General features: G+C 42.8%; 45 protein-coding genes (1 of these 45 only partly in view). 21 read left to right on the top strand and 24 right to left on the bottom strand.

Annotated features, from left to right (window positions below):
* Nucleotides 1–136: 136 nt before the first annotated feature.
* From FHS10_RS02740 to spt, 9 genes are all read right to left on the bottom strand, one after another.
* Nucleotides 137–916 carry a hypothetical protein gene (locus FHS10_RS02740; protein ID WP_259087447.1) on the bottom strand — a complete coding sequence of 260 codons (780 nt, stop codon included), beginning with the start codon at nucleotides 914–916 and terminating at the stop codon, nucleotides 137–139.
* A 242-nt stretch (nucleotides 917–1,158) separates the two neighbouring features.
* A complete protein-coding gene (locus FHS10_RS02735; RefSeq protein ID WP_259087443.1) occupies nucleotides 1,159–2,103 on the bottom strand; it encodes a phosphatase PAP2 family protein in 945 nt (314 codons plus the stop codon).
* Between the two features lies 1 nt (nucleotide 2,104).
* The gene (locus FHS10_RS02730; protein ID WP_259087441.1) at nucleotides 2,105–2,731 is read right to left on the bottom strand and encodes a sterol desaturase family protein; all 627 of its coding nucleotides are present in this window, start codon (nucleotides 2,729–2,731) and stop codon (nucleotides 2,105–2,107) included.
* 200 nt (nucleotides 2,732–2,931) lie between these two features.
* Nucleotides 2,932–3,654, bottom strand: a complete 723-nt coding sequence (locus FHS10_RS02725; RefSeq protein WP_259087436.1) for a CDP-alcohol phosphatidyltransferase family protein — start codon at nucleotides 3,652–3,654, stop codon at nucleotides 2,932–2,934.
* Between the two features lie 24 nt (nucleotides 3,655–3,678).
* Nucleotides 3,679–6,231: a DUF5686 family protein gene (locus FHS10_RS02720; RefSeq protein WP_259087434.1), complete on the bottom strand. Its 2,553-nt coding sequence runs from the start codon at nucleotides 6,229–6,231 to the stop codon at nucleotides 3,679–3,681.
* Nucleotides 6,232–6,847: 616 nt separating this feature from the next.
* Nucleotides 6,848–8,173 carry an inositol-3-phosphate synthase gene (locus tag FHS10_RS02715; RefSeq protein ID WP_259087432.1) on the bottom strand — a complete coding sequence of 442 codons (1,326 nt, stop codon included), beginning with the start codon at nucleotides 8,171–8,173 and terminating at the stop codon, nucleotides 6,848–6,850.
* Nucleotides 8,174–8,370: 197 nt separating this feature from the next.
* On the bottom strand, nucleotides 8,371–9,357 hold the full coding sequence (locus FHS10_RS02710) for an NAD-dependent epimerase/dehydratase family protein (protein WP_259087430.1): 987 nt from the start codon (nucleotides 9,355–9,357) through the stop codon (nucleotides 8,371–8,373).
* Nucleotides 9,354–10,472, bottom strand: coding sequence for a GNAT family N-acetyltransferase (locus tag FHS10_RS02705; RefSeq protein WP_259087428.1), 1,119 nt, complete (start codon nucleotides 10,470–10,472; stop codon nucleotides 9,354–9,356). Before FHS10_RS02705 ends, FHS10_RS02710 begins: the two co-directional genes overlap by 4 nt.
* A 114-nt stretch (nucleotides 10,473–10,586) precedes the next feature.
* The gene (gene spt / locus FHS10_RS02700) at nucleotides 10,587–11,792 is read right to left on the bottom strand and encodes a serine palmitoyltransferase (protein WP_259087427.1); all 1,206 of its coding nucleotides are present in this window, start codon (nucleotides 11,790–11,792) and stop codon (nucleotides 10,587–10,589) included.
* 365 nt (nucleotides 11,793–12,157) lie between these two features.
* Here spt and FHS10_RS02695 point away from each other — a divergent pair, with 365 nt between their 5' ends.
* The 4 genes from FHS10_RS02695 to FHS10_RS02680 all read left to right on the top strand — a co-directional run bounded on the left by FHS10_RS02695 (nucleotide 12,158) and on the right by FHS10_RS02680 (nucleotide 19,006).
* A complete protein-coding gene (locus tag FHS10_RS02695; RefSeq protein ID WP_259087425.1) occupies nucleotides 12,158–13,510 on the top strand; it encodes a TolC family protein in 1,353 nt (450 codons plus the stop codon).
* An 81-nt stretch (nucleotides 13,511–13,591) separates the two neighbouring features.
* Nucleotides 13,592–14,767, top strand: coding sequence for an efflux RND transporter periplasmic adaptor subunit (locus FHS10_RS02690; protein WP_259087424.1), 1,176 nt, complete (start codon nucleotides 13,592–13,594; stop codon nucleotides 14,765–14,767).
* Nucleotides 14,768–14,839: 72 nt separating this feature from the next.
* Complete coding sequence (locus FHS10_RS02685) at nucleotides 14,840–18,019, top strand: efflux RND transporter permease subunit (RefSeq protein WP_259087420.1); 3,180 nt, start codon at nucleotides 14,840–14,842, stop codon at nucleotides 18,017–18,019.
* A gap of 411 nt (nucleotides 18,020–18,430) precedes the next feature.
* Nucleotides 18,431–19,006, top strand: a complete 576-nt coding sequence (locus FHS10_RS02680; protein WP_259087412.1) for a hypothetical protein — start codon at nucleotides 18,431–18,433, stop codon at nucleotides 19,004–19,006.
* Between the two features lie 182 nt (nucleotides 19,007–19,188).
* On the opposite strand, the gene FHS10_RS02675 is transcribed toward FHS10_RS02680, so the two are convergent.
* Complete coding sequence (locus FHS10_RS02675) at nucleotides 19,189–20,382, bottom strand: pyridoxal phosphate-dependent aminotransferase (RefSeq protein ID WP_259087410.1); 1,194 nt, start codon at nucleotides 20,380–20,382, stop codon at nucleotides 19,189–19,191.
* Between the two features lie 90 nt (nucleotides 20,383–20,472).
* Between FHS10_RS02675 and FHS10_RS02670 the strand changes: the two genes are divergently transcribed.
* From FHS10_RS02670 to FHS10_RS02655, 4 genes are read left to right on the top strand one after another with little or no spacing between them, the layout of a single operon-like run.
* A complete protein-coding gene (locus FHS10_RS02670) occupies nucleotides 20,473–21,447 on the top strand; it encodes a cation diffusion facilitator family transporter (RefSeq protein WP_259087408.1) in 975 nt (324 codons plus the stop codon).
* On the top strand, nucleotides 21,448–21,888 hold the full coding sequence (locus FHS10_RS02665; protein ID WP_259087406.1) for an NUDIX domain-containing protein: 441 nt from the start codon (nucleotides 21,448–21,450) through the stop codon (nucleotides 21,886–21,888).
* Nucleotides 21,885–23,150: an adenosylmethionine--8-amino-7-oxononanoate transaminase gene (gene bioA / locus FHS10_RS02660; protein ID WP_259087404.1), complete on the top strand. Its 1,266-nt coding sequence runs from the start codon at nucleotides 21,885–21,887 to the stop codon at nucleotides 23,148–23,150. Before FHS10_RS02665 ends, bioA begins: the two co-directional genes overlap by 4 nt.
* Nucleotide 23,151: 1 nt before the next feature.
* Nucleotides 23,152–23,757, top strand: a complete 606-nt coding sequence (locus FHS10_RS02655) for a hypothetical protein (protein ID WP_259087403.1) — start codon at nucleotides 23,152–23,154, stop codon at nucleotides 23,755–23,757.
* Nucleotides 23,758–24,165: 408 nt separating this feature from the next.
* On the opposite strand, the gene FHS10_RS02650 is transcribed toward FHS10_RS02655, so the two are convergent.
* From FHS10_RS02650 to FHS10_RS02630, 5 genes are all read right to left on the bottom strand, one after another.
* Nucleotides 24,166–25,956: an LTA synthase family protein gene (locus FHS10_RS02650; protein ID WP_259087401.1), complete on the bottom strand. Its 1,791-nt coding sequence runs from the start codon at nucleotides 25,954–25,956 to the stop codon at nucleotides 24,166–24,168.
* Nucleotides 25,957–26,115: 159 nt separating this feature from the next.
* The gene (locus FHS10_RS02645) at nucleotides 26,116–26,763 is read right to left on the bottom strand and encodes a DUF4412 domain-containing protein (RefSeq protein WP_259087399.1); all 648 of its coding nucleotides are present in this window, start codon (nucleotides 26,761–26,763) and stop codon (nucleotides 26,116–26,118) included.
* A 74-nt stretch (nucleotides 26,764–26,837) separates the two neighbouring features.
* Nucleotides 26,838–28,940: a ComEC/Rec2 family competence protein gene (locus FHS10_RS02640; RefSeq protein ID WP_259087397.1), complete on the bottom strand. Its 2,103-nt coding sequence runs from the start codon at nucleotides 28,938–28,940 to the stop codon at nucleotides 26,838–26,840.
* 323 nt (nucleotides 28,941–29,263) lie between these two features.
* A complete protein-coding gene (locus FHS10_RS02635; RefSeq protein WP_259087395.1) occupies nucleotides 29,264–29,599 on the bottom strand; it encodes a MerR family transcriptional regulator in 336 nt (111 codons plus the stop codon).
* Between the two features lie 226 nt (nucleotides 29,600–29,825).
* Nucleotides 29,826–30,266, bottom strand: coding sequence for a hypothetical protein (locus FHS10_RS02630; protein ID WP_259087393.1), 441 nt, complete (start codon nucleotides 30,264–30,266; stop codon nucleotides 29,826–29,828).
* A 487-nt stretch (nucleotides 30,267–30,753) separates the two neighbouring features.
* Here FHS10_RS02630 and alaS point away from each other — a divergent pair, with 487 nt between their 5' ends.
* From alaS to FHS10_RS02610, 4 genes are all read left to right on the top strand, one after another.
* Nucleotides 30,754–33,453: an alanine--tRNA ligase gene (gene alaS / locus FHS10_RS02625; RefSeq protein ID WP_259087392.1), complete on the top strand. Its 2,700-nt coding sequence runs from the start codon at nucleotides 30,754–30,756 to the stop codon at nucleotides 33,451–33,453.
* An 8-nt stretch (nucleotides 33,454–33,461) separates the two neighbouring features.
* Nucleotides 33,462–34,016: an ADP-ribosyltransferase domain-containing protein gene (locus FHS10_RS02620; protein WP_259087390.1), complete on the top strand. Its 555-nt coding sequence runs from the start codon at nucleotides 33,462–33,464 to the stop codon at nucleotides 34,014–34,016.
* A complete protein-coding gene (locus tag FHS10_RS02615; protein WP_259087389.1) occupies nucleotides 34,016–34,372 on the top strand; it encodes a hypothetical protein in 357 nt (118 codons plus the stop codon). The genes FHS10_RS02620 and FHS10_RS02615 overlap by 1 nt, the downstream gene beginning before the upstream one ends.
* A gap of 132 nt (nucleotides 34,373–34,504) precedes the next feature.
* Nucleotides 34,505–34,795 carry a hypothetical protein gene (locus FHS10_RS02610; protein ID WP_259087387.1) on the top strand — a complete coding sequence of 97 codons (291 nt, stop codon included), beginning with the start codon at nucleotides 34,505–34,507 and terminating at the stop codon, nucleotides 34,793–34,795.
* Between the two features lie 431 nt (nucleotides 34,796–35,226).
* On the opposite strand, the gene FHS10_RS02605 is transcribed toward FHS10_RS02610, so the two are convergent.
* A complete protein-coding gene (locus FHS10_RS02605) occupies nucleotides 35,227–35,430 on the bottom strand; it encodes a hypothetical protein (protein ID WP_259087385.1) in 204 nt (67 codons plus the stop codon).
* A gap of 513 nt (nucleotides 35,431–35,943) precedes the next feature.
* Here FHS10_RS02605 and gatB point away from each other — a divergent pair.
* From gatB to FHS10_RS02570, 7 genes are all read left to right on the top strand, one after another.
* A complete protein-coding gene (gatB, locus tag FHS10_RS02600; RefSeq protein WP_259087382.1) occupies nucleotides 35,944–37,413 on the top strand; it encodes an Asp-tRNA(Asn)/Glu-tRNA(Gln) amidotransferase subunit GatB in 1,470 nt (489 codons plus the stop codon).
* A gap of 1 nt (nucleotide 37,414) precedes the next feature.
* Nucleotides 37,415–38,566, top strand: a complete 1,152-nt coding sequence (locus FHS10_RS02595) for an AhpC/TSA family protein (protein WP_259087381.1) — start codon at nucleotides 37,415–37,417, stop codon at nucleotides 38,564–38,566.
* 106 nt (nucleotides 38,567–38,672) lie between these two features.
* The gene (locus FHS10_RS02590; RefSeq protein WP_259087379.1) at nucleotides 38,673–39,362 is read left to right on the top strand and encodes a response regulator transcription factor; all 690 of its coding nucleotides are present in this window, start codon (nucleotides 38,673–38,675) and stop codon (nucleotides 39,360–39,362) included.
* Nucleotides 39,363–39,676: 314 nt separating this feature from the next.
* Entirely contained in the window at nucleotides 39,677–40,048 is a 372-nt protein-coding gene (locus tag FHS10_RS02585) for a hypothetical protein (protein ID WP_259087377.1), read from the top strand.
* Nucleotides 40,049–40,374: 326 nt separating this feature from the next.
* Nucleotides 40,375–42,711 (top strand): TonB-dependent receptor, encoded by a 2,337-nt coding sequence (locus tag FHS10_RS02580; protein ID WP_259087375.1) that lies wholly within the window; start codon nucleotides 40,375–40,377, stop codon nucleotides 42,709–42,711.
* Nucleotides 42,638–44,164 carry a PepSY-associated transmembrane domain-containing protein gene (locus tag FHS10_RS02575; protein WP_259087373.1) on the top strand — a complete coding sequence of 509 codons (1,527 nt, stop codon included), beginning with the start codon at nucleotides 42,638–42,640 and terminating at the stop codon, nucleotides 44,162–44,164. Before FHS10_RS02580 ends, FHS10_RS02575 begins: the two co-directional genes overlap by 74 nt.
* A 2-nt stretch (nucleotides 44,165–44,166) precedes the next feature.
* Nucleotides 44,167–44,376 (top strand): heavy metal-binding domain-containing protein, encoded by a 210-nt coding sequence (locus FHS10_RS02570; protein ID WP_259087371.1) that lies wholly within the window; start codon nucleotides 44,167–44,169, stop codon nucleotides 44,374–44,376.
* A 473-nt stretch (nucleotides 44,377–44,849) separates the two neighbouring features.
* Here FHS10_RS02570 and FHS10_RS02565 read toward each other — a convergent pair whose 3' ends face one another.
* Nucleotides 44,850–45,392 (bottom strand): YceI family protein, encoded by a 543-nt coding sequence (locus FHS10_RS02565; protein ID WP_259087370.1) that lies wholly within the window; start codon nucleotides 45,390–45,392, stop codon nucleotides 44,850–44,852.
* A 183-nt stretch (nucleotides 45,393–45,575) separates the two neighbouring features.
* On the opposite strand from FHS10_RS02565, the gene FHS10_RS02560 reads away from it, so the two are divergent.
* On the top strand, nucleotides 45,576–47,225 hold the full coding sequence (locus FHS10_RS02560; protein WP_259087368.1) for an FMN-binding glutamate synthase family protein: 1,650 nt from the start codon (nucleotides 45,576–45,578) through the stop codon (nucleotides 47,223–47,225).
* A gap of 16 nt (nucleotides 47,226–47,241) precedes the next feature.
* Here FHS10_RS02560 and FHS10_RS02555 read toward each other — a convergent pair whose 3' ends face one another.
* Nucleotides 47,242–49,209, bottom strand: coding sequence for a tetratricopeptide repeat-containing sensor histidine kinase (locus tag FHS10_RS02555; RefSeq protein WP_259087366.1), 1,968 nt, complete (start codon nucleotides 49,207–49,209; stop codon nucleotides 47,242–47,244).
* A 200-nt stretch (nucleotides 49,210–49,409) separates the two neighbouring features.
* Here FHS10_RS02555 and FHS10_RS02550 point away from each other — a divergent pair, with 200 nt between their 5' ends.
* A complete protein-coding gene (locus tag FHS10_RS02550; RefSeq protein ID WP_259087364.1) occupies nucleotides 49,410–49,649 on the top strand; it encodes a hypothetical protein in 240 nt (79 codons plus the stop codon).
* A gap of 446 nt (nucleotides 49,650–50,095) precedes the next feature.
* Here the strand turns inward: FHS10_RS02550 and FHS10_RS02545 are convergent, their stop codons facing one another.
* The 6 genes from FHS10_RS02545 to sucC form a co-directional block, all read right to left on the bottom strand.
* Nucleotides 50,096–51,118, bottom strand: a complete 1,023-nt coding sequence (locus FHS10_RS02545; RefSeq protein WP_259087363.1) for an HNH endonuclease — start codon at nucleotides 51,116–51,118, stop codon at nucleotides 50,096–50,098.
* A 274-nt stretch (nucleotides 51,119–51,392) separates the two neighbouring features.
* On the bottom strand, nucleotides 51,393–51,809 hold the full coding sequence (locus tag FHS10_RS02540) for a putative toxin-antitoxin system toxin component, PIN family (protein ID WP_259087361.1): 417 nt from the start codon (nucleotides 51,807–51,809) through the stop codon (nucleotides 51,393–51,395).
* Complete coding sequence (locus FHS10_RS02535) at nucleotides 51,796–52,026, bottom strand: hypothetical protein (RefSeq protein WP_259087359.1); 231 nt, start codon at nucleotides 52,024–52,026, stop codon at nucleotides 51,796–51,798. The genes FHS10_RS02540 and FHS10_RS02535 overlap by 14 nt, the downstream gene beginning before the upstream one ends.
* 94 nt (nucleotides 52,027–52,120) lie before the next feature.
* A complete protein-coding gene (locus FHS10_RS02530; protein ID WP_259087358.1) occupies nucleotides 52,121–55,030 on the bottom strand; it encodes a DUF6493 family protein in 2,910 nt (969 codons plus the stop codon).
* An 8-nt stretch (nucleotides 55,031–55,038) separates the two neighbouring features.
* Nucleotides 55,039–56,379 carry an SWIM zinc finger family protein gene (locus FHS10_RS02525; protein ID WP_259087357.1) on the bottom strand — a complete coding sequence of 447 codons (1,341 nt, stop codon included), beginning with the start codon at nucleotides 56,377–56,379 and terminating at the stop codon, nucleotides 55,039–55,041.
* 705 nt (nucleotides 56,380–57,084) lie between these two features.
* Nucleotides 57,085–57,671: the end of an ADP-forming succinate--CoA ligase subunit beta gene (gene sucC, locus FHS10_RS02520; RefSeq protein ID WP_259087356.1), read on the bottom strand. It continues 607 nt past the right edge of the window; the window shows 587 of its 1,194 coding nt (coding positions 608–1,194); the start codon falls outside the window, past its right edge; it ends in the stop codon at nucleotides 57,085–57,087.

Raw genomic sequence — 57,671 nt, 5'->3', positions numbered from 1 at the left:
AATGTTTCGGATGAAGGTATTCGATAAATTTATGGTTTGGGTTTCCTGAGCCTGATGCGCCACCTGCTTTTTCTTTTGCGCCGCCAGTAATAGATCATCACTGATACTGCTACAACGGAAAGTGCTATAATAAGTACTACAATGAGACTATGTGCCTTGCCGAAGCGAGCATTCGCCCTCTCCTGAAGTTCGTTTTCAAGCTGGAGGTATATACTTTTTTTTTGGCGATTACCGAATCCTGTTTTTTGATCTTTATCGAATCCTTTTTGGCTACCATGGCCAGTTTATCTATTTCGGCCTGCCGAATACTATCGTCCAGAAATTCGTGCCTTTTTATGGCGATGGCTGCTTTATCGTAGTTATTCATCCGTCGATATAAATTAGCGTAGGCAACCTGTACGGTTGATTCATTTTTGGGATCCTTGTTTTTAACGACGATGTTAAGTGCTTCATTCAAATCGCCCATGGCCAGGGTATAATCCTTAATATCGGTTTTAATAGCCGACAGTTCAATCAATGAGGCTATAATATTGGGGATATCCTTCTTTTGGCGCGATATGGTATTTGATTGCAAAATGAACCATTTCGCCTGCGGATACTTGTGTTGTGAACGGTAAATTTTTGATAAACTATTATAAGAAGTCCGTAAACCAAGGCTATCATTATATGCCGAATATACGTGCAACGCCAGCATGGTGTAATTTAAAGCTTCATTTTGATAATAGCGTCTTAAGTTGCGGTTTGCTACAGTATCGTAATTTAAATACTGAGCAGCAATTTCAGTATATATAGGACCCTTTAATGAATCGTTGGTGAGCTGTAATTTTTGCTTAAGACTATCAAGGTCACCAGCGTATGCTGATGATTTGGTGGTGGCTAAGGCAATGAAGATGAGGCAAGTAAGTAGTCTTTTCATATAGGGGCTATCGAATATAGCAATATATTTGATAATTGATAGTCAAATAATGTGCCTGTTTATCAATCAGGTACGCCAAAAATGAATAAGATGGTTATGTTTTATGTGTTTTTATGCTGTAATGGCACTTTTTAGTAATAATTAGCTGCTAAAATTTATTCAACATTAAGCGCGGGTTTTTTCCACATACCAAGGTGAATAGTAAATAGTACATGATTTTACTCAAAAAACCGTTAATTGTACTAAACAATAACCCGTTCGTAACTGGTAAGCCTTTGCTGTAGCCAGGTTGATTTGCCAAGCAAAAAGTTGAAGAGTGAAATACCCGCGATAGCGCAGATGATGCCCGCCAGTACATCAAGTACATAATGATGACTTGCATAAACCGCAGTAAACCATATACCCAACATCACAACAGCAAAAAATACATTCACAATACCCAGGCGGTTTTTGATACCATAGTATAAAACAATAACCGGGTAAGATGAGTGCAATGATGGCATAGCCGCAAATACATTAGATCCTTTGGCATAAATGGATTTAAAAATGCCGGCGTGGAAGTAGGCATCAAACTTGGCCAAACCCGCAGTATTGCCCTGGGTTAGGGGATGGAATAGTAAACCGTGGTATTGCACATACCAGGGCGGTGCAGCCGGGAAAGTGTAATAAACTACGAAACCCAATAGGTTAACCAATACAAACGTGAGCGAGAACCGCAGAAACTGCCCTTTGTTTTTGAAAAACAGGTAAGCCGCAAATGCAAGCGGTACAGGAATCCAGCACAGGTAAAAAATACCGGCAACTACATCAATAAAAGTAGTGCCGTTAATACGCCAGTACTCGTTTGGTGTTAACAGGCTGCCTTTATAATGAATGCCGAACAGGTGTTTTTCTAAATTATAAATATCGGCAATGTGTACCGGGTTAAAATTATAGTTGGGGAAGGCCTTCATATAATCAAATATGATCCAGTAAACTATAAAAATGGCAAAACCCAGGATAAATTTACGGGTAGGTACTGATAGGTAAAAAAGCACATTGAAGATTAGTACTAACGTCAACTCATCACTTTTATAGCCTATTAAAAGGTAGGAGAGTACCAGGTAAGCTATCGAGATGAGTGAAACAACCAGGATACTTTTGCTATTGATGGCAACGCTGGTATTTGAAGTACTGCTACTATCCACCTTATTTTTTTAAGAAACCTGAACGGAATATTTTATCCCACAGTGGTGAGCTAACGCCATAGCCCCTGTCAGGGTCTTGATAATGGTGTAGCATGTGATGCTGTTTTATTTTCTTAAACAGGCCGCTTTTAAAGTTAAAATGATGCATGGCATAGTGCGATAGATCATAAAACAAATAGCCTAATATAAAGCCTGGGAAAAAGCCAAATACATAGTTTACAGGTAATATGGCCTTAAATAAAAAGAAAAAAGCCGTGGCCAATGGAATGCTCAGTGATGGGGGCAATACCAAACGTTTAGCATCGCTTGGATAATCGTGGTGTACACCGTGCATAATAAAGTGCAGCCTTTTTGCCCATTCCCAGTTTTCATTGGGTTTAAGGTGAAAAACAAACCGGTGCATAATGTACTCTGTGATGGTCCAGATAAAGAGGCCTAAAATGAAAAGCTCAACGTATTTGATAAAATCTATCCCGTTGGTAAAAGCCAGGTAGGTAGAGTAAATGATAACCGGTACAAAAATATACAAAGGCACCGTAAAATGTACCTTTGATAAAACCTCTAAAAAGTTACTTTTAAACATCCTCACAGATTCCTGTGAGTTAGAAATATAATTCTTTTTCGCCATAGCACATATCAGGTTTAAAATGTTTAACGATCTTTCTGCCTGTTATTTAATCTTTTTATTTAAAACTAATTACGGGTAAATATGGGGTTAGCCTGGATTTGCCAGCTATCAACCATTAATTTACGGTTACGAAGATATGATATTTTGGTAAGGGGCTTTTAAGTTTTATGCAATGGGCTGTATGCCAATTGTATTTAAAACTACAAACCTTCTTCTTCTTGTTTTATCAATGCTCTTTTTGCTTCCCTAAGCCTGTTAAAGGCAGTAATGTTGGTAAGCACTGCTAATAAAACCAACGGAAAGGTAAATATCGATATCGGTTCAAAAATGTGGAATTTAATGCCTGGTACAAACAATTTGTAGTTACCGCCAATATATTGGGCAACAATACCGCTTGCCAATGCGCAAACACCAATGGTTACCACACGCTCGGGCCTTTGCATTAAACCACCTTTAACTTCAACTCCTAAACCTTCGGCACGTGCCCTTACATAACTAACCATCATGGAGCCAATCAGCGCTATAAACGCAGCAATCGAGCTTATAAAGTAGTGGTGACCAACCAGGTAGTAACAGATGCCTAAAAACATGATCAGTTCGCTGTAACGGTCAAGCACGGAGTCATACAAAGCACCAAAGGTTGATTTCATGTTACCCAGGCGGGCTACCTGCCCGTCAAGCATATCAAACAACCCGGCAAACAGGATGAGGCCGCCGGCCCAGCCCACGTAACGTAAATCGCCACGGTTGCCTTCTTCGGCACCCAATATAAATATGGCAGCAACACCAACGTTAAGTACAAAGCCGATTGATGTAACCGCGTTTGGGGTTAAACCAACTTTGATCAGAATTTTCACAACCGGATCAATTACGCGGTATATACCCAATTGCAGGTTTGTTCTAAGCGATATTTTCTGTTCCATTTGTAATAGTTTGATGTTACAAAATTAAAAATCAAATTTAATTCTCGTACGGATACCCCAATTTGCTACATTCGGATGATCTAAATAGTTAAACCGCTCTACAAAATCAATCCTGATGAGCTTAAATATGTTTTCGATACCAACGCTTCCTTCCACGTATGGCGTATGACCTAACGTATATGTTACAGGAACGCCGTTGGCGTCAACAGGTAACTGGTATAGAGATGGGTGGATTGATGGATCATTTTTATCACTCAAACCACCATATAACACTTTAAGCGACAATGTTTCGCGCCATTTTAGTCTTTTTAACAAAGGTACTTTATTAAAGAAGAAACCCATAAAGTGTTGATCAATTCTTATACCCTCGTAATGGTCATATACAAACTCCAAAAAGTTCATTAAGTTATAGGAGTCAATATCGTAAGCGTAAGTTTGGTTGGCATGCGGTATACCCAGCAATGGATAAGGCACTGTACCAAACAATTTACCACCATAAACAGCTACATCGGCATAACCTAACTGCGATTCGTAAACGCGTTTATCAATACGGCCATCAAATTTTTGATAGTTATATTCACCGCCAAATACATTCTTTAAACCCGCGGTGTATTGTAGCTGGAAGATAGGGTATTTATTTGGTAATGGGATACGGTAAATTTTGCCCTGGTAAAACTCTTCGTTTGGTGCATAGCGCAGTCCTGCCGATATCTCGGTAGTTGTTAAGTTGTGGATCTGACCATTTAACGGGCTGTTAAAATATAACGAGCCAGCCGGCGATTGTGTCCACTTATTGAAGCCTGCGGTGTAAGAGAAGTGGCTTTCAAACTCGTGCACGTAATCTATCTTGTAGTTATCGTTATACAGGTATTTATCGTTTACACCACGCTTAAATGATAGCAGGAAGTTATCCTCTTCCACAAACTGTAAGCTTGCACCCGGAATTTTGGTATCGCGCTGAAAGCTCGCCCTGATATAATCTTGCGGGAATTTGTAAATTGATTTATTGTTAAGCGAGTAAGTAGCACTTAAAAAACCTTTAAATTTTTCGTCTTTAAAACCGTAGGCCAGGTAAGTTTCAAAATAATAACGTTTGCTTAGTCCGGGAGTAGTACGGCCACCTAACCTCAGTTTAAAACCCTCAACCGGGTTAAAGCTGTAAAATGTATTTGCCGGACCAATTTCAAATTTGTTGAAGCCTTTATAACCTGCCAGTAATATGGTTGCAATATCCACTGTACGTTTAAAAGAGGGCATATCCTTTAAGCTGTCAATATTTTTGTAAACCTTTGATTCGGCCGTTGTTAACGTATCCAAGCGGTTTTTTTGCCAGAACGCGTCGTTACGGTTTTTAGCTTCGTCTGATGATTCTTCTGATTGCTTGGTGTAAGCCGTATCTGGTCTTGGGTTATTTACCACATAATTACCATAGGTAATGGTGCGCATACCAAACAAGCTGCTTTTAGCATCTTTTTTAGTGGCGCCAAAATCGGCAATGGTAGTACTTTTGCTCAGATGATAACGGTTATCGGGGTTTTGTTGAAATTCCAGGTTAACCTGTATCGACCGGATAAAGTTAATATTGATGTGTTTGTTTACCAATAAATCGGCCTTTTGCACGGCGTAGTTGCCATCAAGCGTAACATAAATACGGCCTTCAAACAAAACATCATTGGTGTTACGTGGTGTAAAACTTAACTCAACCAACTTTTGGTTTTTGGCATCGGTAACAGTATCCGTGATGAAAAACTTATAGTAATTAGGCGAGTTATCTGATATCGGGCTTAAAAACTGGCTGGTTATCAGCAATATGTTGTTATCATAAATGTTAACCTTGCTGTAAAGGTGCTTAAAGTATTGTGCCAAACCTGCATTATCCACTGCCGGACCAAAGTTTACATTTTTTTCGCCCAATACAATTTCCCTGTTTTTTTCGGGGTTTTTACGATAGTAGGTTTGCAATAACTTTTCGTTCAAAAAGATAGGTAATATTGATTTACCGGGGATAGATGTACTATCACGGTTATCCAAAATGAACTTATACTTCCTGAAAAATTTACGGTCGCTAAACTGAGTAGAAACGTTGGCGGCGCCAAACATCATTTTATCGTATTCCCTGTACTCTACATAATTATAGGCTTCGGGACGGTTTTTTTCTTTGTTTTCAATAACCTTACGGATCAGCTCAACAGCCGGGTTATCCTTGTTACGATATTTAGGCTTTTTACCTGCCTTAATGTTAACCTCGGTAAGTTGTTGCGCGGCCGGAAAAAGTTTCACGTTAACCACCTGCTCTTTGCCAGGCACAATGCTTAAAAAGGCATCCTTGTAACCTAAAAAAGAAATTTTTATTTGCTTATAAGTTTGATTGGTGGTTGAAATGCGGTATTTGCCATTATTATCGGTAGTGACGCCGGTAGTAGTGCCGGTAAAGCCAACCACAACAAAAGGTAAGGTTTGTTTATTGCCTGCATCAGTCACCGTGCCTGTAATTACGGTTGTTTGAGCAAATAATGAGGTGACAGAAAAAAAGAATATTGAGAAAAATAAACTTTTGTAAAATTTTTTAAAATCCATGTACTTTATGCAATTATGCAAATACAAACTCCTTTTGATTGATAAATAGTAACGGTAACCTAACCAACTAACCCCTTTTTGAATACCGATATTATTAATTATCAGTTCAAAAAATAACAGACCGATCAATCACTTCTACTTATCTTTTCTGCCCGTCTGTTTGGCTCAAAACCTGTTTTAAACCTATTTTAAGCATCTTTCACAACCCTTATATGCAAGTCTGTAACTGCGGTTCAAAGGTAAAAAAAATCCCTACAGACTAATGTGGTCAAAAAGTCAAATATTGTCGACATTCTGTACTGAAACGTCGGGCGGTACAATAAATTACCTTTTGATTATACTATATGTTACATAAAAAATAAAACTATAGTTATTTGTATGCACCTTTTACTATTATTGTTTATGTCAATTACGTAATGGATTGATTGGTAGATGTGATCAAAAGCCTATTCCTTACAAGAGTACTAAAAATTATATACCCCACACACAGCAAAAGTAAGTATTTAACAATTATTAACAGCTTAACTAACAGGTAATATGACCCTGAGGGGGGATAATAAAACAGCCGCATAAAGAAATATCTCCATGCGGCCGTTTTTGTTTTTATAAATGTTGATTATGCCTGGTCGGCAAACATATCATCATAATAATCTAAACCAAGGTGAGTGATCAGGTCTTCGCCCATCAGGTAACGCAGGGTGTTCTCTAACTTGATCAGTTGTTTAAAGATATCATTCTCCGGATGTAAACCTTCGGCAGTTTGCGGCGATTTAAGGTAGAATGATAACCACTCCTGGATGCCGCTCATGCCGGCACGTTTAGCCATATCGCTAAACAGCGCTAAGTCAAGCGCGATAGGGGCGGCCAGTATAGAATCGCGGCAAAGGAAGTTGATCTTGATTTGCATTTTGTAGCCTAACCAGCCAAAAATGTCGATGTTATCCCAGCTTTCTTTGTTATCGCCGTGAGGTGGGTAGTAGTTGATACGGATTTTGTGATAAATGTTACCGTAAAGCTCAGGGTTGTCTTCTGGTTTAAAGATATCTTCCAATACACCTAATTTTGAAACCTCTTTGGTTTTAAAATTATCCGGATCGTCTAACACCAAACCATCGCGGTTACCTAAAATGTTGGTCGAAAACCAGCCATGTACGCCTAATGAACGGGCGGCCAGGCCTGGTGCCAAAACTGTTTTCATTAAAGTTTGACCGGTTTTAAAATCCTTACCAGCAATAGGGGTTTTGGTTAATTTAGATAGCTCGATCAATGCCGGGATATCAACGGTTAGGTTAGGAGCGCCGTTTGAGAAAGGTACACCTAATTTTAAAGCCGCGTAAGCGTATATCATGCTTGGAGCTATCAAGTGATCGTCATCTTTCAAAGCCTGCTCAAAAGCGGCTAATGATTGATGGATAGCCGATGCTTCGTAATAGATCTCGGTTGATCCGCACCATACTAATACCACGCGATCTAAGCCGTTTTTCTCTTTAAAGTTGGTAATATCTTCCATTACCTGTTGCGCCAACTCATAACGGGTACCGGTTTTAACGTGGGTAGCCGTTAAGTTTTTAGCATAATTGCGGTCAAAAGCGGCAGTCATTGGTACAATGGCCTCCAACTCGGTTTTTACCGCGTTAAGCAATGACGTTTCAAGTACTTTGGCGTTCATTGCAGATTCGTAAACGTTATCTGTATAAACATCCCATCCGCCAAAAACAATATCGTTTAATTGGGCTAACGGAGCAAATTCATTGATCTTAGGGTTACGGTTTTCGGTACGTTTACCTAAACGGATGTGCCCCATTTGTGTAAGGGAGCCAATTGGCTGCGAAATGCCTTTTTTTACAGCTTCAACGCCGGCAATAAGCGTAGTAGCTACTGCACCTAAGCCAGGGATCAGTATACCCAGTTTGCCTTCGGCAGGAGAAATTTTACCTTTCATTGTAATTGTTTGTTGTTTTAATTGTTGGGGGTAAAGCCAGTTGACCGGCTTACCTGTTTGCCCTTGCGATAAGCCGCAAAAGATTTTGTTATTTATGTTAATATTTTGATTATCAAGTTACTTAAACGTTTAAGTAACTTGATGTATTTTTATATTTTGTTAATTTTTGCGTTCAATAATGTTTAATTATTTGTGTTTTATAGCCAGTCGTTAGCCCGGTACCATTTAAGTGTTTCTATCAGGCCTGTTTTTAAATTATAGGCGGGATAAAAGCCAAGTTCGGCTTTTGCTTTCTCAATATCAACAGACCAGTTTACGGCCATCAGCTCATTTAGCTTCTCGGTATTGAGTATCGCGGCTTTATTGCTCAAAGAACTCACTTTTTCTGATATTGACGCTATTATTTTTATAAAAATTACAGGCAAATGAAATTTGAACGTTTTTAGGCTCATGGCTTCCTTAGCCAGGTTACCTAACTCGTATTTGCTGTAAAAATTGCCGTCGCTTAAATTATAGTCTGTAACGTTGCTGCTATAAAGCGATTTAATAGCCGCCTTTGCCACATCCTTAACATATATAAAGGTAAGCTTTTGCTCGGCTTTGCCCATGTAGGGTTCTATGCCGCGTACCAGTTGCTTAAAAAATATAAAAATGCCGGTATCGCGCGGGCCATAAATGGCTGTGGGGCGCAATATAGTGTAGCTTAAGTTTTTAACCGTCCTCAGCTGTTCTTCGGCCAGTAGTTTGCTGCGGCCATAAGCGGTAACGGGCTTGGGTTTACTTCGCTCGCTGATGGATCCAACAAGGGTTTTAAGTGGTCCCAGGGCAGCAAGGCTGCTAATGAGTACAAACTTTTTAAGATTAATGCCCGCCTGTACCGCTGCCGAAGCAAGGTTAAGAGTATAGGTGGCGTTAATTTGATCATATTCGGCTTGTGACCTGGCCGCGGTAACACCTGCCGCGTGGATAATATAATCGGGTTTAATATCGGTTAACTGTTGTTTTAAAGCAGGCACATCGCGGTAACTCAAATTTACAAAATGAACATCCAGGTGTTTCAGATGATCTGTTTTGCTTGTTTTACGCACTGCGGCGTATACTTCAAAATTATTATGTAATGCTTCCTCAATAATGTGGAAGCCGGCAAAGCCGCTTGCACCGGTTATTAAAACCCGTTCCCTCATATCGTTTTCTGGTATAACCTATATTTTTTGTACGGATCGCCTTTAATGGCCTCAATGGCCCGGTTCACCATGTCATTGTGTTCTAACGTCCAGCCGGCCTCGGCATGTTTAAATCCTTTGGCTTTGTACTCGCGGATGATGGTGCCATATAAGCAGGCTTCGATACCCATTTTACGATAGCCATCCACAACACCCAAAGCATAAATGCGAATGCTTTGAATTTTCTTTTTGCCAAGCAGTAATTTAAAAATGCCTGTTGGCAATAAACGGCCGCGCTTTATTTTTTGAAAGATCTCGTTGTAGTTAGGTAATGCTAAACCGAAGGCAACTATTTTGCCATCCTGCTCGGCAACCAATGCAAAGTCCGGGTCAAGGATCAGTTTAAGATCTTTGGCCAGGTAATCAAATTCCTCATCCGTTAAAGGTACAAAGCCAGTATTTTGATCCCAGGCCGAGTTATATACCTCGCGCAACTTAATGGTTTCGTCCTTAAAGTTTTTAAGGCTAACCTTACGGATAACTATATTATTTCGTTTCAAACGCTCCTCCAAAGAGTTTAACAGTCTTACCGATTTATCGTCATAAGCCTGCCCATCCCAATGCCAGGCAATAAGGTCAACATCTTTATCCAAACCATAGCTTTCTATTAGCTTAGCATAATAGGGCTTGTTATAAGTTTGCATTAAAAACGGTGGGCTGTCAAAGCCTTGTATCAATAAACCGCAAGGTTCATTGGTGCTAAAGTTTACGGGCCCTAATAGTTTGCCGGTAACGCCTTTATCTTTAAGCCAGCCGGTAACTACATCAAACAATAGGTTTGAAACCTCGGTATCGTCAACACAATCAAAAAAACCAAAAAAACCATCATTCTTTTTATTGTACTCGTTGTGCGCGTTGTTAAGAATAGCTGCTATGCGACCTACTATTTTACCATCGCGGTACGCTAAAAAGGGCTGTACTTTATTGTGCTTATGAAAAGGGTGTTTAGTTAACAGATCGCGCTGGGCTATAAATAGTTCCGGAACGTAGTTTGGGTCGCCCTCATACAAATCATGCGGAAAATCAATAAATGAGGCCAACTCGCTTTTTGAACTAACCGTTACAATTTTTATCATGAGTAGTGTATACTAATTGAATGCCCTTGGGCTATATGAACGTAAAAGTCCGTGTGTATAGGCTTGTTTTGTTAAACAGCAGCCAAATATACACACGGACAATTTATTAGCTTATTATATTTTTTCTTTAACAGAAGTAACGCCTACTTCTTTAAATACCCTGGCCAGTTTTTCAACGGCTTCTTCAATTTGCTCAAAAGTATGCGTTGCCATTAATGAGAAACGCAGCAACGATGAATCTGAAGGAACAGCTGGTGAAACAACCGGGTTAACAAATATACCGGCAGCCTGCAGTTGTTTGGTTACCAGGAAAGTTTTTTCGTTATCGCGTACAAAAATAGGCAATATCGGGCTTTCGGTAGGGCCAAGGTCAAAGCCTTCTTCCAACAAAAGTTTCATGGCATAATTGGTATTATCCCAAAGCTTCTGCATCCTTTCCGGCTCAGATTCCATGATATCAAGCGCTGCAATTACACTACCCACAGATCCCGGGGTCATGCTGGCACTAAACATTAATGAGCGGCCACGGTGTTTAATATAATCAACGGTGTCTTTATCGGCAGCGATAAATCCACCTAACGAAGCCAATGATTTACTAAAGGTACCCATGATCAGATCAACATGCTCGGTAAGGCCAAAATGTGAGGCAGTACCTGCACCTTTATGACCGATAACACCAAGGCTATGCGCGTCATCAATCATGATGTTTGCACCATACTGATCGGCAAGCTTAACAATTTCAGGCAATTTTACAATATCGCCTTCCATACTGAAGATACCATCAACGGCAATAACCTTAACAGCTTCTTCTGGCAATAAAGCCAGTTTGCGCTGCAGGTCGTTCATGTCATTGTGGGCGTATTTTAACACTTTTGAAAATGACAAGCGGCTACCATCAATGATGCAGGCGTGGTCATACTCGTCTAAAATAATATAGTCGTTACGACCGGTGATGCATGAAAGTACGCCCAGGTTTACCTGGTAACCGGTGCTGAATAAAACCGCTGCTTCTTTGCCAACTAAGGTGGCCAGTCTGTTCTCTAACTCAATATGAATATCCAGTGTACCATTTAAAAAGCGCGATCCGGCACAGCCTGTACCGTATTTGTCAATCGCTTTTTTTGAAGCTTCTTTAATTTTGGGGTGGTTGGTAAGGCCTAAGTAGGAGTTAGAGCCAAACATTAATACCCGCTTGTTATCAATTAATACTTCAGTGTCCTGAGCAGACTCAATAGGCCTGAAATAAGGATACAATCCCCTTTCCCGGAGCATATTTGCAACCTGGAACTCGGCGATTTTCCCATGTAGTTTTTTAACCATGTATTAACTCTGCTTTAATTTTTTGTAAAAATACCATGAATAAGCATATAACTTATATGGTGAGTGTAATTTTTTTTAAATAAGCTTACCCCCAATAAAATTTGAGGTAAGGCCATATTAAACCACATGGCAAATTAATTAAAATTTTTATTTATTTGCTATCCCTTATTTTCATTTTTTTGTAAAAAGGCCTAAAACTGACTTTTTAACCATTTTTTTATAAAGTTTAGGTAAAATTCCTGTGGTTAAATTATATTTGGTAATAATAATCACATATTCGCACATCCCCTGTGTAATTGAACTAAAACTATAACACTATTCTTTTGTAGTTTAGCTTGATAAACATTGACATCTATTTCTTCTGTATGAAAAAAACAACGTACTTAACCATCTTCACGATAGTCAATTTAACATTAATTTTACATTCGCGGGTTTTTGCGCAAACCGCCCCCGTTAATGATACCATTACCGGGGCAATAACGCTTAAACAAGCTGTTGAATTTGCTTTGCGTAACCAACCCGCGGTAAGGCAGGCATCTATTGACGAGCAGATCAATGAGCGCGACATCAGGATAGGCTTATCGGGATGGCTGCCACAATTAAGTTCATCGGGCCTTTATAACTACTACTTTAAAGGGCAGCCGCAGGCCGGCGCATCGGGTGCTAATATCCCTTCAAACGCGGGGAGTATCCGAAACCTATCGACCATTGGTTTAACAGCATCGCAGGCTATTTATAATGCCGATGTATTGTTGGCTTCAAAGGCATCTAAATACTCCCGGGCATATTACAAAGAAAACACGTTAAGCAGCCAGATAGATGTAGTATCTGACGTAAGCAAAGCTTTTTTTGATGTGCTGCTATCGCAAAAGCAATTAGATATTACCAATGAGGACATAGTAAGGTTGCAACGCAGTTTAAAGGATGCCACCAACCGTTACCAGGCTGGTGTATCTGATAAAACAGATTATAAACAGGCGACTATCGCTCTCAACAATTCATTAGCTACCCGTAAGGCAACCCAGGAATCGATAAAAAGTAAAATAGCTTATTTAAAGCAAATTATGGGGGTTGGTGGCGGCGGGCCAATAACGCTTGCCTACGATTCAACACGCTATGAGCAGGCGGCATCGATTGATACCAATCAAACTTTAGATGTAAATAACCGCATTGAATACCGTTTACTGCAAACTAATAAGGCGCTTAAAAGCCTAAACATTAATTATTACCTGTATGGCTTTTTGCCCTCAGTATCAGCAGTGGGCAGTTATAATTATGCTTATTTCAGTCACGATTTCAGTAACCTTTACAATAATGCCTATCCTACAGGTTATGTTGGCTTAACATTAAACATCCCTATTTTTCAGGGTACCAAGCGCCTGCAAAACTTAGCCAAGGCAAGGTTGCAGGTTGAACGTGCCGATCTGGATATCATAAACACGCAAAATACCATCAATACCGAATATGTGCAGGCGCTGGCAGGTTATAAAAGTAACTACACCAGTTACAAACTGGTACGCGAAAATGTTGATCTGGCAAAAGATGTATATAAGGTAGTGAGCCTGCAATACCGCGAGGGGGTAAAAACCTACCTTGATGTTATTGTGGCACAATCAGACCTGCGTACTGCGGAGCTGAACTATTATAATGCCCTGTTCCAGCTACTTGCAAGCCGTATTGATTTGCAAAAAGCATTGGGTACATTGCCGGTACAATAAAAATATAACAGGCATCAGCCGGATGCCTGTTAAGTAATAACGTAAACACGAAAAAATCACTATCACGAACAAATCACTATAATGAAAAATAGCTATATATATTGGTTAGCCCCTGCCGCATTATTAACATGGGCATCATGTGGTAAACATCAGCAAAAAGCCGGTGCCCCGCCACCAACTCCGGTTTCTGTAGCCCAGGCCAAAGTTGCCGAAGCTACTTATTATGACAGCTACCAGGGAACGGTTATATCAATTAACACGGTTGAGCTGCGCAGCCAGGTACCGGGTTTTGTAACCGGCATATTTTTTAAGGAAGGCGATGTGGTTGAAAAAGGCAAAGTGCTTTATGAAATTGATAAGCGAAAGTATGAAGCTGCCTATCAGCAGGCACAGGCCAATGTATTAAGCGCCCAGGCCAACCTGGTAAAAGCGCAAAAGGATGTTGATCGCTATAATATGTTATTAAAAAATGACGCTATTGCCCGCCAAACGGTCGATCAGGCTGTGGCGGCTTATGAAACCAATAAAAGCGCGGTTGCAGTTGCTAAAGCGGGGGTGGCATCTGCCGCTACCGATCTTTCTTATGCTACCATCCGGGCTCCGTTTACAGGCAGGATAGGTATTTCGCAGGTGAGGTTGGGTACACAGGTTGCGGCCGGTACTACACTGATGAACACCATATCTGCCGAACACCCTATTGGGGTTGACGTGGTTATTAACGAACAGGACATTAACCGCTTTTATGGCTTTCAAAAGGCAAGCACCGATACAACCTTTAAGTTACAACTGCCAGATGGTACAACCTATAATAAAACAGGTAAAGTATTGGCTATTGACAGGGGCGTGAGCAGCGGGACGGGTAGTATAAAGGTGAGGATCCAGTTCCCTAATGAGGATGATGTTTTAAAAGATGGTATGAGCTGCGTATTGCAGGTACTTAACGGCCAATCGGGCAACAGGGTGCAAATACCAAACAAAGCTGTAACCGAGCAAATGGGCGAGTTTTTTGTTTTTGTTACCCGCGATACTACGGTGAAAGATACTGCCGAAGATAAATCGATCAAAGACAGGCAGGATACCCTGGCAAAACAGGTTAAAGTAAAGCTCGGTCCGCGAGTGAATACCAATATTGTAGTAATTGACGGTATTAAGGCCGGCGATAAGGTGATAACTGATGGCTTTCAGCGTTTGCGCGATGGAGGTAAGGTTACTTTGGGCTCAGGCGCACCTGCACAGGGCGCAGCACCTAAAAAGTAAGTTATTTATTGAATAGAAGAGGTTTAAACAAGTAGCGGGGCAACAATCCCCGGAAACTTAATCATAAGAATAATGATTGCAGATGTTTTTATAAAACGACCGGTTACCGCGATAGTGATCTCATTAGTGATTGTAATTGTTGGTTTACTGGCCATGAGCAGCTTACCTATAGGGCAATACCCGGATATTACCCCGCCAACGGTTTCTGTTACGGGTACCTATACCGGTGCCGACGCGCTGACGGTTGAACAAACCGTGGCAACCCCTGTAGAAGTACAGGTAAACGGCGTACCGGGCATGACCTACCTGCAAAGTAACAGCAGTAGTAACGGCCAAATGAGCATGACCGTAAACTTTGATGTAGGCACCGATATTAATATAGCCGCGCTTGATGTGCAAAACCGTGTAGGTATCGCGTTACCAACCTTACCGCAGGAGGTGCAGCGTTTGGGTATGGTGGTACGTAAGCGTAACCCCAGTATTTTGATGCTGGTAGCCATGTTTTCGCCAAAAGGGAGTCATGATGTAACCTTTACTGATAACTATACCAACGTATTTATAAAGGACGCGATATTGCGTACCAAAGGCGTGGGCGACGTTGTTACCCGTGCCGATGACTTTAGTATGCGTATATGGCTTAACCCCGATAAACTTGCCGCGCTGGGCATGACCGCCGGTGATGTTACCGCGGCACTGGCCGAGCAAAATGCCCAGGTTGCTCCGGGTACGGTGGGTGCCACACCGCAGCAAAAAGCGCAAACCTTTGAATATTCGGTACTGGTTAAAGGGCGTTTAAGCAAGCCCGAGGAATTTGGTAACGTAATTATTAAAACGGTTCCAAGCACCGGGGCTATAGTGCATTTAAAAGATGTTGCCCGTATTGAGTTAGGTAAATTCAATTACTCTGGTAACTCATTTGTTGATGGTAAAAGGGCATCATACCTGCTGGTTTACCAGGCACCAAACAGTAACTCGCTTGAAACTGCCGAGAATGTTTATGCTACCATGAACGAGCTTAAAAAAGCCTTCCCTGCCGATGTTGATTACGTGGTGCCGTTTGAGGCCGTAACAGTAGTTAAGGTTTCGGTAAGCGAAGTGGTTGATACCTTATTGATTGCTTTGGGGCTGGTAATTGTGGTGGTATTTTTATTCCTGCAAAACTGGCGCTCAACACTTATCCCGGTGCTCGCTATCCCGGTATCTATCATTGGTACCTTCATATTTTTTATCCCGCTTAACTTTACCATCAATACACTTACACTTTTTGGTTTTGTGTTAGCGATAGGTATTGTGGTGGATGATGCCATTGTGGTGGTTGAGGCCGTGCAGCATTATATGGATGAGGAGGGAATGACGCCTGTTGAAGCTACCAAGCATGCCATGGCCGATATATCGGCACCGGTAATCGCAATCGCGTTGATCCTTGCGGCGGTGTTTGTACCGGTAGGATTTGTGCCGGGTATAGTAGGCCGGCTTTATCAGCAGTTTGCTATCACCATAGCAATATCGGTATTGATCTCGGCATTTGTGGCTTTATCATTAACACCGGCCTTGTGTACCCTGTTGCTTCGTCCGCATAAAATAGATGATAAATCAAAAGGGCTTAACAAGTTTTTCTTTGTGTTTAACGAGTGGTTCACCAGGGTAACGGGCCGATATAGAAACACGGTTGATAAGGCGATCAAAAACTCCAAGTTTGTGATCATCATATTGGTATGTATCATTATAGGTGCCATTCTTTTATTCAGAAGTAAACCATCCGGATTTATTCCGTTGGAGGATGATGGCAGGGTTTACATTACCTATGATTTGCCCGAGGCTTCATCAACAGTGCGTACGGTTGATGTATTGCACCAGATGATGGCCACTTTGGATAGTGTTCCAGAGATTGCCCACTACGCGGCTTTAGGCGGCTTAAACGCCATCAGCTTTGCAAGTAAGGCTAATAGTGCCACCATGTTTGTGCAGCTTAAACCCTGGGATGAGCGTAAGGACAAATCGCAACAGATCACGGCGTTGGTGGGTAAGCTTACCAAAAAACTGGCCCGCTTTAAGGAGGCCAACGTAATTGTGATTCAACCGCCTGCTATTCCCGGTTTAGGTAGTACCGGCGGTTTCTCGTTCATTTTGGAAGAGAAAGAAGCAGGTGGCGACATTAAAAATTTTGAAAAAGTAATGCGGAATTTTGTAGGCGAAGTAAACAAACGCCCCGAAATTGCCCGTGCATTTACCTTCTTCACCGCAAGTACGCCTGCATACCAGTTAACTATCGACAGGGAGAAGGCCAAAAAATTAGGTGTTTCTATTGCCGATGTAAACAGCGCGCTGCAAACTTACTTAGGTAGCACCTATATTAACGACTTTACCATTTACGGCCGAAACTTTAGGGTGCTTGCCCAGGCCGATACATCGTTCCGTAGTAATATTACCAATATAGGACAGTATTTTGTGCGTAACCAGTTTGGTACCATGGTGCCTTTAAGTACGCTTACTTCTTATAAGGTAATTGAAAATTCACCTCTGATAGCGCACTATAACCTGTTCCGCTCGGCCGAGATAAACGGTAGTACAAAACCGGGCTTTAGCTCTGGTGATGCTATTACGGCCTTGAAAGAAGTAGCTGCCAAAACATTGCCGCAAGGCTTTGGTTACGAATTTTCGGGCCTGAGTCGTGAGGAGTTATTATCGGGCTCAAAAACGGTTTACATATTTGCCCTTTCTATAGGCTTTGTGTTCCTGTTCCTGGCTGCCTTGTATGAAAGCTGGTCGGTTCCGTTCTCGGTACTGTTATCGGTACCGTTGGGGGCATTCGGTGCTATCCTGTTCCTTACCTTTTGGCCCGATCTGACTAACAACGTATACGCGCAGATAGGTTTAATAACGTTGATAGGCTTGGCAGCCAAAAACGCCATCCTGATAGTAGAGTTTGCCAAAGAGCGTGTAGATAGAGGTATGAACCTGGAGAAAGCAACCTTAGAGGCTGTAAGGCTTCGTTTGCGCCCTATCATTATGACGTCTATGGCGTTCATATTAGGCGTTGTGCCGTTGATGATTGCATCAGGTGCCGGCGCCGAAGCACGTAAAACCATTGGGTGGACAGTTTTTGGGGGGATGCTTACCGCTACCTCGCTGGCAATATTTATAGTACCGGTGTTGTATTACATCATCACTAAATTTGCCTACGGTAAAGAGAAGCTTGCCGAAATGGAAAAGAACTACAAACCCGAACCAGGGCATAGCCATGAAGTTTGATCAATATAAATAAAACAAAAAAAGAGAGGCCAAAACCTCTCTTTTTTTGTTTTTGGCAGGCTCCAAAAGAAATTTTTCGAATCTATTTCGACCGGAATTTAGGTTAAATCAAACATTATTCTTGATTTGAATACACTATTGACTACAGATTGATTCTGTTTTTTCGTACATTAATTTCATGTTAAATTAATTTCTTTAACTGGTGCATTGATGCGCTTTTTGAGCAAATTAGTATCTTGATTATCAATATTTAAGCAAAAAATTAATATAACATGGCTGTTATAAAACTGCATGTTTAAACTGTCATGTCAATATCACAAGCATCAAAAAAGGCTACAATGGCAAAGTATTTGTAAAAGGGGTATCAACGCGGCGATAAAAACCGCGGACTGTTTACTAAAAATTACGACTATGAAAACAATGACAAAAATTATAGCAAGTGCTTTTACAGCAGCAGCTATATTTATCGGAACAAATGTTAAAGCACAAACTACCCCGGCAAACGCACTTCGTTTTGGGGTAGGTGTAGAAGGCTTATTGCCGGTTGGCGATTTACATGATGGTTCCAATGTTGGTTTAGGTGGTACCGCCCGTTTACAATATGGTGTTAACAAAAATGTAGCCTTAACGCTTACATCTGGTTATTACAACTTCTTTGGTAAATCACATAGTGAAAGCTTTACCGATGCAACATCAACAACTACAATTACAGTAAAAGGGAGGTCACTTGGTATAGTACCGGTTAAAGCAGGTATTAAGGCTTTTGTTGCCGATGGTTTCTACTTTTCAGGTGAAGCAGGTGCCGGTTTTGAAGTTCACGAGCCAATTGCAGGCGAAGATAAAAGCACTAAGCTGATCCTTGCCCCTGGTTTAGGTTATGCAACCAAATCATGGGATATTGGTGCCCGTTATGAAAACTTCTCTGGTGGCAATAGTGGTAGCTATGGCACAGTAGGTTTACGTATAGCTTACGGTTTCGGTTTATAATATTCCAGATACCAATAATTACAAAGCCCCTCGTCGTTATGATGAGGGGCTTTGTTGTTTTTCTGAACCGTTTTTTTTCTGAACCGGGATTACACAGATTTATCAGATTAACAGGATTTTTGATTTTCAAATTTTCAAATCACCAGATTTTCAAATCATTTGCACATCTGAAATCTGCACATCTAAGAGAGTTTCCCCAACGCTTCCTTAATCCTTCTTACCGCTTCAATCAATTTATCTTCGGCAGCTGCATATGATAAACGGATCGATTTAGGATCGCCAAATGAATCGCCGCCTACAGTTGCTACATGTGCTTCCTCTAACAGGTAGATAGAAAGTTCATCAGCATCGTTATAAGTTTTGCCATTATAGCTTTTACCAAAAAACGAGGTAACATCAGGGAAAAAGTAAAAAGCGCCATCTGGCAGGTTTACTTTAAGTCCTTCAATTTCGCTTAGTAATTTGTAAACAATATCGCGGCGTTTTTTGAACGCGGCTTTCATTTCCAATACACTTTCTAAACCGCCTTCGTAAGCGGCCACACCGGCACGCTGGGTAATAGAGCAGGTACCAGACGTAACCTGGCCTTGCATTTTATCGCAGGCGGTGGCAATCTCTTTGTTTGAGGCGGTATAACCAATTCTCCAACCCGTCATGGCAAATGCTTTTGACCAGCCATTGATGATCACTACACGATCTTTAATATAATCAAACTGCGCTATCGACTCATGTTTATCAACATAATTGATGTGCTCGTAGATCTCGTCGCTTAAAATATATACGTGAGGGTTTTTCTCAAATACTTTAGCCAGGCCTTCTAACTCATCCTTGCTGTAAACACTACCGGTAGGGTTACAAGGTGATGAAAACATAAACAATTTAGTTTTTGGCGTAATGGCCGCTTCTAACTGCGCCGGTGTAATTTTAAAATTTTGCTCCACAGTGGTGTTAATAAAAACGCTTACACCTTCGGCAAGTTTAACCACTTCGCTATATGATACCCAGTAAGGGGTAGGGATAATTACTTCTTCGCCGGGGTTAACTAAACAAAGTACCGCGTTGGCAATAGCCTGCTTAGCCCCTGTAGAAACCACTATCTCGCTAAAATCATAATCAAGTCCGTTTTCATTCTTCAGCTTGGCAACAACAGCTTTACGAAGATCTGGATAGCCTGCTACGGGTGTGTAGTAGGTCATATTTTTATCCATGGCTTGCTTCGCGGCCTCCTTAATGTGTTCGGGAGTATGAAAATCAGGTTCGCCAAAGCTTAAGCTGATCACATCCACGCCTTTTGCGGCAAGTTCACGGCCCAATTTGGCCATTTTAATAGTTGCTGATTCGGACAGGTTATTTATCCGGTTACTTAATGTGCTCATATGAATTGTGTTATCGCGGCAAATATAGAAAATAACTTTACTGCTACTTACGCTTGTTATTTATAAATTTGCGGCCTAATCCAGATTGCTTTGAAGGAACAAAAAAGGATCATATTAATTTCGCTGATAACGGGGATAGTGCTGATGATGGCGAAGTTTGGGGCTTACTTCCTAACCGCATCCAATTTTGTATTGAGTGACGCCGCCGAAAGCATTGTAAACGTAATAGCCAGTTCCTTCGCCTTTTTCAGTATTTACCTGGCATCGCAGCCTCGCGACGAGAATCACCCTTATGGACATGGGAAAATTGAATTTTTTTCGGTTTTTATTGAAGGTTCGCTTATTGGTATTGCCGGTTTAATCATCATCGGGAAATCAATATACGGTCTTATCCATCCCGAAAATATTCATGACCTGCTTACCGGTGCTGTTATTATAGGCGCAACCGGCGCTATCAATGGCGCGTTGGGTTACTACATGATTCATAAAGGTAAAGTACTGCGGTCTATTACCCTTGATGCCGATGGTCACCATTTAATTGCCGACATGGTAACCAGCATTGGTTTGGTGGCCGGCTTGCTGCTCATCCGTTTTATAGGTGTAATTTGGCTTGATAGTGCTTTATCAATACTGGTGGGCTTCTATTTGGTTTATAGCAGTTATAAATTGGTACGCCGCTCTGTAGCGGGCCTTATGGACGAAGCCGATGTCGAGGTGGTTAATGAAGTGATCAAAGTTTTAGGCGAGCAACGCCGCGAGGCCTGGATTGATGTGCATAACCTGCGGGCTCAAAAATATGGTCATGAATTACACATTGATTGCCATTTAACGCTGCCAAACTATTTCGATTTAAATAAGGTACACGCCGAGGTGTCATTGGTTGATAAAATGATCAATGAAAATGTAGGCGTAAGCACGGAGCTTTTTATACACGCCGACCCATGTTTGCCCGATTGCTGCCACTACTGCAGCATGCCCAATTGCCCCATCAGGAGCGAGGCGCAAACGGAAACCATAGTGTGGACTATGGAAAACGTAGTACGCAACAAAAAACACTTTGAATAAATGGAATATTTTAATGTAAGGGTTTACGGTTTGCTGTTAAATGATAACGACGAGTTGCTGATAAGCGATGAGCAGGAATACGGCATGCGGTTTACCAAATTTCCCGGTGGCGGCCTTGAATTAGGCGAAGGCCTTATTGATGGCCTTAAGCGTGAGTTTATGGAGGAGTGCAATGTTGAAATTGAAGTGGTAAGCCATTTTTACACTACCGATTTTGTAGTTAAGTCGGCCTTTAACAATTCGCAGATTATTAGTGTTTATTACCTGGTGCGCAACATTACACCGGTTAACTTAACCATAAAAACCATCCCTTTTGATTTTGATGGCGAAGGGGAAATACTCCAGGCTTTCAGGTGGGTACCAATGACCACTTTAAGTATAGCTGATTTTGAGTTCCCTACTGATAAACGTGTTGTTGAACTATTATTAAACGAATTATGAGTTTACAGGAACGCGATTTAAAAGTAATATGGCATCCCTATACCCAAATGAAAACCGCCGCGCCGCCTATCCCTATTGTAAGGGGCGAAGGCGCGTTATTGTTTGACGAAGCAGGCAAACAATATATTGACGCGGTATCAAGCTGGTGGGTAAATATTCACGGCCACGCGCATCCCTACATTGCCAAAAAAGTAGCTGAACAGCTTACCAAACTGGAGCACGTGATCTTCGCAGGATTTACCCATGAGGGCGCAGTTGAATTAGCAGAGCGTTTATTAACGCACCTGCCCGATAATCAGCAAAAGGTATTTTACTCCGATAACGGATCTACAGCGATTGAGGTGGCCATTAAAATGTGCCTGCAATACTGGCTCAATAAAGGCAACCAGCGTACCAAAATACTGGCATTCAGCAACGCTTACCATGGCGATACCTTTGGCGCTATGGCCGTAAGCGGCCGCAGCGCGTTTACCAAAGCTTTTGATAGTTTACTATTTGAAGTTGAATTTATTGACACACCCACCAGGGATAATATAGAAAGTCTCAAATCTCAAATCTCAAATCTCAAATCTGACTTAGCTTGTTTTGTTTTTGAGCCATTGGTACAGGGATCTGCCGGAATGCTGATGTATGAAGCCGAATACCTGGATGAGCTGATGGCGCATTGCAAGCAGGAAGGCGTGCTGATGATAGATGATGAGATATTTACGGGCTTTGGGCGTACCGGTAAGGAGTTTGCCTGTAACTATCTGCAGGTACAACCGGATATCATGTGTTTTTCAAAAGGCTTAACAGGTGGTACTATGGCCTTGGGTGTTACCACCTGTACCCAGGAAATATATGATGCTTTTTTATCTGACGATAAGCTAAAAACGCTGTTTCATGGTCACTCGTTTACCGCTAACCCAATCGCTTGTGCATCGGCATTGGCCAGCCTTGATTTGTTTGAGCAGGCAGAAACAGCGGCCAATATTGAACGTATTGTTGCTTTGCATGCTCAGTTTGCCCAAAAGATAAAATATCACCCTAAAATAAAAACCATCAGGCAAACCGGTACTATTTTGGCCATGGAATGGGAAACGGGTGATAATACCTCTTATTTCAGTTCGCTGCGCGATAAGTTGTACCATTACTTTTTGGCGGAAGGTATTATTTTACGGCCCCTGGGTAACGTAATTTACATTTTACCTCCGTATTGCATTACAAACGATGAACTGGCTTATGTTTACAGCAAAATAGAACAGGCCTTACAAGAAATTTAACATGCTATTAAATACACTTTTACCCCGCATAATTGCCGATAACGAATTACACTCACGCTGGTTAAATACACTATCGCTGATGGAAAATACCGGTGCCCGCAAAATTTCGGCCTGCGAAGATCCGCAAACGGTAACCTACATCATTCTGAAGCACGCTGCCGAAGAGCATCGCCATGCCTTCTACCTTAAAAAACAACTGGAAAAAACAGGGGTAGAACTGCCAACCTATGCCGCCGAATACCTGCTGGCCCCTGGTTCAAGCAAGTATTATTTAAACCAGCTGGATATTGATGTTTGCCGTTACCTTAAAACAGAACTAAACCTAAGCGGTGCCGAACTGCGTTTTGCCGCCTACCTGTTAGTTACGTACTCCATTGAAGTGCGTGCCGATGAGTTGTACCCGATATATCAATCGGCTTTAGATGAAGCGGGCAGTAAAGTAAACGTAAAATCAATTATCCTGGAAGAGGAAGGTCACCTGGAAGAAATGCTGAACCAGCTCCACAAATTCTCGCCCGATTGGGAAAAGCACGCTAATAAAGCTGTTGAGTTTGAAACCAGGCTGTTTGGTATGTGGGTAGAACAGTTGGGGGAGACGCTGAATTGATGTGCAGATATGCAGATTTCAAGTGTGCAGATTTTTCTGTCTAAACCCGAATTCATCGAATTAAGAGAATTTCTTGAATTTAAATTTTGTTAATTCTTTAACTCTGGCAAGTAAAATCAATAAATTCCAGCTATAAATAACGCACGAAGGAGGCACCTACGGAGCCAGGAACAATGTCGATGTTTTACTATAAACACGTGACTCCGCTGGAGTCAGTATATCTTAAAAAAACACAAGACTATTCGAAAACCTATAGTAGGACTGATGCAAATGTTCAACACTCCGTAGGAGTATCGTGTTTATAGCTGTAACCGGGCTTTCTATTTGGCTCCGTAGGCGCCTCCAGTCTGCCATTTTAAAGCCCTTTACTGAAATTAAAAATCATCAACGCAATCAAACTATCAACCGTCAATAGCTCATATAATCCGTAAACACCTGCTGCAAAAAAGCCTTTCCATACAACAGCGTATTATCGGTGGTTTTAACGTCCGCACTTTTGTTAGAAGTATAAATAATGCGCTGGCCTGAGTTATCATAGCTTACGGTTTGCTGCGGTGTCATGAAGCAAAAGCCGTTGTCCCAGTTAAAAAAAGCGAAGTCTTTGCTGTTGGGATCAAGCAGGTTTTTTGACCATTTGAATTGATTGTGGGGGATACCTAATTGTGCCAGCAGGGTGGCGGCGATATCTGTTTGTCCACCTAATTTGCTGATCTTTTTGCCACGGTATTCCGGTTTGATCACATCGCCTAAAAACAACAGCGGTATGTGGTATTTTTTGGGATTGTAGGCTTCAGATATGTTATGGGGCAGGCGGTGCCCATGATCGGCCACTAAAATAAACAAGGTGTTTTTGTACCAGTCCTGTTTTTTGGCCTGCTCAAAGTAGGCGTTAAGGCAGGAGTCTGTAAAGTAGGCTGTGCTCCTGAATTTGTTGCTGGCATCGCCGGCTTCATCGTCTTCGGGGAAATGCCCTTTTACAGGCAGTACAAAGGGCTCGTGATTGGTTGATGTTTGCATGTACGAGAAAAACGGCTGCTTCTGCTGCTGCATACCTTGTATTTGGCGGGCAAAAAGTACATCATCAAATACGCCCCACTGGGTTTTGATCTGACTTTTATCAAAGGCGGCTTCATCTGTGATCTGCTCAACCTGGTGGCTTTTCATAAACACATCAAAGTGCATGTAATTGCTTTTGCCGCCATAAAAATAGGAGGTTTGGTAACCCGCGTTTTTAAGCGAGGTGGCAATGGCGGGCAGTTTTTTCTGTTTCAGGGTATCGGCAATGATGGTACGTATCGCTTGTGCAGGGAAGCCGCTCATGATAGATATGATGCCCTTATCCGTTCTATCGGCAGATGAATAAATGTTGTTGAACAGGATGCCGTTTTTGATAAATTTTTCAAAGTTGGGTGCTACACCCTCATCACCGCCAAGGGAATGGATCAGTTCGGCGGTGTAGCTTTCTATTTGTATGATTACCACGTTGGGCCTGTCGGTGGTGAGTATTTTTAAGCTGCTGTCGGGTTTGGTATTGTAGGTCTCCTGGACTAACTGCGACGCGCTCGCCGGCTCCATAAACAGGAAGGGGTTATAAGGGCGACGGAAATTCTCCACGATGTTATTAAACAGGTTCCATTCGGTATTCAGGGCCGACTGGTTCAAAAACTCATGGTCTGAAAAGTAAGCCGAGTTTTGGCTCACCGGATCGGGCTGTAAACCGCCACGCATCAGCACAAAATTAAAAAACAGCAATAGCAGTACGGTGACAGCCTTAACACGTGGGTTAACAACCGGCTTTTTAAAATCGTAATTGATGATCCAGTTGGAGAGTACCACCCCCAGGGCTATTAGTATCAAAACAATAATAACACACCTGGTAACCGGCGATGAGCCGCTGGAGGCCATGGCTTCTGAAGGGGCATCGTACAAGGATTTAAAAACCCGGTATACCACTTTAGTGCCCCATTCACGAAAGATGTTAAAGTTAAGACCAGTATCTACGGAGATCAGCAGCAGGCAAAAACAAACGTATATTTTAAGCCAGATGGGTTTGATATGTAATTTGGGAAACCACCAGCCAATAGCAAATACCAACAGGGGCAGGGCGCAGATGTAGGCCGTTGCAGAAGCATCCAGCCGCAGGCCGTAGTAAAAGGTTTGAATAATTTCACCTATGCCGGCAACCTTTAGTTTGGGCAAAAAATATAATTCAAATGTTAACCTGGTTATTGCAAAAAACAACATCCAGAACAAAAAGAATCTGAGTAAACTGAAAAGGTTTCTTAACATAAGGGGTGGTAAAAATAATACTTTAACCCCAATGTTAAGAAACCTTTATTGAATTGTTAATGAAGGGGCTTATCTGCCGCCGCCGCGCATAGCCTTCAAATCATCCATGGTGATCTTTTCAAAATCAGATGGGATGCCGAAGGTGCCCGCAGGTACTTTTTGCTCGGTTACAGCTTTAACAGTAACCTCGGTTGACTGGCCTTGTGCAAATGAAGTGTACTGTACCGGGAAACCGCCAATACCCTGGTAGTATTTAGCTATACCAGCCAAAGGGATCTCAATATCATTGGTTACCCAGATATCGTAAGTTTTTTTGGTTTTGGTATCAGTAGCAACTACTTTTTTGCAGTTAAAGCCATTGATCACTTTAGTTTCAGTGCCTGGCGCAAACGTAAGTGTTGGCAAAGCCGCTGTTGCCTGGTCAATATCATCCGGACTTGCAACTGCTGCTTTTTTAATGTTGGCAACAGGTACATCAACCAAAATAACCATTGATGTAGCGGCCGCGTTAGTTAAAATTTTGATATTGGCCGGTCCGTTCGAAAAAGCAAAGGCATTTGAATCGGCCCTGAAATAGCTTTTCGCGTTTATTTGCTGACCCATCATGCTGGTAGTAAAATCTACAACGCCTTCGCTATACTTTTTTTGTGCGCTCGCGCTTAGTGTGGTTGCAGTAAGGGCTAAACCCAGGGCAACATTGAATAATTTAATGCTCATAGTTTTAATTTGTTATACCAAATTACTTGTTTTTTAATTTACAGACAAGTTTATTGGTTGTTAGTTTAATGTTGCTAATTAGATACTCTTGTAAGGGAAATGTTACGTTTTAATATTTTATAATTTATACGCATGCCCTGGGCTTCGGCCTCAAACCTCGCTATGGTTTGCCTGCTGTTGCTGCCGTCAATTACAAGCGTTTGATAGTCATAGCTTTTATTAATAACCTGCAGGCTTGTATGCGGGTTACCGGTAATATAAAGATAGTCGGTTTTTATGATGTTGGGTAGCGGCTGGTTCTGTAATTGCTTATCAAATATAACTATCCTTTTATCAAAAAACTGTATTAAAGCACCTTGTTTTTTCAAAAAAGGTAAGGCGATATTTTGATTTGGATCGATGTGTTTTACCTGCGATACTTGCGTACTATCCAGGTATGGCTGTACCGAGTAGCTGTAATTGCGATCGGTATCGGCAAGATTGGTTAATACTACAGCGGTACTGCCGTTTTTGAATACGATGCCGGTGTTTTTACGCAGGTTTAAAAAGGTAATGGCGCTGTTGGCTCCCTGCCGGTATCTTTTCAGGCTGATGCTGGTGCAGAGCAAAAGCAAACTCGTCATAAACAGATAAATGAGCCATTTCTTTTTATCGTATAAAAAGTAAAACAGGGCAATGATGATCACATAAAGCAACAGGTATTCAGGCATGCTAAGCCAGATTTTATTGATACCTGCAAACGGCGCATGTTCAATAAAGGCCAGTGCCCGGTTCATGAAGAGGATAGTTTGCTCCAATACCCAGGCCAGCATGGTTGACAGCATCGGCACCCATGAAAGTGCCAGGTAGGCTATGCCGCTGTACATAATAATAGCTGTAGGAATAATGATAAGCAGGTTACTCAGCAAAAAGTAAACCGGGAACTGGTGAAAATACCAGGCACTTAAAGGAAAAGTAATTACCTGCGCCGCTATAGATACCGAGCAGGCTGCCCAAAGTTTATCGGCCCATTTGTTTTTAAATTGCAGCCATTTATAAACTACGGGCTGCAAAATGATTAACCCTGCAACGGCGAGGTAGGAGAGTTGAAAGCCTACATCGGTGATGAAAAACGGGTTATACAGCAACAGTAAAAACGCCGAAAGCGCCAGCAGGTTAAGCATATTGATGTGCCGGGCGTAGGTTTTGCCGATGATAACCATACTGATCATCGCCGCCGCCCGGCAAACCGCCGGCGAAAAGCCACTGAGTATGGCATAATACCAAATAAGCGTAATAATGATTGCCGCTTTAATAACCCTGCCGTATTTATAACGGTTTAAAAAGCCCAGCATCCATTGCAGCAACACGTAAATAATAGCCACATGCGCGCCCGAAACAGACAATACATGAATGGTGCCCGTTTTAGAATAGGCCTGTAAAATATCGTTACTTAAATCGGCCTTATAACCCAAAATAAGGGTTGATGCTACCGCGATGGCACCGGGATCATGCATGTGTTGTTTAAACCTAACGACCATTTGCTGCCTTAACCGCAGGGAAAAAGCGATGAACGGGTTGTCGCTATCATGCCGTAAAACCCTATACATGCCCGGATATAAAAAAGCCTGGTAATGGATGTTCTGGTGTGCCAGGTATTTTTTGTAATTAAACTCGCCGGGATTAAACGGAGGATCTATTGCATCATATTTAGCCGGGATGAGCAACTCATCGCCATATTGAAGAACAAAGGCCGCGCTATCTTTAATAGTAACCAGCAGGTTGCCGCTAACGGAAGTGGGCTGTTTGTTGTTAACGTTTTGCCGAACTGATGCTGTAAATCTGATCAATCCGTTTTTTAGCTGTGGCTCGTTATTGATGGTTACCGTAAGGTATTGCGCCTGCGATTTGGAAAAATGATAGGGTTGGTTAAGCTCGTTATAATTGATGGCGATGATAATACCGGCTGTAAACAGCGTAAAGGTCATGAGCAACCCGCCCAGCCAGCGTTTTTTGTAGATGCCCAAGCGCTGGTAGGTAAAGTTGAGTATGATAAAGGTGATAGCAAACGCCCCGAAAACGCCCCAAAGCAAAGGAAGGTACGCGGCAGCAATAAAGCCGATACCTACAGAGATCCCCAGCAAAAAGGGAAGCAGCAATACAACAAAAGGGATCTCGCCTTTATGGTTCGCGATCATTTATTTTGATAGAAAGCAATAAAGATATGTTTTAGGCGGATACCTACAACCAGGAAAATCGCTTTTGAAATAAACTAAGAGCCGGGGTAAGTGCGATTCCTTCCTTGGGGCTACTGAGGAGATCCATCTTTAAGAACCGGATCGCTAAATAAAAACCTTGTCGAACGAACCGGTGGGGATTGTGCGCCGGAGGTGAGGAGAAATCTTATACGACAGGCCATGTTTGCTTCTCGCTTGTATAAGATTTCTCTTTCGCACCCCGCTTATGCCCCTCCTTCGCTCTATCGAAATGACATTTCTCTTTTTACAAAGATGTGTACACACTACAACTGATCGCGTACTTCTAACAGGAATTTTTTAATGTTTTCGAGCGAATCGATCACGCGCTGGTTTTCGCGGGTATCGGCCATATTGGTTTTAAGGTGGTCTTTAGCGCCATTAAGGGTGTAACCTTTATCGCGGATGAGGTGAAAAATGATCTTGAAATTTTCAATATCCTCGGGCGTAAAATAGCGGTTGCCTTTTTTATTCTTTTTAGGCTGTAGCACATCAAACTCTTTTTCATAAAAACGGATAAGCGATTGATTCACATCAAACATGGCCGATACCTCGCCCATAGTATAATACATCTTGCTTATTTCGCGGTCTTTATAAGGCATATGCAAAGATATCTTTTTGATTTCGGATTTGGGATTTTCGATTTCGGATTTTTTGTCTGAACCTGGATTTTTCACCTTTTAATTGATTTTTAAGGCGTTCAAGAAGGCCTCGCCGTTAAACGGATTTATCAGATTTACAGGATTTTGATTTGTACAGGTCAAAAATCCTGATAATCTCATAAATCCCGGTTCAGACAAAGCCTTCCGCCGGTTTTATCCTCTTAATCTAATCCACGTACTTAAACCTTTTTCCTCCATCCTGTATTTCAATGGTTTTTACGGTGTTTAATGGAATTGTTTTTTTAAATCCAAGAATGTGCGATTGCAAACCGGTAATAGAATCCCGTATTACATAAACGTGATCAAAGTAAAAAGTGGTTCTTTTGTTGTTAATATCCGTAAAGCGTATTTCTAATGCGGGGCTGTTTTTTAATAAAAACCATTTTCCATTCTTGTCTACACATCTTACCGAGTCGATAGGATAGATGCTGTAAGTTGACTTAGCACCGTAAGGATCCACTGCTGTAACTTTTCTTAATGGTGCCGATTTTTCTAAACTTGGTAACTGTTGTTTAAAACTATCAATAGGAATATAATAAGTTGTGCAGGAGGTTATTGATAATGTTAACGCCGTAATGATGATAAGAGGCAGGTATTTTAAGGTCATATTTTATTTTTGGCAAAAATAGGGAGTAATTCGGAACTTTTTGTCTGAACCGGGATTAAACAGATTCGTCGGAATTAACAAGATTTTGATCTTGAGCTTTGTTTGTGTGGTCACAGGGCTTTATTGGCGTTGTCACAGCGCTTTGTTGGTGTTGTCACCAACAAATTTCGGCATGTAAAAAGGCTTTGGTGCTTACGTAGCACTATCTTCCTCTCGACGATCTTTGGCTTGTTGGTGACAACACCAACAAGGGGCGATACTATCTTCTGCTCGACGATCCCTGGCTTGTTGGTGACAACACCAACAAGGGGCTAAATCCTGTCAATCCCTTAATCCTATAAATCCCGGTTCAGACAAAAAAAGCGATATGAAAACGCCCCCTCCCCAACTTTCAAACTTCCGGACTTTTCGGACTTCCCGACTTTCCCTCCAATTTTTCTAACTTTCCGACTTCCTGACTTTCCGACTAATAATTACATTTGCACCCATGACAGCTACTGAAATACGCCAGGCTTTTCTTGATTTTTTTGTTTCAAAGGGACATACCATCGTTCCTTCGGCACCAATTGTTATTAAAAACGACCCAACCCTGATGTTCACTAACGCGGGGATGAACCAGTTTAAAGATATATTTTTGGGCGAAGCACCTGCAAAAGCAACACGCGTGGCAGATACCCAACGCTGCTTGCGCGTAAGTGGTAAACATAACGACCTGGAAGAGGTGGGTATTGATACCTACCACCACACCATGTTTGAAATGCTGGGCAACTGGAGCTTTGGCGATTACTTTAAAAAAGAAGCCATTGCCTGGAGCTGGGAACTGTTAACCGAAGTTTACAAACTACCCAAAGACCGCCTGTACGTTACCTATTTTGAAGGCGACGAAAAGGACGGCCTTGAAAAAGATACCGAAACTTACAACCTGTGGAAACAGTATGTTGACGAAGCGCACATACTCCCCGGCAACAAAAAAGATAACTTTTGGGAAATGGGCGAAACCGGCCCCTGCGGACCGTGTTCGGAAATTCATTATGACAGTCGCCCGGATAGCGAGCGTGCCGAAGTTAGCGGTGCTACGCTGGTAAACGCCGATCACGACCAGGTGATAGAGATCTGGAACAACGTATTTATGCAGTTTAACCGCTTAAAGGGCGGCGCGTTACAGTCATTGCCTGCCAAACACGTGGATACAGGGATGGGCTTTGAGCGTTTGGTACGCGTGCTACAAGGCAAAACATCCAACTATGATACAGATGTTTTTCAGCCTTTAATTCAATTTATTGCTGAAAAAGCGAGAACACCATATCCCGCAATATGGGTAGAATCTAAAGATAAGGTTGAGGTTGACGAAGATAGTGACGTTGCAATGCGTGTGATTGCTGATCATATCCGCGCCATTAGTTTCGCTATAGCCGATGGACAATTACCTTCAAATAATAAAGCTGGATATGTCATACGTCGCATTTTGCGTAGGGCTGTAAGGTATCAATATCAATATTTAGGATTTAGAGATCCGTTTTTGAATACCTTAGTTCCAGTTTTAGCAGAACAATTTAAGGGGGTGTTTGATAATTTGTATAGTCAAAAAGACTTTGTGCAGAAGGTGATTTTAGAAGAGGAAACAGCTTTTTTAAGAACCCTTGGTAACGGGATTGCGAGATTTAATGAGCGTATAAAATTGCTTACTCATTTAGAAGCGGGGCAGAAGGCAACTGGCTTTTATGAGAGCTTTGAACCAAATAAAATAAATGGTGCTTTTGCATTTGAATTATCTGACACATATGGTTTTCCAATTGATTTAACCGAATTGATGGCGCGTGAGTTAGGTTTTTCTGTTGATATTGAAGGATATGAGCTTGCTCTGCAAGAACAAAAAACTCGCTCCCGTGCAGCCGGTACAATCGATACACAAGATTGGATCATCCTAAAAGACGATGAAACTTCCATCTTCACCGGCTACGATGAAACCGAAACTATTGCCCACGTGGTAAAATACCGCAAGGTAACGGCTAAAGGTAAAGAGCAATACCAGATTGTATTGGATAAAACACCTTTCTATGCCGAAAGCGGTGGCCAGGTAGGGGATAAGGGCGAATTGGTTTTCCCGGATGGCACCATCATTTTAGTTACTGATACTAAAAAAGAAAATGGACTAACCGTTCACTTTGTAGATAATCTGCCCGAAGATATTGAGGATGCTTTAACCGCCATCGTCGACCCTGCTTTGCGCGGTCAAACTAATGCCAACCACTCGGCCACGCACTTGCTGCATGCCGCTATGAAACAGGTATTGGGCACGCACGTAAATCAAAAAGGTTCGTTAGTTAACGACCAGTATTTAAGGTTCGATTTTTCGCACTTCGCCAAAGTTACTGATGAGGAGCTGGCGCAGATCGAGGCCATCGTAAACCAAAAAGTACGTCAAAATATCCCGCTTAAAGAAGAACGCAGCGTACTGTATGCCGAGGCCATCACCAGCGGTGTAACCGCCCTGTTTGGCGAAAAGTACGGCGAATACGTACGCGTGATCACTTTTGAGGATGAGTTTAGCAAGGAGCTTTGCGGTGGTACCCACGTACAGGCCACCGGGCAAATTGGTTTCTTCAAGATCATTGCCGAAAGCGCCGTAGCCGCAGGTGTCCGCCGGATTGAAGCCATCACCGGTGTTGCTGCCGAAGTTTATATCACCAACCAAAGCTTGCTGATAAACCAACTGAAAGACCTGCTTAAAAACCCTAAAGACCTGCCAAAAAGCGTTGAAAGCTTATTGGACGAAAATAATAAGCTTAAAAAAGAGATCGAGAAATCGATCCTGGAGAAATCATCAGGCTTGAAAAATGAACTGGCTCAAAAAGCGGAGGCTATCAACGGCATTAATTTTATTGCCCAAAAAGTAGCCCTGCCCAACGCTGAAGCCATCAAAAACCTGGCCTATCAGCTAAAAGATATCGTATCAGACCTGTTCCTGGTTTTGGTTGCCGATCTTGACGGTAAACCGAGCATCACGGTAATGATTGCCGAAAACCTGGTAAAAGAAAAAGGCCTGCATGCCGGCAACATCGTTAAAGAATTAGCCAAAGAAGTAAAAGGCGGCGGCGGCGGTCAGCCATTTTTCGCAACCGCTGGTGGTAGTGATGTGAGTGGTTTGGATAATGTGTTGGTAAAAGCGAAGAGTTTTGTAGGGTAGATTTTGAAATGAAAAAACTGGATGAGTATGTTCATCAATATTGTTCAAGAGAATTAATTGAGGTACAGAAAAAATTAGTTAATACTGACTTATTACGCCTTGAAGAGCATGCTTTAATCTATAGATATACAGAAGATGCTTATGAGACATTGAATGAACAATTAAGATTGAGCGGTGGACAGAACTCTTCAGACTTTGGTAAGTTTTTGAATAAGACTTTAGCGAAGTTGCCCGACTATGAAGATATCGTATATAGGGCTGTTAACTTAACTGCATTTGAATTGCAAAAATATTTAGATGCTTATTCTAATAATACTATCTTAGTGGAACACGCATTTATTTCGGCAAGTAAGTCAAAAGCTATAGCCTATCAGTTTGGAAATAGTTGTCAGTTCAGAATATTTAGTCGTAATGGAAAAGATATAGAGGCTTTTGCAAAATATGGATTGTATCATCCGCAGAATGAGAAAGAAGTGCTGTTTAAGCCAAATAGCAGGTTTATCATATTGGAAGTAACAAAACAGGGCGATAAAACGTTAATAACATTAGAAGAAGTTAGGTAATGATTACGTTTGAAAATATAGAGCAGATCAATGTTATTGAGGAAAGCGATTTGAGCAAAATCAGCTTGATTTTGTTTGAGTCTTTGTCTTTAAAAAGGAGCTATAAAAACGAATCTGTAGTTAATTATAGTGAATACGTTTTAGATGCGATTGCAGATCTTTTCAAAAAAATGCTTATTCAGGATAAAACAATGACTAAGGAATCCAAGCTAAACGTCATCAATTTGTTGGATAAGCTTAAAACTCAAAAAGAAAATTTAGAGTTGATTAGATCGGATGTTGGCGTATCTGATATAAAACAAGCATCAAAGAGGTTGTCAAAAAAATCTCAGTCTGCTTTTGAAGCAAAATTATAGATTTCTTATCTGGCACAGGTATGTAGCTTCAGTTAAGTACCAGTGACTGCTTCCACCTCCCCAACTTTAATTATATATAAACGAATAACATTGGCCCGCTCTTGGCCGCGGGTTGGCCAAGTCCTTTTTGTCTTGAAACAAAAAGAACCAAAAGACCGAGCAAAGCGAGATAATGAACACCAAAAAAATAAATTACTGGTGAATAATTCAAGTCAGCAGAAATGCTTCTTTGCGCTCAAGGCCTTTGCCCTGCAAAACGGCCAAAACCTGGGCTGGGATTATTTTGCCCTCACCCGCCAGGTCCCTGCCGCAAAAACCCCCTATGTCCTGCCACCGCACTGCCCCGCATCGTTTTGCCCGTTTTCGCCCGAAGCTGCTCTGCTGACACTTTGGGGAAGGCGAGAGCATTTTATTTTCAACTAACCAAACCACACAATTTTGTCATTGCGAGCACAGCGCGGCAATCCCGTAGCCATTGCATATCGAATTTGCTTATCCGCTCTGTATAGCAACGAGATTGCTTCGTGCTTACACATGATGTACTTAACATTTGAGTGAACGCTGGTCACGACTCACCCGGTCGACGCTTTGCTGGACCTGCCCTCTCTCCCGCAAGCGGCAAAGAGGGCTTAAAGTAAAGTTCTCCCGCCCTCTATGCGGCTTCAGCCGGAAAGAGGGGCAGACGGGCGGAGCCTCGTCGGGGTGAGTCGTCTGCGCCCGGTTTACGTCATGCCCATCTTCACGGCCCGCGGATTTTAAAATTCACAATGACATCGTTTGACAAATCAAAATCCTGTTAATCTGATAAATCTGTTTAATCCAGGTTCAGACAAAAAAATCAGCGTAATCAAAAATCAACGGCCACAACCCGCGTTAGGGATAGCAGTGGATACCGGCCAATGAGCGTAATGCCTGCAGGCGTATGAACGGATAGCCCGGGCCGCAGGCAACGCCCTTATTGGAGTAAAGATTTTGGGATTAAGGAGCAAGGACAGAAAAAGATGAATATTGCTAAACCATTTTAGCGCTTGATCCGGCACCATGATCTTATCAACCATGATCTATGAACTATTGACCATGAACCAACTCTCCTCCCCAAAAGAAAACAATGGTACACCGTAGGTTATTTAAAGGTGCTTCAAAAGGCATCTGAAAAGTACCCAAAAGGTGCTCAAAGGTGCATTGAAGGTGCTGCGTAAGTATGATTTTGTTTTATTATATAGCTGATAATCAATATTTTAATTTTTAGCATTATACGTAAATTCAGTATAAACCAAGCACAAAATAATCCTTAACTACCGAAACAAAATTGCCGGCGAATTTTCTTTTTAGTATATTTGTGTAGTTGGCTTACCGGGGTTTATTTAATTGGCTCATTATCTCATCGGAGGTATAGCTAAGCATCACTTTTTTCGGGGTAGGCAGGTACTGGTTGGCCAAATCTTAGGCTGCTGACGCGGTCTTCAAAACAAACTTTTCCGCTTGCTTAAAAACCAATTTCTACCCCATACTGTATTAACTTTTATATATTTGACCTTACAAGCGGCAAATTATAGCCGGATTTTATTTTTATGACAGTTCTCACAAACGGGATAGGTGAAAAGTACCAATTGGTTGTAGGCCTTGAGGTACATGCCCAGCTATCTACTTTAAGTAAGGTATTCTCGGCAGACTCAGCTGCTTTTGGTGCCGAACCTAACCAGCATGTTAGCGCAATTTCGTTGGGACATCCCGGCACGTTGCCTTTTTTAAATAAAAAAGCGGTTGAATATGCCGTAAAAATGGGCCTGGCCTGTAATTGCAGCATTAACCTTAACAATCATTTTGCCCGTAAAAATTATTTCTACGCCGATTTGCCTAAAGGCTACCAGATTACGCAGGATCACGCGCCTATTTGTCTTGGCGGCCACGTACCGGTAAAACTGGCCGATGGTACAACAAAAAATATTGCCATTCACCACATTCACATGGAAGAGGATGCAGGCAAAAGCATGCACGACCAGCACCACGCCGATTCATTAATAGATTTGAACCGTGCCGGTGTACCCCTGTTAGAGATTGTTACCCAGCCCGAAATGCACAGCGCCGAAGAGGCCGGTCAGTTTTTGACCGAGACGCGCAAGATTCTCCGTTACCTGGATATTTGTGATGGTAATATGGAAGAAGGCAGCATGCGTTGCGATGCTAATATTTCGATAAGACTGAAAGGCGCTACCACCTTTGGCAACCGCTGCGAGGTTAAAAACTTAAACTCTATCCGTAACGTACAGCGTGCCATTGAGCACGAGTTTGCCCGCCAGGTAGAGATTGTTGAAGCCGGCGGCCACATAGATCAAAACACACTGAACTTTAATGCCGATACCGGCGAAACATCGGTACTGCGCTCCAAAGAAATGGCAAACGATTACCGCTATTTCCCCGAGCCGGATTTGATGCCGCTGATGCTTACCGAGCAATATGTAAACGATATTAAAAAAGGCTTACCGGTATTACCTGCCCAGCTTTACTATAAATATGTGAACGAACTGGGTCTTTCGGCCTATGATGCATCGGTTATTACTGCCGATAGGGACGTTGCCCACTATTTTGACGAACTGGTAAAAGCTACAGACCACTATAAGGCAGCCGCTAACTGGCTGATGGGGGCGGTAAAATCATATCTTAATGATCATAACCAAAGCATTGGTAACTTTGCTGTTACCCCGGCCAACCTTGCCGCTCTCATTAAACTAATTGACGCAGGGGTGATAAATAATTCTGTAGCTTCGCACAAGCTATTCCCGGCTATGGTGAAGGAGCCCGGCAAAAAAGCCGAAGACTTAGCCAAAGAGCTTAACCTGTTAATCAGCGCGGATAATGACGATGTGAGCCAGTTTATAAAGGCGGCCATTGCCAAATTCCCCGATAAGGTGAAGGAATACCAGAAGGGTAAAAAAGGCGTTTTAGGCCTGTTTATGGGCGAGATCATGAAAACCTCCAAAGGGAAAATAGATCCGCAGAAAACAAACCAGTTATTGATCAAGGAATTAGAATCAAAGTAGAATGAAATTAAAGAATCTGGCAGTTTACAGTGTACTGCTTTTAAGCGTGTTTTTGTATTCATGCAAAGATGGCTCGCAATTTACCATTAACGGTACCATTAAAAATCCCGGCAGCATCAAGCTGGTTTACTTAATTGAGGCCGATAGTACCCAGATAAAAGTTGTTGACTCCACCACGCTAAGCGAAAACGGTAAATTTCAGTTTAAACATGTTGCACCATACGCCAACCTGTATAAATTACGCGTTGGCAGTACAGGCGGAGCCGATCAGTCTGCAGCGGCCAACAACGTTTACGACCTGATAGCTAAGAACGGCGATGATATTGATTTTGAAACCGATAACAACGACGTTAGCCATAGCTATATCATTAAGGGATCTGATGATTCTGAAAAGATCAAGGAGTTTAACAAGATCAGCAATTTTTATGGCGCAAAAAACACCAAACTGGTTGCCGAATACCAGGATAAATCACAAAAACTGGGCAAACAATCAGATTCACTGCTGAAAGTTTACATGCCTGTTTTCCAGAAAAACCTGGCCGACTACGGTGCTGCGGTTTTAAAATTTGTTAATGATAACAAAACCTCGTTGGCAGGCTTTTATGCAGCTACCTCATTAGATGTTTACAAATTTGAACCACAATTAGTGGCTTATGCCGATGATATTAAAGGAAACTTTCCGGGTAATCCTGGTGTGCAAACCTTTGTTAAGCAGATGGAAAAGATCAAGCCGGTATCTATTGGTCACAAGGCACCGGATTTTACGACAATCGGTATAGACGGTAAACAGGTAAGCCTGGCCGATTATAAAGGCAAATATGTAATGGTTGACTTTTGGGCATCATGGTGTGCGCCTTGCCGCCAGGAAAACCCAAACGTGGTTAAACAATATGCCGCTTTCCATTCAAAAGGATTTAATATTTTAGGGATTTCTTTAGATAAGGATAAGGCAGCATGGCAAAAAGCCATCAATGATGATAAACTGGAATGGGCTCACGGATCTGACCTGAACAGCTTTGAAGGGCCTACGGAAAGGCTTTATAACATCGAGGCTATCCCATCAAATTTTATCATTGATCCGGCCGGAAACATTGTTGCTAAGAACATAACGGGTGCCGATTTGGAAGCCTTTTTAACCAAAACGTTCAAATAGGTTCAATAAATCGTTAACATAAGGTAACCTTTAACAATTTGTTAATATTGTGGTAACTTTAAGCTTTTGTTAAGTGTATACTTTTATACAAAAAAATTAACGCATCATGAGCAGCTCTCCGAAACAGAAAATTCTTATTGTTGATGATGAACCGGATATTTTAGAGTTGATTGAATACAACCTTAAAAAAGAAGGCTACCAGGTGTTTTTGGCCCGCAACGGTCAGGAAGCCGTAGCTGAAGCCAAGAAATCACTACCTGATCTTATTGTACTTGACATTATGATGCCTAAAATGGACGGCATCGAGGCCTGTCGTATTATGCGCACCATGCCCGAGTTTAAAAATACCTTTATGGTGTTTTTAACTGCCCGCAGCGAAGAATACTCAGAAATAGCCGGCTTTAACGTTGGTGCCGATGATTATATAGCTAAACCTATTAAGCCACGTGCCCTGGTAAGCCGTATAAACGCCATTTTACGCCGCAATGCCCCTGCCGAGGAAGCACCTGACAACAAACTGGAAATTGGTGACCTGGTTATTGACCGCGAAGCCTACCTGGTTTACCAAAAAGGCGTTAAGGTTGTATTAGCCAAAAAAGAATTTGAATTGCTTTACCTGCTGGCTTCAAAACCAGGCAAGGTATACACCCGCGAGGTGATCCTGAAAAACATTTGGGAGGACTCTGTAGTGGTAACCAACCGTACCATCGATGTACACATCCGCAAACTACGCGAAAAGCTTGGCGACGATGTTGTAGCTACCGTTAAAGGTGTTGGTTATAAGTTTGAGGGCTAAGCCCCCCAGCCCCCTAAAGGGGGAGCTTTTTGATTAGGATATTTGAATCCCGGTTTTCTTTGGAAACCGGGATTTTGTTTGTGACATATTTATAAAATTTGTCATTTCGATAGAGCGAAGGCGGGGCTTGAGTGGGGTGCGAAAGAGAAATCTTATACAAGCGACGAGCGAATGGAGTCGCTTGTATAAGATTTCTCCTCACCTCCGGCGCGTAACCCCCTCGCTGGTTCGTTCGAAATGACAATTTTTTAATTGATCTGCAAAAACAAAATACAATTGCTTCTTAACCCCGCAGAGGTTACCTTTGCGTTATTATGCTGCAACGTGTAACAGCCTATTTATTGATCTTTTCGCTGGTATCAGTTAACTTTTCGCGTTTTTTTGTATACGCGGGATTTGAACTGAACCGGAATTACATTGTTACCAAGCTTTGCGAAAACCGGGATAAACCGGCAGTGCATTGCGATGGTAAATGTTATTTCGCGAAAAAGGTAAAACAGGCTGATGACAAGCAGGCCAGCGACGAAAGGCAGTCGCAAAAGAGCCTCTTTCAGGAAGTGTTTTTGATCAGTTCAACTGATATTCAATTCCACACCAGCCTGTTGCAAGTAATTTCAACCCCTTATGATAACAGCCTGCCGCCCACCCCGGCCGCTGTGATCTTCCAGCCTCCTCAATTAGGATAATATCCCTGTTTTATTTTTCCCGGAAAAACCAGATGTGCAGATTTTAGATTTCAGATGTGCAGATGATGAATTGATTTGAAAATTTGAGAATTTGAAGATTTGAAAATGCGCTAAGCCTTTTATGATTCTGCTAATTCTTAAATTCTGTAAATTCTGATTCAGGCAACTATGTCATTGCGAGGAACGAAGCAATCGCGAGCTGTGCAGGGGCGCTCTGTATGCTACGAGATTGCCGCGCTGCGCTCGCAATGACATAGCAGGAATATCCGGGAAAACCCAATTCACCAATATTATCCACCGGGATTTATATCCCGAAAGCATTTTACATGAAAAAACTTTTTAGTCTAACTATATTTTTAATACTCTTTTTAATCCGGGCCTACAGCCAAACCAATGTAATAGTAACCGATGCCAATACTCACGAGGCTATCAGCGGTGCTATGATCGCTAATGCCGTTAATAATGCTAAATTAGGTACTACCAATGCCAATGGCAGGTATACCATCGCTCAACAAAATATCAGTAAGATAAAGGTGAGCATGGTTGGCTATACTACACAAACAGTTAACATCAATGGTGTAAAGGCCGATGTGACTTTAACGCCATCAACGTTGGATCTGCAGCCTGTGGTGGTAACCGCCAGCAGGGAAGGGCAGGCCCGGCAGGATGCACCGATTGCCATTAGCAAGATCAACTCTACCCAAATTAAGGATACCAAGGCTACCGCGCTTTACCAGTTGTTGAATAAAGTAGCTGGTGTGTATATGGTCGACTTAGGGAACGAGCAGCATACCATGGCTATCCGCCAGCCTATTACCTACAACGCGCTGTATCTGTATATGGAAGATGGTTTGCCTATTCGCCCTACGGGGATCTTCAATCATAATTCCTTGTACGAGATCAACATGTCGGGTGTGAAGGATATCGAGGTAATTAAAGGTCCGGCTTCTTCGCTTTATGGTAGTAACTCTATCGGCGGAGCGATAAACTTCATTACCCAGGGACCGCCATCGGGCTATGCTGGCAACGTATCTGTACAGGGCGATAATAACCATTACCGTCGCGTTGATGCCGACGGCGGTTTTACCCAGGGCAAATTTGGCCTGTACGTTGGCGGCTACATTGCCCGTCAGCGTGATGGCTGGCAGGACTATTCTGACTTTGATAAGTACTCGGCCAATTTTAAAACCACTTATGATTTTAATGCCAATACACGTTTAACCACATCGGCAGCGTACAACAACCTAAACACCCAAACGCCGGGCAGTTTAGATAGCGCCCGCTTTTATAGCCGCAGTTATGGGGCCAATCAGCGTTTTACTTACCGCAAGGTAGAATCATTCAGGGCAAGCACCCGTTTAGATCATAAATGGGATGATAATAACGTCACCTTTGTAACCCTGTTTTTCAGGCATAACTCCACCGCGCAATTGCCAAGCTATTATATATCAGATGTGAGGGACAATGCCGGCAATTACCTGAGCAGCAACGGGCAGGTGAACGATCAGCGGTTTCAAAGCTATGGTTTGCTGGCCCAGCACCGGGTTAATTTTAATTTCCTCAGTTCAAGGCTGATAGGTGGGGTTTATGTAGATGATAGTCCCAGTTCATATTATGCCCAATACCTTGATATTGATAAAGATGTGCAGAACAATTATTACGCTGGCTTTACCAATACAGGTAAATACATTGATGACTACCGCATTAAACTCTTTAATACTGCTGCCTACGCTCAGTACGAGCTTAAACCAACCGAAGCCCTGCGCATAGTTGGTGGTTTACGGTACGATAGGGTGCATTACGATTTTACCAATGGCTTACCGGCCGGCCAAACCAAGTACAAGCAACAGGAAACCAACAATTTCAATATCGTAGCACCCAAACTGGGTTTAACTTATGATTTGGGCAACAACAAAGGTTTTTACGCCAACTACAGTGTAGGCTTCCAGCCACCAGAAACCGGCGACCTGTACAGCGCAAGGCAGCTTGCCCCTTTAAAACAGGCCACGTTTGATAATTACGAGATAGGCGGATGGTTTACCGCATTTGACAAAAAACTTCGTTTTGAGGTAAGTATATACGATTTAGAGGGCCATAATGAGATCATTAACCAGCTACTGCCCGATAATACCACGCAAAACCAAAACGCGGGCGCTACCCGTCACCGTGGGGTGGAGTATGCCTTAACCCTGGCCCCGGTACAGGAGCTAAGCTTTAGGTTTAGTGGTACCAATGCCAGGCACACCTATGTAAATTACAGCGAAGTGGTTGCCAATTACAGCAATGGTACCAACACCGTTATCAATTACGATGGTAAACGCATGAACAACGCCCCCGCCTGGATAGCCAACTCCGAGCTTACCTACAAGCCCCTGTACCTGCCGGGCTTCAGGATAGCGGGCGAGTGGCAGCACATTAACCAGTACTACACCAACCCGGCCAATACCAAAACCTACAGCGGGTATAATATTTATAACCTGCGTTTGGGTTACAACGCATTGGGCAGCACTTTAAAAGGCATGGGCATTTGGTTTAATGTGTTAAATTTAACCAATAAACTGTATGCCACTACGGTAACCAGCAACCAGTATGGCGATACGTATAACGCCGCAGCGCCGCGTACCTATAGCCTGGGAATCAGTTATTCATTTTCAAAATATTGATCAAATGGCATCATCGGCATTAAAAAGTAACTTTTATAAATGGCACCGCGTACTGGGCTTAATATCCCTGGTACCGGTAATATTTTGGACGCTGAGCGGGCTTTCGCATCCGTTCATGTCAAACTGGTTCAGGCCGTCTATAGCGCAGGAGGTATTTAAACCTCTTGCGCAAAGTAAAATGAAACCGGCCCTGAGCATTCAGCAGGTATTGGATAGCAACCACGTTACAGCCATCAGGAATTTTAACCTGCTGAACTTTAAGAAGGGCACATTTTACCAGGTGTTAGGTGCGGATAGCACGTACAAATACTATTCGGCAACCAACGCGACTTTGCTGCCCCATGGCGATACCGATTATGCCGAATACCTGGCCCGTTATTTTACGCAGGATGGCACGTCGGCATTAAAAAGTATCACCCTGCAAACGGGTTTCGATGGGCAGTATCAGCCTATTAACCACCTGCTGCCGGTTTGGAAGGTAAGTTTCAATAGAGCCGATGGGATGGACATTTACATTGAAACCGGCCAAAGCCGTATGGGCACTTTTAATAACAATACCCGCAAGGCTTTCCTGTGGCTGTTTGAGCAGTTCCATATCTGGCAGTTTTTAGCCGATATTGGTGGCGATACTTTCCGCAATGTGGTATTGGTTGTCATCATGACTATGATGCTGTTCGCGCTCATCAGTGGCTTAACGGTTTATGGGCTGATGTGGAAGAAGTTTAAGGCCATCAAACAAAATCGTAAAGCTAAATGCACCGAAGATAAGCGTTTTGTACACCGCTTTCACCGGCAGATAGGGCTGATCGTATCTTTTGTGATGCTCACCTTTGTGATCAGCGGCTTATTTCACCTGGCGGTAAAGCTGCATAATGACGAACCTGCGAAAGCTGATTATGGACAGGTAATTAAGCGTAGTGATCTGACTATCTCCAACCTCGCGCTGCCTGTTACTGATAGCCTGATCCGCAAAATAGGAGTTGTCAGCTTTAATGGCAACACATTTTACCAGGTTACCGACGATAAAAAACAGATCACTTACATCAACACCAAAACCGGCAAAGAACAAACCAATGCAGATGAGGACTACGCCCGCTTTTTGAGCACTTATTACCATCCACGCTTAGAGGTCAACAAGTTTTACGGCAGGGTTAAGGTAGACCAGATCCGCCAGTTTGATAATGAATATGGGTTTATTAACAAACGCCTGCCTGTTGAACGTGTTGGCTATCCCAACGGCGATAATTGGTACATTGAAACCACCACATCTAAACTGGCTACCAAGGTGGCAGCTATCGATAGGGCCGAAGGCTTATCCTTCATTTTCCTGCATAAATATTTCGGCATGAGTTGGGCCGGGAAAAACATCCGGGATTTGGTGAGTATGCTGGCCGCATTAGGTGTGCTGGTGGTATCTTTATTTGGATTTGCATCCTTTATAAAAAATAAATAAACATGAAAAAATCCCTGCTCATATTGGTTTTAGCTGCATTAAGCTTAAGCGCTATCACCGCCTGCAATAGTAATACCCCTAAAACCACAGTAGTAAAACCGAAAAGTAAATACATGTGCACCATGCACCCAGACCTGAGCTTTGACAAACCCGGTACCTGTTCAAAATGCGGAATGGAATTGGTGGAGCGGGATACGACGGGAGGGAAGTGATTTTTGGGACTCTGGGATTTTTGGATGAAGGATTTTGGACAAAGGAACAAGGACAAAAGCAGCGGGCTGTGCGAATCCCTTGGAAGCTATTGTATATACAAATCGTTCAAAAAAAATGTCATTTCGATAGAGCGAAGGAGGGGGAATGAGCGGGGGGCGAAAGAGAAATCTTCGACGCCCTGTATAGCTGAATGTCCGCTTTTATAAGATTTCTCCTCACCTCCGGCGCACAGTCCCCCTCCGGTTCGTTCGAAATGACAACGTTTTGGTTGATGATATGATTAAAAAAGAGATATACGCACAATCCTTGCTCAGAAGAGGGATTTGATAAACACCAAAAAAGCCATCCTTTAAGGGGATGGCTTTTATTAAAATTTGATCTGCTTTGCTGTTTTCAATAATGCCGTGCTGTTACGTATACTTAACAACAGCGGCATTTTAATTATTAAAACACAGCAACAGCATTCAAACAATTAAGCTTGTTTAGTAAACTGAACGTTGATTAACAGTTTAATGTCTTCACCTACAACGATAGAACCGGCTTCGGTAACGCCATCCCAGGTTAAACCAAACTCTTTTCGGTTAATTTTACCGCTGATTTCGAAACCTGCTTTGGTTTGGCCATAAAAATCGGCAGCCGAACCACCAAACTCAACATCAAGAGTTACTGGTTTAGTTACGTCTTTTATAGTTAAATCGCCTTTCAACGCGTACTCATCATCACCTGTTTTGGTGAATGAGCTTGATTTAAAGCTGATTTGTGGATATTGTGCAGCGTCAAAAAACTCGGCCGATTTTAAGTGCTCGTCGCGTTGTGACTGATTGGTATCAATGCTGTCGATATCTAACGTGAAATCGATCTCGGCATTTTCAAAATCGTCGTTATCAGTAATTAATTCACCTGCAAAGCTTTTGAAAAAGCCGCTCACGGTTGAAATAACCAGGTGTTTTACTTTAAATTGTACTTCGGAATGCATTGGGTCAATAACCCATTTTGTTGCTGTTTCTGTTGACATGATTTTTTATTTTTTTTGTTGATACAAAGATAATACAAAAATAGATGTTTAAACATCTATTTTACTTTATTTACAATACGTAGACATTGAGTTACAAGTTTAACTATACACTTGCCTAAATGTTTAGCCAATAAGCTACTTTTATAAAATATAATACCGGCTTCATACCAATTTAACAACAGCATGAGAAAGCTCTTTATCGTTTCCTTCTTTATCATCTTCGCGGCCCTTACAGCCTGGGTTGTCATCTGGCCGCCAGCAATTTGGGCGTTCTTCATTATGGTACCTATTTACGCGCTTGGGTTTTACGACCTGGTGCAAAAAAAACATAGCATTGTACGCAACTTTCCGGTGTTTGGTCACCTGCGGTTTTTGATGGAAGATCTGCGCCCCAAAATATACCAGTACTTTGTAGAGAGTGATACCAACGGCACGCCCTTTAACCGCCAAAACCGCAGCGTGGTTTACCAGCGCGCCAAAATGGTTGATGATACCCGCCCCTTTGGCACCGAGCTGGATGTTTACGAAAACGGTTACGAATGGCTTAACCACAGCATTGCTGCCATTGATCACCATAAACTGGATATGGCCCCGCGGGTAAAGGTAGGCGGACCGGATTGCAAGCAACCCTACATGGCCAGCGTTTTTAATATTTCGGCCATGAGCTTTGGCTCGCTGAGCGAGAATGCCATACTGGCCCTTAACGGCGGTGCCAAACTCGATAATTTTGCCCATAACACAGGTGAGGGTGGTTTAAGCGATTACCACCTGCAGCCCGGCGGCGATATCATATGGCAAATTGGTACCGGCTATTTTAGCTGCAGGCATAAAGATGGTACTATAGATTACGATGCCTTTGCCGAACGTGCTGTAAAACCGCAGGTAAAAATGATCGAGATCAAGCTTTCGCAGGGTGCCAAGCCTGGGCACGGCGGTATTTTACCTGCCGCCAAGGTAACGCCCGAAATTGCCCGCATCCGTTTGGTTGAAATGGGGCAGGATGTAGTTTCGCCGCCATTCCATACCGCGTTTAGCGATCCCATCGGATTAATGAAATTTATTGAGAAATTACGGGAATTATCAGGAGGAAAACCCATCGGCTTCAAATTATGTGTAGGCCACAAAAGTGAGTTTTTAGCCATTTGTAAGGCCATGGTTAAAACCGGCATTTATCCGGATTTTATTACCGTAGATGGGGGAGAGGGCGGCACCGGCGCAGCACCGCTGGAGTTCTCCAACTCGGTAGGGATGCCACTGCGCGAGGCCCTGGCTTTTGTGTACGATGCCCTTACTGGTTTTGATATTAAAAAACATATTAAGCTGATTGCCTCGGGCAAGGTAGCTACCGGGTTCGACCTGGTGAAGAATTTCGCCCTCGGTGCCGATATGTGCAACAGCGCCCGCGGTATGATGTTCGCCCTGGGCTGCATCCAGGCTTTAGAGTGCAACACCAACACCTGCCCAACCGGCGTGGCCACCCAGGATAAAGACCTGATGCGCGGCCTTGTAGTCGATGATAAAAAGGTACGGGTAGCCAACTTTCACAAAGCCACCGTAGGCAGCGCCATCCAGATGATTGGTGCCGCCGGCCTCACCAAGCCTTGCGACCTGCACCGCATGTTCATTTACCGCCGCATTAACCACAGCCAGATTCAAACCTACGGCGAACTGTTTCCCTACATCCCCAAAGGTAGTCTGCTGAAAACTCCATACCCGGCCACCTTTGAGCTTGACATGGCCCTAAGCAGCGAAAATACCTTTGTACCCGATTATACGGTGGTTACTAATATAGATTATAGTAATGTGAGTTCGTATTCGGTAGCAAGTAGTTAGTGTCAGGTATCAAGATTCATTTCGATGCTGGTATACTGAAATAGAACGAACTTCCGATGCCTTCCCTGCTTTCAAACCATAGGGTGCCATTGTTGCTTTCTACCAATTCTTTACATAATAAAAGACCAAGCCCGCTTCCTTTTTCGCTGGCCGTGCCAAAAGTAGTGTGCGAAACAAACTTGTTAAATATCAGGGACTGTGCTTCCGCCGGGATGCCCCTTCCGTTGTCTTTTATTGTTACTACCGTAAAGTTCTCTTGTTTTTCGGCGGTTACCGTGATCTGATCGCCTGCTTTTGAAAACTTTACCGCGTTTTCTAATAAGTTCCTGATCACAATATCAATCATCGTTTCGTCGCCATATACGGTTTCCGGTCCGGCTTTCTCCATACCGGTTATCAGCACTTTCTTTTCAGCCGCCCGTTGTTTCAGCAGCGTAATATTTTGATCGATTACCTTTTGCACATCAAAGCAGGTAGGGTTGGGCTGTATTCCGTCTAATTGGCTTTTTGCCCAATACAACAGGTTTTCGGCTAATTTGGAGGTCATTAAAAGCGTATCGCATATTTTCTCGATCCAAAATTCATGTTCTTCCTGGGGCAAACTTTTTTCCTTTACAATGTTCATCATCTGGCTCACGGTTTGGATGGGACCCCTCAGGTCGTGCCCGATAATAGAAAACAGGCGGTCTTTCACATGCACCAATTCTTCCAGTTGAAGATTTTGTGCTGATATATTTTTATTTTGCAAAGCAAGCTGCTCATTGAGCTTCCTCTTTTGCCGATAACTGCGGAACTGGATCATAGCCAGTAACAATAAAAGTATGGCTCCGCCTGTTAAGATGTCCCGTTTTAACCGCACTTTTTCCAGCTCTTTTCTATTGATAATTTTATCTTTATTCAACAGGTTAATTTGTGCCTGTTTTTTATCCAGTTCGTAGGTTAACTGTATGTCTTTAATGGCTTTTTCTTTTTCCGCCGTTTTTAGGCTGTCGTTTAATGCAATTTCAAGGTTCCGGTAATATAAGGCCTGCTTATACCCTCCGGTTTTTTGATGGGTTAAATACAATACCCTATAGGCGGTTTGAATGAGTTCAAGAATGCCGGATTTTTTGCTTTCTTTAAGACATTTTTGGGCATACAACATACTCAAATGGTATTTGCCGGTATAATAGGAGGTGAGTGCCAGGCCACCATGGCAGTAGGCAACATCTTCGTCATCTCCTGCTTTTTTGGCAATATAAAGGGCCCCTGTCAAATAAGTGTTGGCCACCAGGTATTTTTTGTTGGTAATCAAATTTTCGGCAATATTATACATTGCAGCAGCCATATCGACGGGATCTTTGATTCGTTTAGCTATAACCAGTGCCCTGGAGTTATAGGCAATAGCCGAATCTGGCTGACCTTTTTTCTTAAATATTTCCCCCATGTTTACCAGCAGGTTGAAGATGCCATTACGTGCGGGGCCTTTTTGTTTGATGGCTATCTTATAAGCTTGCTGGTTATAATAAAGTGCTTTGGGGTAATCGTCCATAGAGGTGTACAGGCCCGCTATGTTACCATATTCGTTCTCGCTCAATCCTTCCATACCCAGTTTTTCGCTGATGCGCAGGCACTGCAAATGGGAGTCCAGTGCTTCGGGCCAATTTCCTTTGTATCCCAGGGCTACCCCTTTTGCAAGATACGCCAGCGCAATACCTTTTTCGAAATGAATTTTTTTTGCCAGATCAAGGGATTTTCCGGCCATTAACAGGGCGCTATCGGCATTTTTACTCCAATATAACCTGGAAATTGAATAGTAAATATTGACCCTGTCTGTGTCGTGCTTTGCCTTATCGAGGCTCTTAATTAACGTATTTATGCGACTGGGTTGTGCCTGGCAGGAGAATGTACCGGTATTGATGTGAACGGTACCTATCAGCACACTATACATCATAATACACCGCGTATATAAACGAAGTTTATGGATAAATAGTGGTTTCCCCATACAGGATAGTTAATTAGGTGGCACAATATAAGATTAAAGAATAATATTAAATATTCCTAATGAGTGTGAATAAAAAGAATAGAAATAAACCGGAGGGTAATAGAACTGGGCTTTACGATTGTTTGGATAACTACATTACTTTGTTGTAACCGACAACATCGGCCCGCTCTTGGCCGCGGGTGGGCCAAGTCCTTTCTGTCTTGAAACAAAAAGGACCAAAAAATTCAAGTCAGCAGAAATGCTTCTTTGCGCCCAAGGCCTTTGCCCTGCAAAACGGCCAAAACCTGGGCTGGAATTATTTTGCCCTCAGCCTCATTTCCCCTGCCGCAAAAACATCCTATGCCCTGCCGCCACACAGCCCCGCATCGTTTTGGCCGTTTTCGCCCGAAGCTGCTCTGCTGACGGGAAACCGAAAAGCTTTCGTGAAATCATGTCTCTAACCCCAATGTCATGCTGAACTTGTTTCAGCATCCCACTCGCTAAGTATACATCATGTGGGTTACCTGTCCTGTGAGGCCCCGAAACAAGTTGGGGACAACCTCCGTTTATAACTATGTCATTGCGAGCGCAGCGCGGCAATCCCGTAGCCCTACAGAACGAACTATTTAGGTATCGACTTTACTTCGTTGTAACCGATATTGATTTATTACCCGATATTTGTTTTAATGGAGAAGTTAAGAAATTTTTATGCCTTGTTTTGGATCCTGGGTTTAGCCCTGCTGCTTTACGCCTTCTTCAGGATTAAGCAAGAGATTTTTCGGCATAAAAAGCCGGAAACGGAGATTAAGAAAGTTGCTATGCGATAATGTTTGTGACCAAAATAATCACAAGTCATCCTCGCTCTACCCTTCACACAAGACTTGCGCCAAAGGGGGTACTGTGATTTTCAAAGAATTCTTTCATCATTTTCATTGTTAGATTTCGAAGTACTAAATTTTTGCCAAAAAAAATGATATCCAAATGCTAACTTAATATCACTAACATATTTTTTTACTGGCAGATGCTCTAATTCAAACGGTATGTTGCTATTTGATATTTCCCCAAATAAAGTTTTGAAATTAGAGTAAATTTTTACGCCGGGTGCAGATGGCCCGGGAAGCATTACTGAAAAACGTCGGCTTGTACTTTTAGTCTTTAGATCGAATATTACTACAAAACAGTTGAGTTCTTTAGGTGTTTTAAGGATGTAAATTCCAGGTTCAAAACTTGGTAGTACAATACTATAAGGATGCTCTATTATTTTTTCAGTAGGCTTAGATATTTGTTCTTTAACGTAATACATTCCTTGGTTGAGTAATGAACAGTATCCAAAGGTTGAGAAAATTGCAAGATAACCAATTCGAAGTAATGCAATTTCTACTAGTCGTGAGTCCGTTTCGGGCAACGGCATGCTTCCAGAAATAACATACTCATGTAGACTATCTTCAGCTTTTTTGAATTCTTTTATGACATTTTGAAATATGACGGGGTTAGAGCGGGTAGGATCGAGATGCAGATTTACTGTTCCATTACCATCGACTCTAATTCTAGCATTAATCTTATTTCCATTGAATGTCATTGGCCGGTTTTGTTTGGTGTTGGGAAGAAAATCCGCAAAATCGAGCCCTTCCAGATAAGTTAACAATTGCTTATCTAATAATTTGCCGCTTTCTGAATTACACTTACTGCAAGTCAATAACGCTCCTTTTCCGCCGAGGGAATCAGGTGGAACGTGTTCTAAAGTTAAGTATGTCTTTGACGTTGCTTCCAAGTCTTGCTCTTTAAATCCTTCAAAACAGATTGGACACAAATAGATATCTCGTACAGTTGGTACAAACCTAACCTCTCCGTTGTGAGTATCTACATATTCGAAGTTTCTTGAAAAGATTTTGAACAAGTTTAATTTTGAATACCGAGTGGATTTTTTCACTATTAAAGTTAAATGTATTCTTGATAACCGACATCGGGGTAAGAAAATATTTCTTGTTTATCTCCCCTTTCTACCAACAAAAGCAAATCCCATAATCCCACAAATCCAACTCCACCCACCCACCTGCGTGAGGGATAGAAGTGGATACCGGCCCATGAGCGTAATGCCTGCAGGCGTATGAACGCATAGCCCGACCCAAAGGGGCACGCCCTTGTGAAGAGAGTCAAGATGTTAGCGTCAGGAATTAAGAATAAACGTTTTTTAATCACAAATCTCAACCCTTTTCCAGAAAGTCACCAGCTGTTAAAATTGAGATATTTTGAAAGGGGTGTAAAACCAATAAGTCTTTATCGCCTGTAATGATGTAGTCGGCAACTGATGATACGGCTAATTCTAAATATTTATTATCCTTAACGTCGCGACAGGCTTTTATCTCTACGGTTATGGGAATAAATTTTACTGTTGATTTTAAATCTTCGATAATGGCAAGTCGTGTCTCGAACGGAACATATTTGTCGAATTTAGGTCTGACGAAAACATCGCTAAATTCAGCATATGTTTCATCAGAGAGCACTATAGTTCCTTCGGCAGAGGCTTTGTAAAAGGCCCTGGCTGCTATAGATGTTTTGGCGAGCAGGAATGCACTAATCAGTGTATTGGCATCCAGTACAAAGTGCTTAGTTTTCGTCATTTAGCAATTGTGCCAGCACTTCTTCGGTTAATCCGTTTTTGCTTGCTTCTTTACGAGCATCCTGCAAAAGCAGTTCGAAATTTTCTTTCTGGGTTTTATTCAATGAATCGCTTAAAATATTTTCGAGGTTTTTGCTGATCTGATTTCGCAATTTGGCTGAGGTATTACGCCATGCTTTTGCTGTTTGATCATCAACTTCTAATACAATCCGTTCCATACCTGATAGCTTGATTAACAAATTTAACTAATTTATTTAAAAATGTTGTGCGAGAGAAGTAAGAATAAGTTCAAAAATAGATACACTCAACCGCCTACCTCACCCCACCCACCAACCTAACCTTCCCCACAATCTTCCCCATCGAATCCACCTTTTCCCAAACGTCAAACTTAACCAACACCTCAGCGGGAATAACCACCGGTTTATAGGCAGCCAGCACTTCGGTATAAATTTCGAGGAGTTTTTTTAGTCCGTTGGCCGGTTTATCACCAAGCTTGCCCAGGCAGGCGTTGAGCAGCGTTTGCAGGGCCTGGTTGTGGGTTTGGGATACCTGGAACAGGTTGGATAATATTAGGTCGGTAAAGCGCTTAAAGGGCGTTAGTTCGATGTTTTGGTGAATGCCGATAATTTCGCCGATCTGTTGGCTGTTGATGGTGTTGTGGCTTATGCCGCTGATCCAGAGCTCGGCGGCGTAGGCGCGCACGGTTTTGTCACTGCTGATCATGGCCGAGGCGATGAGCAGGTGCGCCATTGGGCCGTGCGGTTTGTTGAGGGTTAACAGGGCTTCGAGGGTGTTGATGATCAGTCGTTTTTCGGCTTCGCTTTCAAAATCCGGACTTTGGAGCGCCGCGCCCATGATCCTGGCCAACCATACTTCGGGGTGGTTGGGGTTTAAAAACAGGAGGCGCTTTACATCATTATCCTCGACCCCAATATAGCGGTATGGCAGCGTAGTCCAATCATAAACCGATTGCGGTACGGCTGTTTTTGCCGGCATTAGTTTGGTAAACAGACTTTTAATAAGGGATGGTTTGGCTTGCTTATCGCCAAATTCAATGATGAGTTTGCTCCGTTTGGCCGCGGTATCTACGTTTTTGCGGGTGGTGTAGTCCCATTTTTTATAGGTAAAGGGTTCTACTACCGATGTCCACCTGAAATTGCCGGTAAGGTGCTCTTCGGGCAGGCTGCTGTAAGCAAACCATTGCGGGTTAAGCGGTGCCGGGCTATTGCGGGTAAGGGCTGCTACCAGCCATACCTCTTTAAATTTGAGGGTTTGGCGCGGGTAATATTCACCGCCTAACAAAAAGCTGATGAGCTGCCGGTATTCGCCCGATAGTTTTTCGTTGGCCAGGATCAGGGCCTCCTGGTGATCTTCGCCTGAGCAGCGGGATACGGCCACCTGGAAATCTACATCGGCAGGAAGCACCTTGGCCGACTGGTATTCAATCAACCTTTGTACCAAAGCAAGCGGCGATACCCAGCAAGGTTGATGTGTTGGGGTAGATAACAGGGGGAGTTGCAGCTTGCGCTCCAGCATAAAAAAGGCAGCCAGCAGTACGTGTCTAAGCGTTTTGTAGGCTAATGTTCTGTTCCAGCTTTTGATATTATCCAGCCGACTCAGGTACTTGCCCCAAAGTTCCTTTTTATCAAACGCTTCCTTAAACGATTCGCGAAGCAATTTCAACGCTGCCGTTCTATCGGGATAAACCTCAACCAGCAACCGACCATAATCTGTAAAAAAGGTAGCCAGCATATTATCCAGGTGGCCCATGGTGCTTGTAAAATCGCTTGAGATAATTTTGCAGGCCCGTTGAAAGGCGGGGATCAGTTTGCCAATGTTTTCGGTGGTCATTTCGGTTTGAAAGCGCAGCAGGGCGGCAGGCAGTAAATCGAAATGATATGTTTCGTTTTGATCAAAGGCCTGGCTTGCTAAATACACCAGCTCATCAAACGTTTGGGGGTATGCTATAGCTACTAAACCCGTTGGGGATTGTGACTGTACTGTCGCCTCATCAACTGCCGGTTGCGTGGCTTCCCGCTGTTCAATAAATGCCGATAATAAATTGCGGGCGTCAAAAAGCAGGGCATCCTGGTAGGCCGATACGGCTGTTTTTAATTCGTCAGCAGTGACATCGCCATATTTTTGCAGCAATTTAGCCACCCTCACCTGCACGTTATTATCCTGGTGAATAAAGGCCTGGCAGGCAATAACCATCAGCGTACCGGCTTTATCTTTGTATTTTTTGGCTAATTTATCAATAGCCATTAAGGTGGTGGATATGGCTGTTTTTGATTCGGACGCCAAAAGCAGGGGGGCATGATCTAAAAAGGCATCCACATTAAAACCTTTTTCATCACAGATATCTTTCAGGTATTTTACAACCGTATTTACCGGTTTGCTATGGGGCGAATTGAGCACCTGTAATAGCTGGTCCTGCAGGTTTAACAGCTCGGCCTTTGAGGGCTCCAGGTGCATAAAAAGAGCAATAAACCAACCCGATAAGGTTTGGCTAAAATTGCTGTTTGATGCCCGTAAGGTTTCTTTTAATAGCCGTTGCCGGTCGATGGTTCCCTCGTCACTATGCTTTTTGAAGGCATGCGTCCAGATGCCTTCGGCAGGTACGGTGGGCAGGTTAAAATGCTTATCGGCGCCATGTATATACGATTCATGATCAAAAAAGTACCAGATATGCTGGGCAAGGGTAACCTCCCTTGTTAACAGGTTTTGCGGCAGGTAAGTTTGGTTGAGTACGGTTCTTATACTAAAAAGATGATTGGGCAGCAGCTTTGCTATCGTGGCGGGGCTAAGCGTTACGTAGCCTTGTTCAACCATGGTCATATACCAATCGTAATTGATATAAAGGGGCATAAAATCGTTGCCGGCAAAATGGTTTACGTGATCGCTAAACCAATCGGGGCGGTACCAGGGTAAATGTTTATCAAAGGTTTCCCTGTTATCAATAAACAGAGCAAGCTGTTCAAAATCCTTACGGTTGCAGCATACAAAACTGGCGGCAACCAATATTTGGATCTGCGCCTTACTCCCCTTACGTCCGAAGTTACCCAGGCGGTCCTGCTTGTATTCCGAATAAGTTTTATATAGCCTTTTTAATTCGGGTACCAGTTCTTTTTTTTGTGCCTTATTAAGCGATTGCAAAAGGGGGATGAGTTTTGCTTCCCGTTCCTTCTCTAATATCAGGGTAAAATCTTCGGTAACGCTCATGGGGGATATCAGTTGGCCAATAGTTTTTTAACCGCTAAAATATGTTTGCAAATACCCCGCTCGCCCTGGTTTTTGCTGAACCAGGTACAGGTGCATTGTTCTTTATCGCCGTTTAACATCACCATATGGTGCACGCCGCTGCCTTCAACACGGGCTTCTACCTTATCATCCTGCCGGTTGATGATTTGCACTTTGCCTTCCTGTAACAGCTTTTCGGCATCTTTTAAACGCGGGTTAAGGCTCATGATGCGGTTAAGCTTAAAGGGCAGGCGGCGATAAAAAAAGTTGTTCTCGTCCAGGTCGTAGCCTAACAAGCCAATGGCCGATAGCCGGCCGGTAATGTTATCAACCTTTTGCAGATCCAAACCTTCGTTAACAGCCAGCAGGGTAGGGTTAAAGGCCTGGTTGGCATAGCTGTAATTATCCAGCGATTGCACCCAGTTATCGGGCACATCCTCAATGAGCGACTCCAACGCCGCGCCCTCGCCCGAGAAGCCACGCCAGGCATCGCGCGAGATAGACAGGCTGAACCGTACCGCCCCGATATAAATTTGCCAGGTAGTTGATTGCATGGTAGCATGCGGAAACACCCGCAATTCATCGGCAATAGCCAGCAAGGGTTCTATCAGTTTTAGGCGATGGATGCCGCCAACGGTAATAGCATCGCCCGCTTTTACCGGTGAAAACATAGGTTTGCCGCCCCGGGTTATTAAATAATAATCTGTTTTGGGTTTGCCCGGCGGGATGCTTTTAAACAGCTGCAAGGCCTGCAGGCGGTTAAAGGAATGCACCTTTTCAGATTCGGCCAAAAATATTTGTACCGATGTAAGCCCTTTGATCCATTTGACAGGCAGGGGCACTTTGCGCTCCACCACCTTTTCGCCCTCGCGGTGCAGGGCTACTTCTTTTTGGCCGATGGAAAGCAGCACTTTTTCGCTCCTGCGGATGTTGCTTAAGGCGGCCAGCATGGGTTGGTTAAAATCTACATTGGTGGTTCCGTTTTCCAGGAACTCGCCGTCGTGTCCATCGCCCAAAACATCCACCCGGGCATACACCCCGGCGCAATGAGAGAAACCCTCAAAACGGATCTTCTCGTTACCGGCCGTTACAATAGGATCTTTAAGCATAGCCAGCTCAAACGGCGACAGGCTAAAGCTGGATTTTACCACGTTGCTAAGCGTAAGCAGGCAGCGGGCAACGGTATAAGGGTCGGTAAGGCTGCCCCAGAAAAAGCAGGGGGCGTTATTTTTTTGCACCTCGCTGTATTTGGCCAAAAAAAGCTCGTCACTTAAAGTCGATTTTTTTAAGGTTGATGGCTGGCTGTATTGATAGGTTATGGTATCAGACATATGGCAATATCGATAAGGCTTTGCAGCGAAATAAAATTAGCAAATTATTTGGGCTGATGGATGGAGGATGGTAAAATGTTTTGAGGTGCTTTTGTGGCAGATGCATTACTTGTGTTTTGTAGCGATATGTGCGAATTTGCAAATCCGCTTGTCTGGCGGAAGACGCAAAATGTTGCGTCTCTACAAAACAGGGAGCAAATAGGCTAAAAAGGCGACAAAAGCAAACGTTGGCACATTGTGTTTTGCCTTTGTCTGTGTTATGGAAGCGACTAATGTCGAATTTAAGGTTAATGGAGGTGCTGTGTTTTTTCCACGAAAACTTTTCGGTTAGGTCAGCAGAGCAGCTTCGGGCGAAAACGGCCAAAACAATGCTGGGCTGATGTTCTCGGTTACAACGAAGTAATTTTGATACCCTCCCTTAGCGCAAGGTCTTGAGCGATGTAATGCGGGAGAATCACTTAATTTAGCCCGGTTTTTGGGTTAACACTTTTTTAAGAAAAACAATATAAAATATTGATAATCAATTAATTGTGTTTTTAATATGTTAAGTTATGTTAACCCTAAAATTTCAGATATGAAGTAGTCGGTAATATCAAATTTAGAAGTTTTCAAAACAGTCTAAGTTTAGCGCAGACGGCGTTTCAGCGTACAAAAAAAGGCGATGAGCTTTACACCCATCGCCTCTGATATGTCAATCAGCTTTAATTACAAAGCCAATACTTCTTTTACTCTTTCGGCGGCTTCTTTTAACAGGATGGCCGAGAATACTTTTAAACCTGAGTTATCAATCAGGGCTTTTGCTTCGGCAGCGTTGGTGCCTTGTAAGCGTACAATGATTGGAACCGGGATGTTGCCAATTTCTTTGTACGCATCAATTACACCTTGTGCAACGCGGTCGCAACGAACGATACCACCAAAGATGTTGATCAGGATGGCTTTAACGTTAGGATCGCTCAGAATGATGTTAAAACCTGCTTTAACAGTTTCGGCATTGGCAGTACCACCAACATCAAGGAAGTTGGCAGGCTCGCCACCGGCAATTTTAATAATATCCATGGTTGCCATAGCTAAACCGGCACCGTTAACCATACAGCCTACGTTACCGTCAAGTTTTACATAGTTAAGGTTTGATTTGCTTGCTTCAACCTCGGTAGGGTCTTCCTCATCGGTATCGCGCATGGCAGCGTAATCCGGGTGACGGTATAGCGCGTTATCATCTAAGTTAACTTTAGCATCAACGGCTAAAATTTTGTTATCAGATGTTTTTAATACCGGGTTAATTTCAAACTGAG

The sequence above is a fragment of the Mucilaginibacter dorajii genome (genome assembly GCF_024808255.1).
Lineage (GTDB): Bacteria > Bacteroidota > Bacteroidia > Sphingobacteriales > Sphingobacteriaceae > Mucilaginibacter > Mucilaginibacter dorajii.
Note: the sequence above shows the minus strand (reverse complement) of the source record. Positions and strands in the feature narration are given on the sequence as shown.

What these genes read in the sequence shown, in the direction of transcription:
- FHS10_RS02740 (WP_259087447.1), bottom strand. Translation starts at nt 916, where the DNA reads ATGAAAAGACTACTTACTTGCCTCATCTTCATTGCCTTAGCCACCACC.
- FHS10_RS02730 (WP_259087441.1), bottom strand. Translation starts at nt 2,731, where the DNA reads ATGGCGAAAAAGAATTATATTTCTAACTCACAGGAATCTGTGAGGATG.
- FHS10_RS02725 (WP_259087436.1), bottom strand. Translation starts at nt 3,654, where the DNA reads ATGGAACAGAAAATATCGCTTAGAACAAACCTGCAATTGGGTATATAC.
- FHS10_RS02720 (WP_259087434.1), bottom strand. Translation starts at nt 6,231, where the DNA reads ATGGATTTTAAAAAATTTTACAAAAGTTTATTTTTCTCAATATTCTTT.
- FHS10_RS02715 (WP_259087432.1), bottom strand. Translation starts at nt 8,173, where the DNA reads ATGAAAGGTAAAATTTCTCCTGCCGAAGGCAAACTGGGTATACTGATC.
- FHS10_RS02710 (WP_259087430.1), bottom strand. Translation starts at nt 9,357, where the DNA reads ATGAGGGAACGGGTTTTAATAACCGGTGCAAGCGGCTTTGCCGGCTTC.
- FHS10_RS02705 (WP_259087428.1), bottom strand. Translation starts at nt 10,472, where the DNA reads ATGATAAAAATTGTAACGGTTAGTTCAAAAAGCGAGTTGGCCTCATTT.
- spt (WP_259087427.1), bottom strand. Translation starts at nt 11,792, where the DNA reads ATGGTTAAAAAACTACATGGGAAAATCGCCGAGTTCCAGGTTGCAAAT.
- FHS10_RS02695 (WP_259087425.1), top strand. Translation starts at nt 12,158, where the DNA reads ATGAAAAAAACAACGTACTTAACCATCTTCACGATAGTCAATTTAACA.
- FHS10_RS02690 (WP_259087424.1), top strand. Translation starts at nt 13,592, where the DNA reads ATGAAAAATAGCTATATATATTGGTTAGCCCCTGCCGCATTATTAACA.
- FHS10_RS02685 (WP_259087420.1), top strand. Translation starts at nt 14,840, where the DNA reads ATGATTGCAGATGTTTTTATAAAACGACCGGTTACCGCGATAGTGATC.
- FHS10_RS02680 (WP_259087412.1), top strand. Translation starts at nt 18,431, where the DNA reads ATGAAAACAATGACAAAAATTATAGCAAGTGCTTTTACAGCAGCAGCT.
- FHS10_RS02675 (WP_259087410.1), bottom strand. Translation starts at nt 20,382, where the DNA reads ATGAGCACATTAAGTAACCGGATAAATAACCTGTCCGAATCAGCAACT.
- FHS10_RS02665 (WP_259087406.1), top strand. Translation starts at nt 21,448, where the DNA reads ATGGAATATTTTAATGTAAGGGTTTACGGTTTGCTGTTAAATGATAAC.
- bioA (WP_259087404.1), top strand. Translation starts at nt 21,885, where the DNA reads ATGAGTTTACAGGAACGCGATTTAAAAGTAATATGGCATCCCTATACC.
- FHS10_RS02655 (WP_259087403.1), top strand. Translation starts at nt 23,152, where the DNA reads ATGCTATTAAATACACTTTTACCCCGCATAATTGCCGATAACGAATTA.
- FHS10_RS02645 (WP_259087399.1), bottom strand. Translation starts at nt 26,763, where the DNA reads ATGAGCATTAAATTATTCAATGTTGCCCTGGGTTTAGCCCTTACTGCA.
- FHS10_RS02640 (WP_259087397.1), bottom strand. Translation starts at nt 28,940, where the DNA reads ATGATCGCGAACCATAAAGGCGAGATCCCTTTTGTTGTATTGCTGCTT.
- FHS10_RS02635 (WP_259087395.1), bottom strand. Translation starts at nt 29,599, where the DNA reads ATGCCTTATAAAGACCGCGAAATAAGCAAGATGTATTATACTATGGGC.
- FHS10_RS02630 (WP_259087393.1), bottom strand. Translation starts at nt 30,266, where the DNA reads ATGACCTTAAAATACCTGCCTCTTATCATCATTACGGCGTTAACATTA.
- alaS (WP_259087392.1), top strand. Translation starts at nt 30,754, where the DNA reads ATGACAGCTACTGAAATACGCCAGGCTTTTCTTGATTTTTTTGTTTCA.
- FHS10_RS02620 (WP_259087390.1), top strand. Translation starts at nt 33,462, where the DNA reads ATGAAAAAACTGGATGAGTATGTTCATCAATATTGTTCAAGAGAATTA.
- FHS10_RS02615 (WP_259087389.1), top strand. Translation starts at nt 34,016, where the DNA reads ATGATTACGTTTGAAAATATAGAGCAGATCAATGTTATTGAGGAAAGC.
- FHS10_RS02605 (WP_259087385.1), bottom strand. Translation starts at nt 35,430, where the DNA reads ATGGTTGATAAGATCATGGTGCCGGATCAAGCGCTAAAATGGTTTAGC.
- gatB (WP_259087382.1), top strand. Translation starts at nt 35,944, where the DNA reads ATGACAGTTCTCACAAACGGGATAGGTGAAAAGTACCAATTGGTTGTA.
- FHS10_RS02595 (WP_259087381.1), top strand. Translation starts at nt 37,415, where the DNA reads ATGAAATTAAAGAATCTGGCAGTTTACAGTGTACTGCTTTTAAGCGTG.
- FHS10_RS02590 (WP_259087379.1), top strand. Translation starts at nt 38,673, where the DNA reads ATGAGCAGCTCTCCGAAACAGAAAATTCTTATTGTTGATGATGAACCG.
- FHS10_RS02585 (WP_259087377.1), top strand. Translation starts at nt 39,677, where the DNA reads ATGCTGCAACGTGTAACAGCCTATTTATTGATCTTTTCGCTGGTATCA.
- FHS10_RS02580 (WP_259087375.1), top strand. Translation starts at nt 40,375, where the DNA reads ATGAAAAAACTTTTTAGTCTAACTATATTTTTAATACTCTTTTTAATC.
- FHS10_RS02575 (WP_259087373.1), top strand. Translation starts at nt 42,638, where the DNA reads ATGGCGATACGTATAACGCCGCAGCGCCGCGTACCTATAGCCTGGGAA.
- FHS10_RS02570 (WP_259087371.1), top strand. Translation starts at nt 44,167, where the DNA reads ATGAAAAAATCCCTGCTCATATTGGTTTTAGCTGCATTAAGCTTAAGC.
- FHS10_RS02565 (WP_259087370.1), bottom strand. Translation starts at nt 45,392, where the DNA reads ATGTCAACAGAAACAGCAACAAAATGGGTTATTGACCCAATGCATTCC.
- FHS10_RS02560 (WP_259087368.1), top strand. Translation starts at nt 45,576, where the DNA reads ATGAGAAAGCTCTTTATCGTTTCCTTCTTTATCATCTTCGCGGCCCTT.
- FHS10_RS02555 (WP_259087366.1), bottom strand. Translation starts at nt 49,209, where the DNA reads ATGGGGAAACCACTATTTATCCATAAACTTCGTTTATATACGCGGTGT.
- FHS10_RS02540 (WP_259087361.1), bottom strand. Translation starts at nt 51,809, where the DNA reads ATGACGAAAACTAAGCACTTTGTACTGGATGCCAATACACTGATTAGT.
- FHS10_RS02535 (WP_259087359.1), bottom strand. Translation starts at nt 52,026, where the DNA reads ATGGAACGGATTGTATTAGAAGTTGATGATCAAACAGCAAAAGCATGG.
- FHS10_RS02530 (WP_259087358.1), bottom strand. Translation starts at nt 55,030, where the DNA reads ATGAGCGTTACCGAAGATTTTACCCTGATATTAGAGAAGGAACGGGAA.
- FHS10_RS02525 (WP_259087357.1), bottom strand. Translation starts at nt 56,379, where the DNA reads ATGTCTGATACCATAACCTATCAATACAGCCAGCCATCAACCTTAAAA.